Below are 57,671 nucleotides of genomic sequence, written 5' to 3'. Positions count from 1 at the left end.
CCGCCGCGCTGGCCGGGGTCGGCGAGTCCGAAGCCGAGCGGCTGCTGGAAGATCTGCTCGACGCTCACCTGCTCAGGCAGCCGTCACTGGGCCGGTACTCGTTCCACGACCTCATCGCCGAGCACGCCCGCAACGCCGCGAGTGACGAGGAATCGGCTCCGGCGTTGGGCAGGCTGCTCGACCACTATCGCGACGGCGGCGGTGACGGCTGGTACACGACGGAACGGGCCAACCTGGTCGCGGTGACCCGCCAGGCGTTCGAGGACGGCCACGATGACCACGCCTGGCGGATCGCCGAGAACACCGCGGAACACCTCCGGGAGACCGGGCATCTCGACGAACTGCTCGCCGTGGCGCGAACCGGTGTCGCCGCCGCCCGCCGGATCGGCGACCCCCACACGATCCAGCGGAGCATGGCGAACCTCACCTTGGCCTTGTGGGAGAACGGGCGGCTCGCGGAGGGGATGCGCTGCGCCATGGAGCGGCTGGACGTCGTCCGCGCGTCCGGCGACCGAGCCGCCGAAGCGACCGCTCTCTCCAGAGCGGGCGCTTTGCACGGCATGCTCGGCCGCTACCCCGAGGCGATCCGGTTCTATCGCGACGGTCTCGCCGCGGCGGAAGGGGCCGTCGACCGCGAAACCACCGCCACGCTTTGGAGCAACCTCAGCAATGTTCAGGAGACCCTCGGCCTGCTGGACGAGGCGCTGGCCTCCGCCCGGCGATCGGTGGGGCTGCGCGAAGACCCCCGGAACACGGTCCTCAGTACGGCCCAGCTCGGTCTGGTCCTCGCCCGGCTCGGCCGGTTCGAGGAAGCGTTCGAGGTCACGGACCGCTCGATAAGCTCGTCACGGGAACTCGGGTACCTGTTCGGCGAGGCGTGGAGCCTGATCGACCACGCCGACGCCCTCCTGCTGGCCCGTCGGCCTGCCGAGGCGCGCGAGCACGCCGAACGCGCGTGCGGCATCCTCGCCCGGCTCAACCATCCGTTGCTGCTGACCATGGCGGCCAACAGCCTCGGCACCGCTTGCCTCGCCCTTGGCGAAGCGACGGCCAGCCTCGCGCGGCACCGCCTCGCGCTCGAAACGGCGAAGCGGATCGGCTACCGGCTGCAGGAGGCCCGCGCGCTGACCGGGATCGGGCAGGCCCGCGCCGCGCTCGGCGACGAGGCCGACGCCGAGTTCCGGGCGGCGCGGGACCACTACGTCGCGATGGGCCTGTCCGAACCGCTGCTGGTCGTCACCGAAGGAACTCGGTGAGCAGTCCGCGCAGGACGTCCGGCTGTTGGAGGACGCCGTGGTCCTGGCCTTCGACGGTGACGTGCCGGGCACCGGGGACGGTCTCGGCGACGGCGCGGGCGGCGGCGCGCATCCACACGTCGCTCTCGCCGCCGTCCATGACCAGCGTCGGTGCGGTGATCTTCGCGAGCCTGCCCGCGGGAAGGGCGCTGCCGGGACCGCAAAGCGCGAGGTCGTAGGGCAAGGTGTGGGCGAGCCCGGTGAACCAGGCCCAGAACGGGTCGTCCCGCATCCCCTTGACGACCTCGGCCGGGGTGCCCGCCGCTTCGGTCAGGAACAGTTCCGCCGCGTCGTCGCGATTGCCGTCGGCGATCAGCGCCCGGACGCGGTCGAAGAGGTCGGACGCGGGCTTCGGACGGCTGTCGTCGACGATGTACGGCGGCTCGTACACCGCGAGGCCGGTCATGGGGACACCGCGGGCGGCCGCTTCCAGCGCCAGCACGGCTCCCGACGAGTGCCCGAAGACCGCCGCCGAACCGCCAACGTGGTCGATCACCGCGGCGAGGTCCTCGACCTCGCGTTCCACCGAGTAGACCGCGCCCGCGCCGCTGTCGCCCCGGCCACGCCGGTCGTAGGCGATCGCGGTGAAGTCCGGGGCCAGTGTCGTGGCCAGCCCGGCGACGGTCGTCCGGTCGTTGAACGCGCCGCCGACCAGGATCACCGGCGTGCCCTCCCCGGTCCGCTCGAAGGCGATCGGGGTGCCGTCGGCCGAGGTCACGGTCTCGAGTGTGGTGGTCATCGGTTCCTCCCGCTGGGATCTCGCGTCGCTATCTTCGCCCATGGGTCGGAGCCGACGACCACCGTTCGACATCACCGCCGAAGTTCTCCGAAGAATTCGCGGATCTCGGTCACCACGTCTTCCGGAACGGCCATCGCGACCATGTGACTGGGACTCTCGCGGTCGGCCCAGCGCACTATGTCGTTCTTGCGCGAGGCGATCTTGCGCAATGCGGCCGGGCCGCCGTGCGAGACACCGGTCGGGACCACGGTCTGGTCCATCGGCATCGCGGCCGCGCCTTCGTAGTACGGCCACAGCGAAGTGCCACCGGTCGCGGTCAGCCAGTACAGCGTCACGTTGGTGAACAGCAGGTCGCGGTCGATCGGCTCGGCGGGACCGGTGCCGTGGGGCCAGCCGTCGAACTCCTTGAATCGTTCGACCAGGTAGGCCAGCTGCGCGACCGGCGAATCGAGGAAGCCGAAGCTCAACGTCTGGGGCCTGTTCGTCAGGTACGGCGCGTACCCGCTACCGCCCGCGAAGCGTTCCATCAGTCCCGCGAGATCGGCCTGATCCTGTTCCGTGAGCCCTTCGAAGTCGGCCGGGTCGCCCATCGGCACGCCGAGCCCAGAGGTGATGTGCGAGCCGATGACATGCTCGGGCGCGTACGCCGCCAGACACGGCGTCACCAGCGCGCCCGCGTCGTTCCCGTGTGCGCCATAGCGTTCGTAGCCGAGGCGGCTCATCAGCTCCGCCCAGGTCCGCGCCACCCGCGCGATCTCCCACGGCCGCTCGTCGGCCGGTTCCGGGAAGGGTGAGAACCCGAAACCGGGCAAGGACGGCGCGACCACGTGGAACGCCCGCGAAGGGTCGAGACCGTGGGCTCGCGGGTCGGTGAGCGGGCCGAGCACGTTCAGGAACTCGGCGATCGAGTTCGGCCAACTGTGCGTCATGATCAACGGGATCGCGTCCGGTTCCGGCGAGCGGACGTGCAGGAAATGCAGCGGCTGGCCATCGATGACCGTGGTGTACTGCGGGAACTCGTTGAGCCGCTTCTCCCACGCGCGCCAGTCGTAGCCGTCGCGCCAGTACTCGGCCAGGTCCTTGAGATAGGCGACCGGAACACCCCGGCTCCATTCGGCACCGGGCAGCGCCGACGGCCAGCGGGTACGGGCGAGGCGGTCGGTGAGGTCGTCCAGATCGGACTGCGGGATGTCGATGCGGAACTGCTCGATGTCGGTCATACGAGGACCGTAGGAGCCATATAGGACAGATCGTGTCCTAAATCCTCGTGAGCGACGATTCGGGTTTTATTGAGAGGTAAGGCGAAGCTGTCGTGACCGGTACTTTCTGTGGTGTGCGTTCGCTCGGAGTCGACGCCCGCTGCTCATGTCGCGAAAGCCTCTTTCAGGACATGTGGTGTCCTGAAAGAGGCTTTCGCGGCACGCTACCGCTGCCCCCGCGTCGGATCCTGATGTCCTGAAGGGCCACATGGGAAACATCGTTCTTGGGTCGGACGGGTTCGTTGTGGCCCCGGCGGGAGCGGGCTCACGCAAGGGGGTCGCTGAAACCCCGCTGGTGTCCAGAATCAGGCCTGCCCTACCTCGACTCGCCCTTGATCAACGGAAGATCAGGGACGTTGAGTGTCCCCGATCTTCCGTTGATCAAGCTGCAGGAACAGTCGACCAACCTGCAAGATCGCGACTTTGCCGAGACCCCTACTCTCAAGGTAGGGAAGGAGGCCTTCACGGACTTCCCGGCTTGCGAGACCGGCGGTCATCGGCCGAGTGAGACCACCTGCGTCGCACCGAAGGTGTCCTTCACCGGCACCTCGACGGTCTTGCGCCACACCGTCACCCGGACGACGTCCTGCCGCTGCGTCGGATCGGAGACGGCCAGCTGCCAGCCGTTCTTTCCGCGGCCCAGCGCCACCGACGCCGGACCGGACACCGACACCTCGTCGACCGAGCCGGCGGCGAAGAAGTTCGCCAACAGCGTCGCGTCCCACAGCCGGACGGCCTGCACGGTCGCGGTGTTGGACCGCACGCGCCACGCCCAAGCCGACGCGACCGTCTCCAGCACCGACGCTGTCGGCAGGACGGCGTAGGCGTAACTCGCGTCCACGGGTTTGGCGCCGTGCTCGATCACCAGTTTCTGGTAACGCCGGGTGTAGGGCACCGTGGTGCCCTTGGTGTTTGCTCCCTTGTCGACGTCGCGCCAGGTCCCCGTCCGGTCCTCGCGCAGCGCGGTCACCTCCGCGTCGTCGAGCAGGATGTACCCGCCGACCTTCTCCAGATGCAGCCATCGCTTGCGCCGCAAGGACTCCGAGCCGCCGACGAGACGACCGTCCGCCAGCAGCACCCCTGAGCCGTTCTCGCCGAGGTTGCGGTTCTCGATCGTGGTGCGGATCCGCTCGCCCGAGCCGTCGGTGATCCCGGCGCCGAGGCAGACCACCCCCGACGGCGTGAAGAACCACGATTTCTTCGCGGTCAGCGTGCCGTCCTGTGAGACGAAGTCGAGGGCGTGCGCGCCGTGCCGCGCGTCCCAGCGGACGCCGCCGCAGTGGTCCTTACTGGTCAGCGGCACCTGTTCCAGGGTCGGCGTCGGCCCGCTCTTGGTCGTGGTGCCCGGAAGCAGCAGCGGATCGACGGTCGGCCAGTAGGCGTCGGTGAAGTGTCCCTTGGCCTTGGGCACGAACAGATACAGCGAACCGTCGCCGGTGTACCAGCCGTGCAGGTTCATGGCGTTGACCGACTCGTACCGCGAGATCCGCGTCGAGGCGACGCCGAGCGAGGCCGACCAGCCTTCGGTGACGTGCACCATCCGGTCCTGCTGACCGAATACGCGGTGGGTCGCGACTGTCGGGGCCGGCCGGGTCCCGGTCGCCAGCAACTCCTGCGCGAACTCGATGCCGGGAACGCCGACGAGGTCCGGTCCCGGTGCGAACCGCTCGGGGTCGGGGATCTTCAGGTACGGCGCGAAAGTGTCCTCGGTGATCCACTTGGCGGGGAGCCCGCCGAGTTCTTCCTTGCGCTTCCCGCTCGCCGACCGTGCCAGCAGGACGACCGCACCGGTGAGCTGGTGCCCGATGTCGTGCGCGGATTCCCCCTGCCGGGACAGGAACCGGCCGCGGACCGATTCCATGAGCGCGCCCGCGTAGACGAAAGGCGCGAAGGTGTCGGACACCAACGCGTACGCCGCTTCCCTGATGTCGCCGGGCAGCTCGAACTCCGTGCCCTTGGTGACGTGGATGGCGGCCGCGACCGCGGTGAGCAGGACGATCCCGTAGTGCCCGGGATAAGGCACCGAATCGTGCTGGATGAACGAGCCGTCGGTGTGGAAACCGTCGCCCGCCGCGCGGTGGAGTTTGGCGATGACGCTCGCCGCTCCCCCGCCTTCGACGTCGGTGAACGCTCCGACACCGCGCCGGATCCGCTCGGTGTCACCCAGCATCGCCCCGGACACGATGGAGATCGTCGACTTGTCCGCGCGGTTGGCGCCGGTCTCGACGACCTTCGGGTTGTTCGTGCGAAGGTTCGGGTTGCCGGAGAACTTCAGCACCGGCTTCAGGTACCTGGCGATTTCGTCCTGGGTCAGCTCGTCCGCCACCGTCGCGAGGATGTGCAGCAGGTAGAGCGGGATGCCGATCTCGTAGGTGTACCAGTTGCCGATCTCGGCGGTCTTCTCGCTGTACTGATCGCTGGTGTACAGCAGTTCCAGCGCCGCCTTGATCCGGCCGAGCACGGCAGGGTCACCGGCCAGCGCGCCGCCCGGGGTGCCCCAGTTGACCGCGATCGCGCGCAGCCGCGCGTACATCGACGTGGTGAACTCGCTGCCCGGTCCGAGCGGAAGGTCCATCCACAGTGGACCGCCGCCGACCGTCATGCTGTCGTGGTAGGCCTTCGCGACCCTGTTCAGGTTCGCCAGTGCGGCCGTCCGCTCCGCCGACGGCCGGTTGATCCCGGTCTGCAGTTCGCGATAGCCGGTGACGATGGAGGCCATGCCCGCCGGAACCGAGAGCCCGTTCTGAGCGGACGAGGGGCGGGCGATCGCGGTCGTGAGCGCGACCGAAGCGGCCGCGGCCGCGCCTCCACGCAGGGCGGTTCTCCGGCCGACGTAACCGAATCCGGGCATGACGGGGCCTCCCAAGAGGTCGAAGACAGCAACAAGGGGCGGCGGCGTGGTGAAGCGGCTCGTGAGTGATTCGGGTCGTTCCAACGACCCGAATCACTCACGAGCTTTCTAGCGTTTCCCGTCGGTCCTGCGGGGCAGGCCCCACGGGTTGTTCTCCTGCAACGGTTCCGGCAGCAGCGCGTCGGGGAAGCCCTGCCAGGCGATCGGTCGCAGGAACCGCTCGATCGCGGCGGTGCCGACCGAAGTGCTGGTCGGCGCGGTGGTCGCCGGGTAGGGACCACCGTGTTCCTGTGCCCAGGTGACCGTGACTCCGGTCGGCCAGTCGTTCCACAGCAGACGGCCCGCGACGCGGGTCAGCGACGGGAGGACGGGACGGATCCAGTCCACATCGGACTCTTCGCCCTGGATGGTCGCGGTGAGCCCGGGTTCCATCACGCCGAGCAGGCTGATCAGCTCGGCCTGGTCGGCGTAGGTGACGATCAGCGACGCCGGGCCGAAGCACTCCTCGCGGACGGTGTCGGCATCGGCGAGGAAGGCCTTGGCGGTGGTGGCGAGCAGGGTCGCGCCGTGTGAGATCCCTTCCGCGCCACCGGACTCGGACAGCACCTCGACCCCGGCCACGGCGCGCAGTTTCGCCAGCCCGTCGGCGAATCCGGCCGCGATGCGTTCGTTGAGCATCGGCTGTGCCGGGATGGTCGAGACCGCCTCGCGCAGTGTGTCTTCCAGCCCGTGTCCTTCGGGCAGGAACAGCAGACCCGGTTTGGTGCAGAACTGCCCGGCACCGAGGCTGAACGAACCCGCGTAGCCCTTGGCGATCGCCTCGCCACGGGCGTCGATCGCCGCCCGCGTGACGACGGCGGGGTTGACACTGCCCAGTTCGCCGTAGAACGGGATCGGCGACGGCCGCGAGGTCGCGATGTCGAACAGCGCGCGCCCGCCGGGGACCGAACCGGTGAACGACGCCGCCTGGATCCGCGGGTCCTTCAGTGCCGTCACGCCGTTCTGCTGGCCGTAGATGACCGCGAAGATCCCCTCCGGCGCCCCCGCCTTGACCAGCGCCTCACCGACGACCTCGCCGGTGCGGGCGGACAACTCGGGGTGCCCGGAGTGCGCCTTGAGCACCACGGGGCAGCCGGCGGCGAGCGCCGAAGCGGTGTCACCGCCCGCGACGCTGAAGGCGAACGGGAAGTTACTGGCGGCGAACACCAGCACCGGACCGATCGGCGTGAGCAACCGCCGGATGTCCGGCCGCGGGCCCATCGGCCACGCGGCGTCCGCGTGGTCGACGGTGGCGCCGAGGAACGAGCCGTCGGCCAGCACCTCACCGAACAGGCGCAGCTGGAACGTCGTGCGCTTCAGTTCTCCCTGCAGCCGCGGGGAGGCCGGGAGGTGCGTCTCCTCGGCGGCCAGCGCGATCAGCTCGTCGGCGGCCGCGTCGAGGGCGTCGGCCGCGGCGTTCAGCCAGTCGGCGCGCTGGGCCGGTGTCGCGGCCGCCGCCGTGCCTGCCGCAGCGGCGGCGGCCGCGAGGATCTGGTCGAGCGTGGCGGGATCTGTTGCCTGACTCATGGGTTCTGCGTCTCCTAGAGTTCTTGCGCGGCGCTGACGGCGGCGATGAGATCCGCCCAGCGCCCCGGGCCAGCGAGGCCGAGGTGGTACAGGTGCAGTTCGGTGGCGCCTGCCTTGCCGAGTTCGGTGGTGTAGGCCTCGATGTCGGGCACCGGGCTCGCCGCAACCGCGGTGATGTAGCTGCCGACGGCGACCTTCTCCGGCAGTTTCGCCCGCGCGGTCGCGACGGCGCCCACGCTGGGACGGCCGGGTGCCCAGTTCTGCAGCACCACCGCGTCGACGTCCTCCGGGGCCGACGGCGTCAGCCCTGGCAGCGCGCCGGTGACCCACGGGTCCATCGCGCCGTGGAGCACGATCCTGGGCCCGGACGGGATCTTCGCGAGCACTTCGCGCCGGAGCGCGTCCGTGGCCTTCTGCCGGGTGTCGAGCAGGACCTGCCGCAGGGTGGGCAGGATCTTGTCCTCGCTGGCACGGAGGTCACCGCCGTCGATCAGCCGACGGACCTCGGCGCGCAGCTTGCCCAGCGCCTTCGCCGGATCCTGGCCCGCCTTGGCCCATTCCTCCAGGCACGCGGCACAGCAGCAGATCGACAGCAGCCGCGCCGTCGCGGGCGACCAGACGCCGTCGGTCTTTTCGTGCTGATGCTGGTGCACGGCGCCGAGCGGCCCGCACGCCTCGAGGATCACCGAGGCGAAGTCGAGTCCGGCGAGGCTCTCCGCCGCCACGTTCGCGGCGTATTCGCGGACCGCCCGCTGCCCGGGACACAGCGCCCACGGATACCGCTCACCGAAACAGTTGCGCACGGTGAGATCGGGGAACTCCGTGCCCACCTGGGAGTTGTGGGTCAGCACGAGCCACGCCGCCGCGGGGATGCCCGCCTCGTTCAACGCTCGGACGGCGTCGCCAGCGCTGTCCCGGCTCTCCACCCAGTCCGGTTCGGCGGGCCGCAGCTCTCCCCAGGCCTCCTCGCGCACCGGCCGGTACAGCGCCGCGTGGCGCGCGACGACCGAGGTGCGGTCCGGCGACCAGGGTGTCGCCGCGCGGGCGCTGTGGTACGACACGGCGACGGCGACCTCGTCGACGCCGAGTTCCCGTACGCGCTCGACGAACCCGGGATCGCCGGTGACGTCCCAGGGGTAGGCGTATCCGGTGACCTTCACCCGGTCACCACCGCGCCGTATTCGGTTCGAAGTCTCCGACGAACTTCCGCATATAGGTCACGTCATCCCGTTTGGTCTGTCCACATCGGACATAGTCTTCATGGGCCCGAGCCAGTGCGTCGGGGTCGAGTTCGACCCCCAGCCCCGGTTTGTCGGGCACCGCGACCGCACCGTCGACGAACTCCAGCGCACCCGGGGCGATGACGTCGGCCGTCTTCCACGGCCAGTGGGTGTCGCAGGCATAGGTCAGGTGCGGCGTCGCCGCGGCCACGTGCACCATAGCGGCCAGACTGATCCCGAGATGACTGTTCGAATGCATGGAAAGCCCCACGTCGAAGCATTCCGCCGTGGTGGAGAGGGCTTGCGTGTCCCGCAGGCCACCCCAGTAATGATGGTCCGAAAGTATTACGCCGACCGCTCGCTGCCGGAAGGCGGGCTCGATGTCCGCGAAGCGCACGACGCACATGTTGGTGGCCAGCGGCATGTTCGCCCTCTCGGCGACCCGCGCCATGCCCTCGATGCCCGGGGTCGGGTCTTCGAGGTACTCCAGGACACCGTCGAGTTCCTCGGCGACCCGGATGCCGGTGTCCACCGTCCACGCCGCGTTGGGGTCGATCCGCAGCGGGTGGTCCGGGAACGCCTCCGCGAGCGCGCGGATACCGTCCATCTCCTGGTCGGGGGCGAAGGCGCCGCCCTTGAGCTTGATGGAGCCGAAGCCGTACTCCTCGACCATGCGCCTCGCCTCACCGACGAGTGCCTCCGGCGTGGTCACCTCGCCCCACGAGTCCTCCTCGGCACCCAGGTGGGCGCCGAACTTGTAGAACAGGTAGGCGGAGAAGTCGACGGCGTCACGCGCCTTGCCGCCGAGCAGATCCACCACGGGCCTGCCGAGGTAGTGGCCCTGCGCGTCGAGCGCGGCCACCTCGAACAGCGAGTACACGCTGGCGACGGTCTTGCTGACGGAGAATCCGCCGGTGAGCCCGTGCGCGTCGGCGAAAACGACCTCCCCGAGGGTGGTGGCGACCTTCCGGCGCAGGCCGGGCAGGTCGAACACGTCCTGTCCCTTGAGTTCCGGCAGCACCTTCCGGACCTGGTCGAGGAAGGCGAGGTCCCCGTAGGACTCACCCAGGCCGACCACACCGTCCTCGCAGATCAGCTGGACGACGCCGCGCAGCGCGAAGGGCTCGTGAACGCCCATCGCGTTGAGCAGCGGCGGGTCGGCGAAGGCGACCGGGGTCAGGACGACGTCGAGAACCTTCATCTTCAGGCACCGGCCTCGACGGACTTGAGGACGGCGAAGCCGTCGTCGACGATCTTCTCCAGCCGGGCGATCTGGTCGGCGGTCGGTTCGACCAGCGGCGGCCGGACCGAGCCGACCTTGTCGCCGCGCAGCCGCGCCGCGGCCTTGACCAGCGACACGGCGAAGCCCTGTCCCTCGTCCCGCAACGCCACCAGCGGCAGGTAGAAACCGGCGAGCAAGGCCTCCATCACCGCGTCGTCGTTCTCGGCGAGGGCACGGTGGAAACGGGCCGCGATCTCGGGCGCGAAGCAGTGCACGGCCGAGGAGTACCGCGCCACGCCGATGGCGGAGTAGGCGCGCGCGGAGACCTCCGCGGTCGGAAGACCGTTGAAGAACAGGAAGTCCCGCGCGCGGTCGGTGCCCGCCGAGCGGATCGTGGTGATGATCCGGCTCATCAGTTCGACGTCGCCGAAGCCGTCCTTGAGACCCACCACCGAGGGGATGTCGAGGAGGGCGGCCGCGGAATTCGGGGTGAAGACCCCGGTGGAACGGTGGTAGACGATCACCGGGATCGAGGAATCCCCGACGGCGTAACGAACATGGTCGACCAGACCCGACGGCGGGCCGGTGACCAGGTAGGGCGGCAGGAGGAGGACGCCGTCCGCGCCGTCCGCCTCCGCCGCCGCGATCCCGGCACGGGCCGACGACGCACCGCCGCCCGCCCCCACCCACACCGGCACGCGCCCGGCGACGACCTCACGAGCCTTACGCAGGATCGCCGCGTGCTCGTCCGGGGACAGCGAGCTGAATTCGCCCGTACCGCAGGCGACGAACAGCGCGCCGGCTCCGGCGGCCACGTGGCTCTCGACGTTTTCCGCGAACGCGTCGAGGTTGAGTTCCAGCCCCTCGGTGAAGGGGGTCAGCGGGAACGCCAGTAGGCCGTCGAGCTCAATTTTGGGCTGTGCCATGGATTTCTCTTTCGTTCTTTGTCGGTTGATCCCGGGTACGGGCCCCGGTCAGGCAGGCACGGTGGTGCCGTCCTGGGTCTTGCTGGTGGTGACCTCGTCGTCACGGTCGATGGTGTCGATGATCGCGTCGGTGCTGGCCTTGCGCTCGGGCATGAGGTAACCGAGCCCGATGAACAGCGCCAACGAGACCAGGATCGGAGTGGAGACGGTGACCGCGAGGGTGGCGTTGTAGCCGTAGTAAGCGATCGCGTAGGCGATGAGACCGCCCGCCCACGAGATCAGCGCCGCACGGGAACCGGACCGGCGGAACACGGGGAGCATGCCCAGCAGCAGCGGCACGGAGATCGGGCCCATCAGCGCCGCGACCCAGAGCACCACGATACCCAGCACGCCACCGAGTTTCTCGGCCTGCGTGGCGACCGCCATGGTCAGCACGACGAAGATCACCGTCGAAACCCGCGCGGCGAGCAGCCCCTGTGATTCGGTGAAGTTCTTCGCCTTCTTCCACAGCACCGGCATCATGTCGCGGGTGATGACCGCGGAGATCGCGTTGGCGTCGGAGGAGACCATCGCCATGGTGTGCGAGAAGATGCCCGCCAGCACCAGCCCGACCAGACCCGGCGGGAGGAACGTCGTGGTCATGATCGCGTAGGCGTTGTTGGGGTTGGAGATGTTCGGGATCAGCAGCGGGGCGGCGAACATCGGGAACATCATCACCAGCGGCCACACCAGGTACAGGATCGAGGAGAGCCGCGCGCTGCGCCGGGCTTCGAAGGTGTTCGGCGCGGCCATGTAGCGCTGCGCCAGGTTCCACATACCGCCGTTGTACTCCAGCGTCTTCACCAGTACGTAGACGAGCAACACGACGGTGGTGAACTTCGACGTCGTCGGGTTGAGGTGGCTCGGCGGGAGGTCGCCCCACACGGTCCACAGTCCGGAGACGCCGCCGAGCTTGTCCAGTACGACCCACAGCATCACGATCGCGGCGATGGCCTGGATGACGAACTGGCCGAAGTCGGTGAGCGCGTCGGCCCAGAGGCCGCCGACGGTGCAGTAGATCAGCGTGATCGAACCGGTGATGATGATGCCCCAGGTGTAGGGCACGCCCGCGAAGACGTTGAGGATCGTCGCGACCGCGAACCACTTGGCCGCGATGTCGAAGATCTTCAGCAGGCTGCCGCTCCAGGCCAGTGCCTGCTGGGTGGGCACGTTGAAGCGTTTGGCCAGGTACTCCAGCGGCGACGAGACGCCCAGCTTCGAGCGCAGGCGGTTCCATCGTGAGGCGAATAGCCAGCTGCCGATGCCGACGCCGATACCGATGCTGGCCATGCCCCAGAAGTAGACCGTGATGCCGTCGGTGTACGCGACGCCCGCGTACGCGACGAAGAGCACCGCGCTGTAGCCGGACATGTGGTGGGAGATCCCGGCCAGCCACCACGGCATCTTGCCGCCGGCGGTGAAGAAGTCACTGACCGTGCTGACCCGGCTGTGTGACCACAGGCCGATCACCACCATCAGCACGAAATACGCGGACACCATGATCCAGTCCAGCAAATGCACCGCTGACTCCTTTCCGCGTCCACGACGATGCGGTCTAGTGCTGTTCACATCCATGAACGGAGTCTGTTATAGTGATTATGTTCATCCATAAGAACGCTGTTCGGGACGCTAATATGGCCGGAGTCACAAGTCAACGGCCGGATGGAGGAGCGCGGATGCCGCAGCAGGAAGCCCCCGCTGTCATGGTGGCGAACGGCGCGTCCGCGTCCGAGCCCGCCGGGGTGAAGTCGGCGCGGCGGGCGATCGACCTGATCGAGACCTTCGCCGCCAACGACGTCTGGCTTTCCCTTTCGGATCTCCACGCGCGCACGGGTTTCCCGAGGTCGAGCCTGCACGGATTGCTGCGCACCCTGCTCGAAGCCGGCTGGCTGGAAGTGGACACCAACACCGCCCGCTACCGCCTCGGCGTGCGTGCGCTGATCTGCGGCACGGCCTACCTCGACCGCGACCCGGTCGTCCCGTTCGCGACCGAGGCGCTGGAGCGCATCCGGGAGAAGACCGGCTTCACCGCGCACTTCGCGCGCCGCGAGGGCACCGACGTCGTCTACCTGGAGACACGGGAGTCACGGCACTCGACACATCTCGTCTCCCGCGTCGGCCGTACCCTGCCCACTCACGCGACAGCGCTCGGGAAGGCCTTACTGGCCGAGCTGACGCACGACGAGATCGACGACCTCCTGACCGGCGAGCTGTCGGCGCTGACCCCGAACACCATCACCACCGCCGATGCGCTGCACGCCGAATGCGCGAAGACCCGCGAGCGCGGCTATGCGGCCGAAGTCGAGGAAGGCAGCCTCGGCGTCCGCTGCGTGGCGGCCGTGATCCCCTACCGCATCCCCGGCACGGACGCGATCAGCTGCTCCATGCCGGTCACCGAAGTCACCGACGCCGACGCCCAGCGCGTCGGCGAACTCCTCGCCGAAATCACCGCCGAGCTCGGCCAGCAGCTACGCCGTGCCGGTATCCGCTGATCATTCCCGTTCTTCTTCGACAGACAAGGGGCTCCCATGGCAGACCAGCGCGTCCTGATCACCGGCTCGGCGGGCATCGTCGGCACCCTGATGCGGCCGCGGCTGCGTCGCTCCGGACGGGTGTTGCGCCTGCTCGACCTGGCTCCGCAGCCCGAAGCGGAAGCCGGTGAGAACGTCGAGCTGATCACCGCGTCGGTGACCGACCCGGAGGCGATGGCGAAGGCGTGCGAAGGCGTCGACGCGCTGATCCACCTCGGCGGGCACAGCCGCGAGAACTCGTGGGAAGCGACGCTCGACGTCAACATCAACGGCACCCACACCGTCCTCGAAGCCGCGCGCGCGGCCGGTGTGCCGCGCGTGATCCTGGCCTCCAGCAACCACGCCGTCGGTTTCCGCCGCAACGACGAAACAGGCGAGAACGGCCTCCCCGCCGACTCGACGCCGCGACCCGACACCTACTACGGCGTCAGCAAGGCGGCCATCGAATCGCTGGGCAGCCTGTACCACTCGCGGTTCGGCATGGACGTGATCGTCATCCGGATCGGCTCGTGCTTCGAGAACCCGCTCGTGCTCGGCCCCCGCGGCCTGACGACCTGGCTCTCCCCCGACGACGGCGCCCGCCTGTTCGAGGCGTGCCTGAGTTACCCGTCGCCCGGCTACCGGCTGATCTGGGGCGTCTCCGACAACACGCGCCGGATCTACTCGCTCGCCGAAGCCGAAGAGCTGGGCTACAAATCCCTCGACAACGCGGAGACCTACGCAGACCAGCTCGCGGACAAACCGGCGCCGACCGGTGCCGCGGCGGAGTACGTCGGCGGGCCGTTCTGCACGGCGCCGCTGGGAGCGCACAACCCGCTCTGAGGCTGTCCCCGTCAAGGGACGGCCGGAACCGCCTCGCAGCCAGGAGGGACGCAGGTGCCGAATCCTGCCTCGACCCAGAAGACCACCCAGAGCACGAACGGTCCGATGGACAGCAGCACGACGGGGACCAGCGTGTAGAACGCGATGACCAGGACGGCATGGAAACCGGACTCGATCGACCTGGGACCTGACCGGGATTTCCTCGTCACGAGCATGATGCCGCCCACGAGCCCGGCCAGGCCGACGAAGATCCAGGCCAGCACGGGTGCGAGGACCACGGAAACCCAAGCCAGGGCGGTGAACCACTCAGCGAAGTGGGCGGGTTCGCCGAGGCTGAACCCGCGTAACCCCGGACCGTGGAAGGCCAGCAGGCCGAACGCCGCGGCGGCGATCGCCGAGAAGGCCAGGGCGGACCGGCGCAGGCGAGTCCACTCGGTGGCGAGAGCAGGTGGTGTCTGAGCCATGGGACACCTCGCAGCAGATACTCCGTATCAGGGTATTTCCATACTCTGATACGGAGTATGGAAATACCCTGATACGGAGTATGCGGCAAGGTAGGAGAGGCGGATTGGGCCGGTCGGACGAAGAAGAAGGCTCAATCCGACCAGTCTTGCCGGATGATCCGCGCCAGTTCGTCCAGGTGATCTCTGGCTTCACGCGCGACTCGGGGATCGGCGGTATCGAACAGTCGCTCGAGCTCGAGGAGCGCGGCTTGCGCCGTCCTCGCGGGCGGTTCTTCGGAGCCTGCCCATCGCTCGCCCCAGAGTGCTGAGCCTTCCTGGGTAATGGCCGACCCGAAGATCACTTGCTCCACCGTGCCCGCGGTCAGGCCGAGCTCGACTCCACTGTTAGAGGGAGACCAGTCGAACGTGTCGTGGCGGACCCGGCGGGAGCGGGCTCACGCAAGAGGCCTCGTGAGTGATTTGGGTCGTTCTAACCCTCATTATCACTCACGACCCCACCGGCGTCCAGAATCAGGCCTGCCCTACCTCGGCTCATCCTTGATCAAAGTACTCAACGAGGCCTTCACAGACCGTCCCCAATGTTCAGCCCACCGCGATCGACTGGAACGTCACTGCGGTGTTCGGCGGTCCCGTTCCATCGCCGGGCCCCTTCGCGTCGTCCACTCCGCCGCGCGCGACCTTGTCCAGCGTCTGCAAACCGGCGTCGGAGATGGTCCCGAACACCGTGTACTCCGGCGGCAGTTCCGCTTCGCCGAAGACCATGAAGAACTGGCTGCCGCCCGAGTCCGGTGCCTGCTTCTTCGCCATCGCGAGGATGCCCCGGCCGTACTTGAGCTCGGGGAAGACTTCGTCCGGGACGGTGTACCCCGGACCGCCCGTCCCGGTGCCCGCCGGGTCGCCGCACTGAAGCATCTGCAGTCCCGAGGTACCGAGCCGGTGGCACGAGTGCCCGTCGTAGTAACCCTGCTGCGCCAACGAGAGGAAGTTCGCCACGGTGCACGGGGCGAGTGCCCGGTCCAGCGTGAGCCCGATGTCACCCGCGGTCGTCTTGACGGTGACCGCCGTCGTGCCGCTCGCCGGAGTGGGTCCCGCCGCGGGCGGGTTCACTTTCTTCGGCACCAGGCCACTGGTGTCCGGCTGGTAGACGCAGTTCGCCGGATCCGGCAGCGGCGTCGCCCGTTTCGGCAGCGCGACCCGGTCGGCCGGGATCCGCACCGGACTCTGTGTCGTCGTCGTTTCCTGCTCACTCGGAGTCGGAGTCGGAGAGGACGAGGACGCGACGGCGCTCTTGCCCTTGGAGTCCGACAGGAAGAACCCCGGCGCCACGAATCCGGTGATCGCCACGACGGCGACCACCACCACGAGCCCCAGCACGCCCAATCCGATCCACAACGCCGTCTTGTTCGACGACGGCGGCGGCGGTTGCTGCGGAGCGCCGTACCAGCCCTGTTGCGGATAGGGCTGTTGATAGGGCTGATACGGCTGCCCCTGCGGAGCCCCGGTGTCGGGCGTCTGGCCTTCGGGCTCGCCCGGCTGCGGTGGCTGGGACATCTGTGCTCCTGTCGTCCGGAGGAAGTTCAGGAACACTCTCGCGTATCGCCGCTCACGGCGTCACGGCATCCCCCACGGCGCGCTGTTTCCGTTCGCCGGAACCGGCCGGATCTCGAAGTCCGGCCGGTCACCCGCGCGGTACACGACGGCCTCTTCGCCACGCCGCAGGTCGATCCGGACGTCCCCGTTCGGCAGCCGCCGCCAGCGTTTCGGCTTCCCCCACCGGTCCCGGACCGTCAGCTCCCCGCCCATGTCCGTCCGGAGCACACAGGGCGCCCCGGCCTCGCTGACGACCTTGACCCAGCGGGTCTTCCCGCCCTGCCGGGAGGCGCTGAGCAGGAAAGCGCCCTCCGTCCGGAAGTCGCGCAGCGCCGCGTCCGCCCAGTGCGCGGGCACGGCCGGGAAGAGCCGGATGACCCCGCCCCAGCTCTGCACGAGCATGTCGTGCAGCGACTGTGCCGCCGAAAGCGGTGTTTCGATGACCGGACCGGACTCCTTGTACATCGTGTTCGGCTGGATGTAGCGCCGTTGCAGTTCGCCGAGGTAGAACTCCGCCTGCTCACCACGCAGCATCTGCGCCGACATCGACGCGGCGCCGGTGAACGTGTAGCCCTGTAGCGCACCCTCGAAGCCCACCCAGTGGTCGAGCGAGGTCTCGATGATCCGCCGGTGTTCCGGCCGCTCCCAGGTGATCTCGTACAGCGGGTACACCTGCAGCAGATGCGAGTAGTGCCGATGCGACTTCGCGAACGGCACGTCCGCGCCGATCATGTAACCGTTGGCGTCGACCGGATACGGGACCAGTGTGGCCAGCACCTCTCGCCACCGTCCGGCCAGCGGGTCGTCGATCCGCAGTTCTTCCGCGGCCGTCAGCAGTGTCTTGCAGCCCCAGCGGATCAGGGCGAGGTCGTAGGTGCAGTCGGTCGCGTTGACACCGTACTCCGGGGAGAACGTCGCGGGCAGATGCAGTTTCCCGTCCGCGCCGGGCGTGAGGAAGTGCAGATAGTAGTTGATCGCCTTCCGCAGCAAGGGGAACAGCGTGTCCCGCAGGAGCCGCCGGTCCATGGTGTGCCGATAGGACAGCCACACGTTGTGCAGCGCCCAGGTGAGGTTGCCGACCTCCGGCGTCGGAGTCTCCTTGCCGGGGACGCCGACCGGGAAGCCGGAGTTCGTACCGACCGCGCCGTTGAGCAGGGTCATGTCGGTCGTCCGCGGGATACCCGCCGAATCGTGCTGATACGGCTCGGCGACCTGGCTCGTCAGGTTCGCGCGGTATGTGCCGAGCGCGTGACTGACGGCGTCGAGTTCCAGGTGGTTCGACCCGTGGATGAGCCAATACTCCAGCTGGACGTTCAGGTTCCACCACGTCGCCGGCCACGGAGTCGGTTCGAGCCAGGGTCCGCAGGTCGCCATCACCGGCGCTTCCCAGCGCGCGGCGGAGGCGATCTTGTACAGCTGGATCCAGTAGAAACCCTGCAGGCGACCGTCCGGAATGGACAGGAAGCCGTGCCGGTAGTAGTCGTGCCACCAGCGCCGGTGCTCGATCGCGAGGACGTCGAACGGCTCGGCCCGCCGGACCGTCCTCAGCGCCTCTCTCGCGGCCGTCTTCTTCGGATGCGACCAGGCGACCGACGAGTACAACGTGCGCTTGACACCCCGGGTGACCTCGCGCCACGCCGTGACATGCTCACCACCCGCCAGCAGGCTCTGCACCGAAAGCGTGGTGTCACCACTGCTTTCCAGCGTCGCGGGCGGATTGGCGACGTAACCGGCAGGCGGTGGCTTCCCGAACTTCGGGTCCGTTCTCGGGCTCACCGCTTCCGCCGGGTGGAACACCCAGCGGAAGCCACGCTCCCCTTCGGTCGGCTCGATCTCGACGGCGAGCAGCGACTGTCCGGTGTGGACGATCGCCCGTAGCGAGAGGCTGCCCGCGGCCGTGGTGATCGTGCCGCGGAGTTCGGCGTTCCACAGGTCCATCCGCCAGTCGATCCCGGTGATGGCACCGACCGGTTCGAGGGTGAAATGCCCGATCGGCAACCGGGCGAGACCGAACAGTGAACCGAATTCGGGCCGGTGGTCCTGGACCTCACTGTGCTGGACGTTGAACCGGACGGCGTTTCTCCCCGGTTCGGCGTAGATCCCCGAGCCCAGGAATCCGTTACCCAGGAACGGGCCCTCGTACCAGGTCTTCGGCATCCTTCGCCAGACGAGGTCGGCTGAACCGAGGAAGCCCGGCCAGTCGATGCCGCTGAGCGCGAAGTCGTTCTCCACCGCCGAGACGGACGGCGTGAATCCGGCCGCGGCCACGCCGGCGAGCGCTCCCCCGAGCACCGTTCTGCGGGTGATGTCCATCCTTCAGCCCTCCTGGTCGAGTCCCCATGCCGGAGTCGCACGATCGCCAGGCACGTCGCGTGGCTCCAGCGCCGGGCGAGCGCCGCGTCGAGTGACAACGGCCGTCCCGCCTCGGTTGAGCGGGACCGAGATCGTGCCCGGACCTTCGGCCCGCCAAGGCAAATGCCGTCCGCGCCCGTCGCGGACCTCGATCGGGCCGGGGATGCCGTGCTGGAGGGTCAGCGGCTCTCCTGCCTCACTGCGCACGCGAACCCATTCGGTCACGCCGTCCCGGCGAGACGCGTCGACGAGGAAGGCCCCCTCCGCACGCAAGCTTTCGAAAGACGCCTCCCGCCACGTCGACGACACCGACGGGAAGACCTTCAGAATCCCGTGGTCACCCTGCAGGAGCATGTCCACAATGGATTGCGCGGCGGTGATGGGACTTTCGATGGCGAGGTTCGCGCCCTCGCGGTACATCGTGTTCGACGTCAGCTGGGTATCGGCCACGACGGTCCCGTCGAGGAAGATCTTCAGATAGCGCAAGGCTTCTTCGGGCGCGTCCATCACGGAACTCATCGACGACGCGGCCGCGAAGCTGTAACCGTGCCACTTGGCTTGAAGACTCGACCAGTGCGCGAAGGTGCGACGCATGATGTCCCGGTCACCGGGACGATCCCAGAGCTTCTCACGTAACGGATAGAGCCAGAGCAGATGCGAGAAGTGCCGATGTGATTCGGCGAGCGGCACACCTTCGCCGATGAGCACTCCCTGAGCCGGATCCTGGTGGTACGGCACCAGTTTCTCGCCGATTTCCCGCCAAGCGGGCACCCGTGGGTCGTCGATGTGGAGCTTGGCCGCCGATTCGACCAGGGTCCGCGCCGCCCAGCGGATCAGCGAGAGGTCGTACGTGCAGTCGGCCGCGTCGGCGTATTCGGGTGATCTCGTCATCGGCAGGTGCAGGAACCCGTCCGGCCCGGTGGCGAGGAAATGGCGATAGTAGTTGAGCGCCTTGGCGAGCGTCGGATACAGGACGTTCCGCAGGACGCGGATGTCCATGCTGTGCCGATACGCAAGCCAGACGTTGTGCAGGCCCCAGATCAGGTTGCCGGTCTGATCGTTCTTCGTGGCCGGGCCGGGAATCCCGACCGCACGCGTGCCGCCGGGCCGCAGCCGCCAGTCCCCCGGATGCGAAAGGGCGTATGTGTCGCCGTCCCGGTAAGCGGGAGGCACCGAAAGCTCGAGGTTGGCGTGGTCACGGCCGAAGGTCTCGGTGACGGCGTCGAGTTCGGGATGGTTGCTGCTGTTGACGATCGGGTAGGTGACCTGGACATTGAGGTTCCACCACACCGCCGTCCAGCTGTTGCCGACCTCCGGGAACCACGGCCCCCACTCGGCGACCACCGGCCCGTTCGCACGGGTGGCGCACGCGGTCTTGTACAACTGGATCCAATAGAATCGCTGGACGCGTTTGTCCGGAATGGACACGAAACTGCGCCGGTAGAAAGCGTTCCACCAGCGTCGATGATCGGCGACGAGCACATCCGGGTTCGTCGCCGACGCGCGCTGGACTCTCGTGATCGCCTCGGCGATGTGGGTCGATTTCGGAAACCCGTACGCGACCGTCGCCGCCAGCAGCCGTCGCGTGCCGACAGTCCGCTCCCGCCACGCCGTCGTGTACCCGCCGCCCGCGTGCAACGGCTGCTCGCAGTACCGGACCGCGCCCGCGCTGGCGAGCTTCGGATCGGGATTGGCCGTGTACTCCGGCGGTTTGCGGACCGTCCGGGTCGTGGCCGACGGCAGCGGCGTGAAGCCCCAATCCGAGGCCGCCTCCCCTGTGATCGAGACGAGCAGAAGGTCCTGGCCGTTGTGGACCAGCGCCGAGAACCGCGCCGAGCCCTGGGTGGTGGTGATCGTGCCGCCGAGTTCGGCGTTATACAGGTCGAGATGCCAGTCCACCGCCGTGATCGCGCCCGCGAAAGTGAGCGTGAGATAACCGATCGGGAGCCGCGAATACCCGATGCCCGCTTCCCACTGTCCACGCTGGTCCTGGACCTGGGAATGGCTGAGCATCACCTTGAGGACGTTCGGCTGGGCGCCCGCGTAGAACTGGACGCCGAGGAAGCCGTTGGCGAGGAAGGGCCCGTCCTGCCAGCTCTTCGGCACGCGCTTCCAGACCATGCGCGCGTCGTCGACGATCTGCCGGTGAACGTCCTGCCCGGCGAGCGCCGGAGGGGCGCCTCGCAGCCAAAGCCCACCGGCCGCGGCCACGCCCGCGGTGGCCTTCAGCATGGATCGCCTGGACAGCTCGGCCATGAGTCGCCTCCGGATACATATTACGTTTCGCCAGGGGCAAACCCTGACGACCGGGATGCTTCCAGAGATAACTTGGATTTGGCCAGACTGTTCACCCACGCAGCCGTACAGACATCCGACCTATCGGTCAGCTGGGCGTATAAGAGCCTCGGCCGCCCGATACGCGGCCACGAGTTCGGCGGCGACCTTCCGAGGCTCGGATCGCAACCGGCTCGGCAGCGTTTGGAGCACGATGATGCCTTCGGCCGTATAGCGGCTGTTCCGGTCGATCGTGCCGGCGTACTCCGCCCGTGAGAAATGGAAGTCGTACGAGTCGATCTCCCACGCGAGCCGAACTTGCTTGAAGTATCCATCGGGAGTCCCGATGTAGCGACCGGAGGAATCTCGCAGTTCGTGGTTCCACAGTGGTTCCGGGAGACCGGTCCGGCGCCAGACTGTCATCGCGTCGATCTCGGCGACCGACCGAGCTCCTCGCAGGACATCACGCAGTACCTCGCGGGGCAGTGCGCTACCTCGATCGCTGCCCTCTTCGAGTTCCCGTATGAGGATCTCGGGGTTCGAGCGACCTCGCTGTACAGCTTCCGTCACCAAGGCGCGAACCGGATCGTATGCGGTAAAGCGACGGCATTGGTCGAGGACGGCTCTGGCGAGCGGTGCCATGGCCACTCCGTCCACTGTCACCGCGCGTGGCAGCCTCGTGGTCCGCTCGACGGTCACATAGCCGACGCTGCTGACCTTGCAGGAAGCCGGCACCAACAGGTGGACCCCGGTCGAGGTGATTCCCTGCCCTCGCAACCCTTGGCGACGGCAGGCTTCGATGCCGGTAAGCAGCGCGTCCGGCCCGCCGTAGAGGAGGGCTCCATCCACCAGTTGCCGCCGTGTGGGCCTCGCGGAATCGAGCAGGAGCACTCCGGGGAGCAAGCGCTGCCATGGTTGTCCTGGTCGGCAACGCCGGTAACACGTCTTTCTCGGGACACCGAATTCCACGAGTCGCGCGACGGTGATCACCCCACCACGGCTCAACTTATGGAGGGCCTCATTGTCGTCGCGCCATGCACCGGTTCGCACCACATCCGTGATCGTCGCCGGGCTCCCGCTGCCCGCGCCAGCCCCGATTCGCGGCTCTGTGGACAACTCGTCACATCAGCACCAGTGTGGACAACTCCGGGAGGTTCCCAATGTCGCATTTGAGACGCTGAGCGTCTCAAATGCGACATTGGGAACCCCGGCAGCCTAGAGCGGAGGCAGGGCCGGAGCGTCCAGCCAGGCATCGAAGAAGCCGGCGAGAGAGCGCCCGGCAAAGCGTTCAGCGAGCGCCACGAAGGCCGCAGTGGTCACCAAACCGTGCCGGTTCTCCGTCGCCCATGCCTTCACCAGCGCGAAGAACACCTCGTCACCGACGGTGCACCGCAAGGCGTGCAACAGAAGGCCGCCGCGTTTGTACACTCGCTCGTCGAACATCCGCGCCACCCCGGGGTCGGCGAGACGCAGATCCGCGGGCTTCGCCTTCATCCGCGCGTGCCACGTCTTCGCCCACGAGTGCGCGCTCTGCCCGCCGGATTCCTCGGACCAGAGCCATTCCGCGTAGGTCGCGAAGCCCTCGTTCAGCCAGATGTGCCGCCAGTCCGCGACGGTCAGGCTGTTGCCGAACCACTGATGCGCCAGTTCGTGGACGACGAGCCGTTCGTGGGTGCGCCGTCCGTCGACGTGGTTGGCGCCGAAGATCGACATGCCTTGCGCTTCGATCGGGTCGTCGAGATCGTCGTCGGTGACCACGATGACGTACTCGCCGAACGGGTAGGGCCCGAACAGCCGCTGCAGCGCGTCCATGATCTGGCCCTGTCGCCCGAAATCGCGTGAGAACGCGCGGCGCAGCCGCGGCGGCACGGCGGCCCGCTGCGGAACGGAAGCCAGCACCTGATCACCGACGAGGCTGATCCGGTACGCGGCGGCTTCCGGATGGGAGAACCAGCCGGGGATGGCGCCCGAGACCAGTTCGATGTCGTCGTACCGTCCTATTTGGACACTCATCAGATACGTCGGCGTCGGCTCGGGCCGTTCGAAGACCCACCGGGTGGTACTCGCGCGACTGTGCCGCTCCACCAGGTTCCCGGTCACCGCGACGAGGTACGGCGACGACGTCGTCAGCGCGACGCGGTAGGTCGCCTTGTCCGCCGGATGGTCGTTGCACGGGAACCACGACGGCGCACCGACCGGCTGGCTCGCGACGAGTGACCCGTCGGTCAGTTCGTCCCAGCCGATGTCGCCCCACAGCCCGGGGATCGGGCGCGGGTTGCCGACATAGTGGACCTCGGCCAGGAACTGCGAACCGGCGGGCAGCGACTTCGCCGGCTTCACGTTCAGCTTGTGCCCGCGCCGCGTGTACTTGGCGGGTTTCCCGTTGACCAGCACCCGGTTGATCCGGAATTCGCCGAAGTCCAGGGTGAACCGCGACAGCGCTTGCGTCGCCTCGGCGGTGATCACCGCGGCGGCCGAGAGCCGGTTGGGACCGATCTTGTAGTCCAGCTCCAGATCGTAGTGCCGGACACGGTAACCGCCGTTACCGTGCTGGGGCAGATAGGAGTCGCCGGAGATGTCCGCGCCGGGCGAGGGTTGCGCGGAGGCCTTCGAAATCACCCGCGAAGACCCCGCTTCCCTACTTCGTCCAGGCCGAGATGGGATTCCCGAGCCACCGCGAGTCGGCGGGAACCGCGTCGCCCCGAGTCACCAGAGACCCCGGTCCGACGGTCGTCCGCGCGCCGATGCTCGCGCCGGGCAACACGATACCGTGCGGCCCGAGCGTCGCTCCCTCGTCCAGGGTCACCGGCGACATCGTCATGATCCGGTCGTGGAAAAGGTGCGTCTGCACCACACAGCCGCGGTTGATCGTGGCGCCGTCGCCGAGCCTGACGAGGTCCGATTCGGGCAGCCAGTACGTCTCCAGCCACACACCGCGACCGATCTTGACGCCCATGGTGCGCAGCCACGCGGGCAGCAGCGGCGTGCCGCCCAGTGAACCGACCAGCCAGGGCACGGCGAGCGCCTCGACGAAGGTGTCGGCGAGTTCGTTGCGCCAGACGAACGAACTCCACAAGGGATGGTCAACCGCGCGGAACCGACCGACCAGCAGCCATTTCATCGCGGTGGCGGTCAGCGCGGCGACGGCACCGGCGGCGAGCAGCAGCGGCCCGCCGAGCAGCACGGCGACCAGGAAGCCGTACGCCGACGCGAGCGCGAAGATCCCGGCGGCCACCAGCACGGTGAGCGCGACACCGCACATCACCGGCACAATCCGGCACAGTTCGACCAGTGCGCGAGCCGCCTTGAGCCGCAGCGGCGGCGTGTAGGTGCGGCTCGTGTCGGATTCGCCGACCGACCGGCGGACCGGCAGCGGCGGCATCCCGAGGTACGAAGAGCCCTTCTTCGCCTTCAGCGGGGTCGAAGACAGCACACCGACCAGACCGCGCTTGGGCACGGAACGGCCGGGCGCGGTCATCCCCGAGTTGCCGAGGAACGCCTGCTTGCCGATCCGGGCGGGCGCGACGTGCAGCCAGCCGTGGCCGAGTTCGTAGGTGGCGACCATGGTGTCGTCCGCGAGGAAGGCACCACTGTCCACCTGGGTCATCTTCGGCACCGCGAGGACGGTGGACGCCTCCACGTTACGGCCGACCTTCGCGCCGAGCAGCCGGAGCCACACCGGGGTGAACAGGCTGGCGTACAAGGGGAACAGCCCCTCACGTGCCATGCCCATCAACCGTTCGGTCGCCCACACCTGCCACGCGACGCGGCCGTGCACCGGGTGATAGCCCTCGACCATGCCGATGCTCAGCGAACGGACACCCGCCAGCACGAGCAGGGCGTAGGTCACGAAGTACGCGATGGTCGCGAGCGGGGTGAACAACAGAGCCTGGCCGAGCGCGGCGCCCAGCGAAGGAGCACCGGCGATCGCGTATCCGAGCACCGCGACGGCCGGGAGGGCGGCGACGGCGGGAAGGAGTCCGAGCGCGACCGAGGTCACGCCGTAGACCGACGACCAGAACCGCGAACGCGGCGGGCGGCTCGACGGCCACTTCAACGAGTCCTTGGTGGTCCGCGCCGCGGGAGCGCCTGCCCAGCGCTGTCCGGCGGGGACGACGCCGCGCACGGTCGAACCGGCCGCGATCTCCGCGCCCTTGCCGATCCGCGCGCCGGGGAACAGCGTGCTGCGCGAACCGATCCGCGCGTCCGCGCCGATCCGGATCTTGCCGATGTGCACGAGATCGCCGTCCACCCAATGCCCGGTCAGATCGACCTCGGGTTCGACGGCGGCGCCACGGCCCAGTTTCAGCATGCCGGTGACCGGCGGCGGCGAGTGCAGGTCGACGTCCTTGGCGATCCGCGCGCCGAGAGCCTTGGCGTACGTCGTCATCCAGGAGGCACCCGCGACGCTGTCCGCGCCGCTGAACTCGGCGAGCTTCTCGGCCGTCCACAGTCGCAAGTGGACGTTGCCGCCACGCGGGTAGCTGCCGGGACGGACCCCGCGCAGCAGCAGCCGCGAGCCGATCGCCGAGATCGCGATCCGGCCGGCGGGGCTGAACAGCACGACCCACGCGACGGCGATCCACGCCCAGTTCAGCGTCGGCGCCCAGCCGAAACCGGCCAGGGAGAGCACGTTCGACAACGTCGCGGCGATCGTCGTCCAGCGCAGGCCGACCAAGCCCATCAGCGGGATCATCAGCAGGGACTGGATGATCCCGGCCTTGCGCGGGGTCGGCGCGATGTCGCGGCGTTCGGTCTTCTCGCCGCTGAGCGCGTCCAGGAGCGACGCCAGGGCGCCGAGCTTCGGGTTGGCGTAGATGTCGTTCACCGACACCTGCGGATGCCGGGTGCGGATCCGCGCGATCAGCTGAGCGGCCGTCAGGCTCCCGCCGCCGTTGGTGAAGAAGTCTGCCTTCGGGTTATCGACCGAAACGCCCAGGATCTCGGCCCAGCCTTCGGCCAGCCAGCTCTCCGTCGGTGAGAGACCGGATTTCGCGGCGTCCACAGTGGACAGGGGCCAGGGCAGGGCGTTGCGGTCGACCTTGCCGGACGTCCGCGTCGGCAGGTCGCCGACCAGCGCCAACAGCGGGACGAGTGCGGCGGGCAGCTGCTCACGCAGCCGGGTCGCGGCCTCGTCGTGATCGAATTCGACGCCTTCGGCGGGCACGACATAGCCGACGAGGACCTGGTTCCCCGCCTTGGTGCGGCGGATCGCGGCGGCCGCGCCCTGCACCCCGGGCAGCGCCTGGAGGGCGGCGTCGACCTCGCCGAGTTCGATCCGGCGGCCACCGAGCTTGACCTGTTCGTCGAGGCGCCCGAGGAACAGCAGCCCCTCGGCCTCGGCGCGGACCATGTCACCGCTGCGGTACGCGCGGCGCCAGCCCAGCGAGGGCAGCGGCGCGAACTTCTCGGCGTCCTTCTCCGGGTCGAGGTAGCGGGCCAGGCCGACGCCACCGATGACCAGTTCGCCGGTCTCCCCCATCGCGACCGGCTCGCCGGCCTCGTTGACGACGGCGAGCTGCCAGCCCAGCAGCGGCAGGCCGATCCGGACGGGGCCCTCACCGGTCATCTGCGCGGCGCAGGCGACGACGGTGGCCTCGGTCGGGCCGTAGGTGTTCCAGACTTCGCGGCCCTCGACGGCGACGCGTTCGGCCAGTTCCGGCGGGCAGGCTTCGCCGCCGAAGATCAGCAGGCGGACATCTTCGAGCGCGTCCGACGGCCACAGCGCGGCCAGCGTCGGGACGGTCGAGACGACGGTGATGCCCTGCGCGACCAGCCACGGACCGAGGTCGACACCGGTGCGCACCAGCGAACGCGGCGCCGGGACCAGGCAGGCGCCGTGGCGCCAGGCGAGCCACATCTCTTCACAAGACGCGTCGAAGGCGACGGACAGGCCGGCGAGCACCCGGTCGCCGGGGCCGATCGGCTCCTCGGTCAAGAACAGCTGGGCTTCGGCGTCGACGAACGCCGCGGCGGACGCGTGCGAGACCGCGACACCCTTGGGCTTACCGGTCGAACCCGAGGTGAAGATGATCCATGCGTCGTCGGCCGGGGAAGGCGAGCCTTCGACTCCGCCGGGCGAGCCGAGCACGGTGATCGCGCCGCCATCGGTGACGACGGCGGCGACGTCGGCCTCGCCGAAGACCAGTTCGGCGCGCTCGTCGGGATCGTCCGCGTCGACCGGCACATAGGCGGCGCCGACGGACAGGATCGCGAGGATGGCGACGTACAGCTCGGCGGTGCCGGAGGAGATCCGGACGCCGACCCGGTCGCCGACACCGACGCCGTTGGCGGTCAGCTTGCGGCCGTAGTCGTCGATCTCTTCGACGAGCTTGCGGTAGGACAGCGTGGTCTCGCCGTCGTCGATCGCGCCAGCGTTGGGGTGGCGGAGCGCGGTCTCGGCGAGGATGTCGATCAGAGTGCGCTCACCGGCGCCGGGCCCGGACCGGAACAGGGCGCGGTCGGGAATCGGGGTTTCCGGCGGGGCGACCGCGCCGTCGGTGACGGAGGGCGGACGGGAGTCGGCGGTCAGGGTCATCGGGCGGTCACCACGGGCAGGAAAGAACCATGGGCGCTCAAGCCCATCACACACCTTTCGCGAAGTGCGTCATTCGGGCTCGCTCTCCGAATGAGGCGCCCGCTAACAGCCCTATGACTTTACCGCAGGCGGACGACATATCTCGGGAGGGTCTCGGCAGAGTGTCGAAACTCACCAGTGGACACGCCGTAACGCGAGGTCATCGACGTGTCCACCCAGTGAACTATTCACCTACATCGTGAGAAATCAGCGGTTTTTCGGTTTCCCCGACGTTTTTCCGCTGACCGCTTTTCCGCCGACCTTGGGCCTTTGCTTCTTTTCCCGAACCCGGACATTCACCCGGACGGGGCTGCCTTCGAAGCCGAATCGCTCGCGGAATTTGCGTTCGATGAACCGGCGGTAGCCCGCCTCGAGGAAGCCGGTGGTGAAGAGGACCAGCGTCGGCGGCCGGATGCCCGCCTGGGTCGCGAACAGCACCTTCGGCTGCTTGCCACCGCGCACCGGCGGCGGCGTCGCGGCGATGAGGTCGGCGAGCCAGCCGTTCAGCTGGCCGGTGGGAACCCGCTGGTCCCAGGACTTCAGCGCGGTCCGCAGCGCCGGCGCCAGCTTGCGCACCGAACGGCCGGTGAGCGCGGAGATGTTGACCTTCTCCGCCCACGGCACCCGCACCAGGCCGCGGTCCAGTTCGCGGACCATCGCGTGGCGGCGGTCCTCGTCGACGAGGTCCCACTTGTTGAACGCGAGCACGCAGGCGCGCCCGGCCTCGACCACCATGGTCAGCACCCGCAGGTCCTGCTCCGAAAGCGGCTCGGCGGCGTCCAGCAGCACGATCGCGACCTCGGCCGCGTCGATCGCGGTCTTGGTCCGCAGCGACGCGTAGTACTCCGCGCCGTTCGCGGAGTTGACGCGCTTGCGCAGACCCGCCGTGTCGACGAACCGCCAGGTGTCGCCGTCCAGTTCGACCAGCGAGTCGACGGGGTCGACGGTGGTGCCGGCGACCGAGTCGACAACGGATCGCTCTTCGCCGGAGATCTTGTTCAGCAGGCTGGACTTGCCCACGTTCGGCTTGCCGACCAGCGCGACACGGCGCGGGCCCGCGGTGGCGCGGTCGCCGTCACGCGGCATCGTCGGCAGCGCCTTGACGATCGCGTCGAGCAGGTCGCCCGAGCTGCGCCCGTGCAGCGCGCTGACCGGATGCGGTTCGCCGAGGCCGAGTGACCACAGCGACGCGGTGTCGGCGAGCAGGCGGTCGTCGTCGACCTTGTTGGCGACGAGCAGCACCGGCTTCTTCGAACGGCGCAGCACCTTCGAGGCAGCCTCGTCGGTCGCGGTCGCGCCGACACTGGCGTCGATGACCAGCAGCACCGCGTCGGCGGTGGCCATCGCGATCTCGGCCTGCGCGGCGACGGAGGCCTGCAGCCCGGTCGCGTCCGGCTCCCAGCCGCCCGTGTCGACCAGGGTGAACCGGCGGCCCGCCCAGAAGGCGTCGTAGGCGACACGGTCCCGGGTCACGCCGGGAACGTCCTGCACGACCGCCTCGCGGCGGCCGAGAATACGGTTGACCAGGGTTGACTTGCCCACGTTCGGCCTGCCGACCACGGCGAGGACCGGCTGCGCGAGCTGCGCCTCCTCCTCGGCCTCGCCTGCGGCGATCTGCGCGTCGAGCGCGGTGAATTCGGACTCGTCGGACCAGGAGCCGTCGATCTCGCCGACTCCGTCTAGCTCTGTCATCTACTCAATCCTGTCGCGTGTCTTGGAGCCCGTGCTCCAAGCGCCATTCGTCCAGTGCCTTCACGAGGTCCGCGAGCGCGATGCGAAGCCGCTCGGTTCCCTCCTCCAGCCCTGTCCTTCCCTTCCCGATGGCGGGAGTGAAAGGTTCGCCGACCATGATGTCGACGCGTGGCCGCCAACGCCTCTTGGCGCCGGCGGGTTTGTACGTCCCCCGAGTGGCGACCGGTACCACGGTCGCGTTACCGGCGCGGACCAGGAAGGCCGCGCCGCGCTCGAAGTTTTCGGCGTCACCGAGGCCTCGGGTGCCTTCGGGGAAGATCCCGACCGCACCGCCGTCCTCGAGCACCTTGACCGCCATCATCAGCGGTTTGCGGTCCACCGCCCCCCGTTTCACCGGGATCTGGCCCAGTTTCGGGAAGAACCAGCCGACGAAACCCTTGAAGAGTTCCGCCTTGACCAGGAACGCGGTACGCCGCGAGAACATTCCGAACAGCAGCGCCGGTTCCGCCATCGAGCTGTGGTTGGCCATGAACACCACCGGCCCGGACGTCGGTACCCGCTCGGCACCGTGGACCCGGACCCGGAACGCGGGCCGGACGATGAACTTCGAGATGCCCCTGCCGAAGGTGTGCATCGGGCCGCTCGCGCCTTCGGGCAGTCCCTTCGCGCTCACCTGGACGCCTCCGCGGGGCAGCCTTCGAGGAGACCACGGTGCAGCGCGAGTTCCGCCAGCGCGACGATCACCTGGTCGATATTCAGCTGGGAGGTGTCGACCTCGACGGCGTCGTCGGCCGCGCGCAGGGGCGACGTCGCCCGCGTGGAGTCGAGGCGGTCACGCCGTTCCACCGCGGCCTTCGCGACGTCCACAGTGGACTCGCGGCCGGCGGCGGAGTCCTGTGCGCTGCGGCGTGCGGCGCGGACCTCGGCCGAAGCGGTGAGGAAGACCTTGAGCTCGGCGTCCGGGGCGACGACGGTGCCGATGTCGCGGCCTTCGACGACGATGCCGCCGACCCGGCCGAGCACCTCGGCGATGAGTTCACGCTGCCGCGCGACCAGCAGTTCGCGGACCGCGGGGACGGCCGAAACCGGCGACACGGCGGTGGTGACGTCCGCGCCGCGGATCTCGGCGGCGACGTCCTCGCCCGCCAGCGTGACGGTCGCTTCGTCAGGGCTGGTCCCGATGCCGAGTTCGGCCTTCTCCGCGACGGCGATCACGGCAGGCGCGTCGGCCGGGTCGACCCCGGCGCGCAGCACGGCGAGGGTGACCATGCGATACATCGCTCCGGTGTCGAGGTAGCCGGCGCCGAGTTTCGTCGCGAGCTTCCGCGAGACCGTGGATTTCCCGGTTCCGGACGGGCCGTCCATCGCGACCACACCACGCAGGGCTCCCGCCACCGAAACTCTCCTCTGCCTCTTCGTCGCTCACCTGATCGAGGACCATTCTGCCTGGTGGCGAACGACACGCCTCAGCCGCCCACGGCGAACCGGTCGACGAGCATGCCGACACGTTCCGCCCGCGCGGGCGCGGGCAGCCGCCTGCTGCGTTCGAGGGTGACCAGGCCGTGCAGGGCGGCCCAGAACGTCTCGGTGTAGAGAGCGGGGTCGTATGCGCCCGCCACCGGGCCCACGGTTTCGAGCAGCGCGCCGAACGCGTCCTTCAACGGCTCGGGGCTGTCCGGACTGGCGAAGTTCAGCTCGGTGGCGAGGGTGAAGATCGCGTCATAGAGGGCGGGATGACGGTCGGCGTAGTCGAAGTAGTTCTCGGCCAGCCGCCGCAGGGCACCGCGCGAGTTCTCCGCCGCCCCGGCTCCCCTCCGCAGATGCGCGGCCATTTCGGTGCAGCCCTCGAGCGCCGCGGCGGCCATGATCGCCCCCTTGCCGGAGAAGTGGCTGTAGAGGACCGGCTGGCTGTATTCGATCTTCGCCGCCAGCCGCCGGGTGGTGACCGCGTCCCAGCCTTCCTCCTCGGCGATCTCGCGGGCGGCGGTGACGATCAGCTGTTCGCGCTGCGAGCGGTCCCGCTCGCGCCGGGGGTTGATGACCATACAAATATCCTAGCATCGCTAGACAAGCTAGCGGTGCTAGCGCTAGCGTTGGCAGCGTTCCTAGCACTGCTAGATTTCGGAGTCGGAGACCATGACCAGAATCAAGACCGCTTACGTCCTGTCCGCCGCCCTCGCGCTCTTCGTCCTCTATTTCGGCAGCGGTTACGTGTTCTTCCCGCAGACCCAGACGGGCGGCTTCGGGCTGCCGGTGATGCCGTCCGCGGGTGACCCCATCCTCGCGGTCAAGGGTGTCCGCGACATCGGCACCGCACTCGTGGTGGTCGCGCTGCTGCTGTTCCGGAACGCCCGCGCGCTGGGCTGGGCGATGCTCGCGATGGCGTTCATCCCGTTCGGCGACATGCTGATCGTGTTGACCCACAACGGTTCCGTGGCCGCCGCGCTCGCTATCCACGGGGCGACGTGCGCCGTGATGATCCTGATCTCGGCACTGTTCCTGATCCGCCCGGCGCAAAACGGACAGTGAGTTACTGTTGATGACGTGAACGTCGAAGTGACCCCGCTCCCCGGAATAGGTGTCCGCAAGGACTTCGCCACTCGCAACGGCCGCCGCGTCGGCGTGGTGACCCATCGCGATGGTCATGTCGAGCTGATCGTGTCCAAAACGGACGATCCCGACGCCTGCCTGGCCTCACTTCCGCTCACCAACGACGAAGCGGGGGCGCTGGCGAACCTGCTCGGCGCCCCCCAGCTGGTCGCCCAGCTCACCGAGGAGCACCGGGATCTGCCGGGGATCAACACCAAGCAGCTGCCGATCAGGGCGTTGTCGCCGTTCGACGGGCGCACCCTCGGCGATACGGCCATGCGGACGCGGACGGGTGTCTCGGTGGTCGCGGTGATGCGGGCGGGACAGGTCCACCCCTCCCCCACGCCGGACTTCAACCTCACCGCGGGCGACGTGCTCGTCGCGGTCGGCACGTCCGACGGGCTCGAGTCCGCCGTCAAGATCCTCAAGTACGGCTGATCGCGGATGGATCACACCGCACTGGCGTTGATCGAGCTCGGGGCGGTCTTCTTCGGCTTGGGCGTGCTGGGCCGCCTCGCCGGGAAGATCGGCATGTCCCCCATCCCGCTGTACCTGGTCGGAGGCCTGTGTTTCGGGCAGGGCGGGTTCATCCCGCTCGGCGACATCGGCGACTTCACCCACCTCGCCAGCGAGATCGGCGTCGTCCTCCTGCTTCTGCTGCTGGGACTGGAGTACTCGGCGGCCGAACTGTTCACCGGGCTGAAACGCTCGTGGCTGGCGGGAATCGTCGACATCGTCCTCAACGCCGCGCCGGGCGCGATCGTCGCGCTCATCCTCGGCTGGGGGCCGATCGGCGCGATCGTTCTCGCGGGCGTCACCTACATCTCGTCGTCCGGGATCATCGCGAAGGTGCTCGGCGACCTCGGACGGCTCGGTAACCGGGAAACGCCGGTGGTGCTGTCGATCCTGGTGTTCGAAGACCTGGTGATGGCGCTGTACCTGCCGATCCTCACCGCGGTGCTCGGCGGCGTGAGCTTCCTCGGCGGGATGAAGGCGGTCGGGATCTCGCTCATGGTGATCACCGTCGTCCTGGTGATCGCGCTGAAGTTCGGCCGTTACGTCTCCGCGGCGGTGGACAGCCCGGATCGCGAGGTGTTCCTGCTCAAGGTCCTCGGCGCGGCACTGCTCGTCGCGGGTCTCGCTTCGGCGATGCAGGTGTCGGCCGCGGTCGGCGCGTTCCTGCTCGGCATCGCGATCTCCGGCTCCACCGCGGAGAACGCGACCCACATGCTGGAACCGCTGCGGGACCTCTTCGCGGCCGTGTTCTTCGTCGTGTTCGGGCTCAACACCAACCCCGCGTCGATCCCGCCGGTGCTCGGCTGGGCGGTCGTGCTGGCGGTGGCGACCACGCTCACGAAGGTGGGCACCGGCTGGTGGGCCGCGCGCAGGCAGGGCATCGGGAAGATGGGCCGGGCGCGCGCCGGAGCCGCGTTGGTCGCCAGAGGTGAGTTCTCGATCGTCATCGCCGGTCTGGCGGTGGCCGCGGGAGCCGTGACCGGTGAACTGGCGGCCCTCGCGACGGCGTACGTGCTCCTGATGGCGGTCCTCGGCCCGACGGCCGCGCGGATCGTCGAACCGGTGGCGCGCGCACTGCAGCGGAAGCCGTTCGGATCGAAGAGTCCCGCTTCGCAGACCGGCTGATCTCTCACCCCGCGCTATGAAAGGTCCTTTCCTTGCAAATTTTGCAAGGAAAGGACCTTTCATAGCATTTCCCTAGCCGCGCTCGAGCCCCGAAACACCCGCCGGAGCGATCTGCGCCGGAGCCGACGGCAAGGGAGCCGGAACAGCAGTCGGTCCCGCACCCGCGACAGGCAGAGCCAGCGAAGTCTTACCCAGGTCCACGGTGATCTTCGGGTACTGCGCCGGACCCGAGATGAACGAACCGTCCGTCCCGCCGATGATCAACGCCAGCTGATGTCCTTGCGGGACAACGTGATCCGTACTCGCCAGCCGGAACGTCATGGTGTACGGCTGCCCCGGCGTCAGCGGTGATTCCTGGCTCAGCGACCGGTAGTTGGCCAGATCCGCCCAGCCGCGGCTGATGATGTTCAGCCCGACCGAGACCGAGTCGGTGCTCGTGTCCAGATAGCAGGCGTCGTTGCCGGGAGCGCTCGAACCCCAGCACGACTGCGTCACCTCGTTCTTGATGCCTTCCTTCGACCCGGTGTAGTTCCGGATCGTCGCCGGGCCGTAGTCCACCAAGATCGCCGAAAGCCGCGCGGTGGACGTCGACGGCGTGGCGGTCACCGTCACCTTCGCGGTCCCGGAGACGAGCAGATCCTTCGCGAGCGCACCGGTGCTGAACAGCAGGCGGCCGCTGGAGGTCTCGGTCGGCCGCGCCGCCCAGCCGTTCGAGGACTGGCCGGACGAGTCCGTGAACGACGCCGTGCCCGTCCCCGCGGTCGTGCCGAGCGTTCCGACACCCGGGGTGCCGCCGGCCGAAGGGCGCAGGGTCACCGCGCTCCCCGCGGGCCACGCCGCCTGATCCACCCAGACGTCGGGAGCGCGTTCCACACTCGCGCCCGGGGTCTTCTCGATCCCGTTGTCGACGCCGAGCAGGTAGTGGTCGAACCACTTGTGCAGGGTGTCGACCCACGCCGACCGCCGGTAGTCGAACGGATCGACGTGACCGGCCTGGGTCAGCCACACCTTGCGCTCGACCCGCAGCGCTTCCCACCACTGCCCGAAATTGATCGTCTTGACGTTGAGGTCGCCCAGGCCGTGCGAAGCGAGGACGCTCGCCTTCACCTTCGAGGCGCTCTGGACGTAGTCCCGGTCGAGCCAGAACGAGTTGTAGTCGCCGTTCGCGGTCGCGCCCTCGGTGAGCTTCCGGTTGGCCGCGGCGCAGTTCTGACCGCCGTTGCGCTGGGAGACGGTCTGTGCCAGTCCGGCCGGGCTGCCCTGACGCAGGTTCGCGCCGTCAGAGCGGTAGTAGTCGTACCAGGAGCTGATCGCGCCGATCGGCACGATGGTCTTGAGCCCGTCGACCCCGGTCGCCGCGACCCCGTTGGCGACCGTGCCGTCGTAGGACTTCCCGATCATGCCGACAGCGCCCGTCGACCAGGTCGCGTTCGTCCTGGCGGAGCCGGTCGCGGAGGTGTACCCGTTCGCCCGGCCGTTCAGCCAGTCGACGACCTTGCGGGCCGAATTGACGTCCGACGGGCCGCCGATGTCGGTGCACCCGCGGGATTTGTTGGTACCGGCCAGATCCACCAGCACCACGGCGTATCCGCGGGGGACGAAGAAGTTGTCGTAGTAGAGCGGGAACCCGACCGGCCTGCCCGCCGAGTCGTAGGTCTTGAGTTCGCTCTCGTTGCCGCGGCCGCAGCACGAGTAGTACGGGCTCGCGTCCATGATGACCGGAACCTTCGTGCCCCGCACGGCCGGTTCCTTCGGCCGGATGATGTCGGCGGCGACCCGGTCGGAGCGGCCGTCGCCGTCGCCGTCGAGCCCGATGTCCACCCAGGCCGTCTCGCGGACGGCCTGGGCGAAATCGTAGACCGGTTCGCTGCCCCGCGGTTTCGCCGCGGCCTGCGGCGCCGCGACCACGGCCGCGGCGACCGCCAGAATCCCTGCCAGCACAACAGTTTTCACGGTTGAGCCCTTCCCCGTCGGCTGAAAGCCCGTCAAGGAGAGCTAAACGCGGTCGACACCCCGCGCAGTAGGGCGGAAAGTCTTATTGAGGGAAAGTCAACCTACCCTGACGGTAGTGAAGGAGGCTTTCGCGACCGTCGGGACTCGCCCGGCTTTTGACTGTCCACAAGGGACACTTTTCGCGACGATTGTGCCCGGTTTGAGTGAATTGCGCGGTTTTATGCGGGGGTCGTGAGTGATTTGGGGTGTTCTAACCCTCATTATCACTCACGACCCCACATGGAATCGTACATAGCGGCATCAACCGGACACTCAATCGCCCGGCGATGTCCCTTGTGGACACTGAACCCCGGTGGCGTCCGGAATCAGACCTGCCCTACCTCGACTTTGCCAGGATCCTGGCGCCAGACGGAAGGAAGGGGGCCGGTCTTACAGATCGACCGCGCGGTAGAGCGAACCGACCTCGCCGCGGTTGAGCCGCCGGATCGAGCCCGACCGCTGTGCGCCGAGCTGGACGTCGCCGAGCGCGGTCCGGACCAGTTTGCGCACCGGATGCCCGGTGGCCGCCATCAGCCGCCGCACGATGTGCTTGCGACCCTCGTGGATGACCAGTTCGATCTGGGTCCGTCCGGCCAGCATGTCCTTGACCCGGAACTGGTCGACCTTGACGATGCCGTCCGGCAGCTCGAAGCCTGCCCGAAGTTCCTTGCCGAGCCCGCGCGGGACGATGCCCTCGACCTCGGCGAAGTAGGTCTTGAGCACCTGGAACGACGGGTGCATCAGCCGGTGGCCGAGGTCGCCGTCGTTGGTGAGCAGCAGCAGGCCTTCGGTGTTCTCGTCGAGCCTGCCGACGTGCACGATGCCGGGCGTCTCCTCGTACCGGCCGCGCAGGTAGTCGCCGACGCACGGGCGGCCGCGGTCGTCGCTCATCGTGCTGTGCACGCCCTTGGGCTTGTTCAGCACGAGATAGACGAGGTCCTCGCGGACCTGGACGCGGGTGCCGTCCACGTGGATCACGGAGTTGTCCGGATCGACCCGGCGGCCGAGTTCGGTGACCACCTTGCCGTCCACGCTCACGCGACCGCGCACGATCAGGTCCTCGGCCGCGCGCCGGGAGGCGACGCCCGCCTGCGAAAGGACCTTCTGCAGCCGAATGCCGTCGGGATGCGGGTCAGATGTCATCGATGGTGTCCACTTCGGGTAGCAACGGAGCGATGGGCGGAAGGTCGGCCAGGGACGACAGGCCCAGTCGCTCCAGGAACAGCTCGGTCGTCACGTACAGCGTGCCAGTGGTTTCGGGGTCGGTCCCCATCTCCTCGATCAGGCCGCGTGCCAGCAGCGTCCTGATCACCCCGTCCACGTTCACCCCTCGGACGGCGGCGACCCTGGCCCTGGTCACCGGCTGCCGATAGGCGATCACGGCGAGGCTCTCCAGAGCGGCTCGCGTCAGCTTGGAACGCTGGCCGTCGAGCAGAAGCTTCTCCACGAACGGGGCATAGACGTCCCTAGTGTAGAACCGCCACCCTTCGCCGACGCGGCGCAGGTCGATTCCGCTGGATCGCTCGGTGAACTTCTGCGCCATCGTGCGCAGCGCGACGGTCACCCGCGACTCGGGCTGACCGACGGTCTCGGCGAGCGATTCCTCGTTGATCGGCGAGTCCACGACCAGCAACAACGCTTCGAGAGCGGCTTCGAGCGCCTCGTCGGAGGTGAGGTCGGGAAAGTCCCCGGCGCCCGCCGCCACGAGCCCCTCGTCGGCAGGCGCGTCGTCGGCGAGCGGCTCGTCGACGAACTGCTCCGCAGTCTCGTCTGGCTTCGCAGTCTCTTCCGGATCCACTCGCGTGTCTTCGGTCTCTTCGGTCTCTTCGGTGTTCTCGGGGCTCACCCGTACTCCTCGTCCTCGACGACGGCCAGATCGTGTTCGGCCGCCACCGACGCCTCCGCCACGGACCCGCCGGTCCAGCGCACGTGCAATTCGGCGAGTGCCTCCAGCTGCTCGAACTGGACCGTCGCCTCGCGGTACAGCTCCAGCAGCGCGAGGAACCGCGCCACGATCTCGACGGTGTGCTCACAGTCCTCGACGAGCTCGCTGAAGGTCGCTTCGCCGCGCTCCGCGAGCTTGAGCCGCAGCAGCGCGGCGTGCTCGCGCACCGAGACCCGGCCCATGTGGATATGCGCGATGGACACCGTCGGCGGCGGCTTCGGCCGGAAGACCGCGATCGCGATCTCGGCGAACTTCGCCGGGTCGACGCCGAGCATCACCTCGGGCAGCAACCCCATGAACCGGTCTTCGAGCGCGACCGACCGCGGATAGCGTCGCAGCGCGCCCGCCTCCAGCTCGCCGAACAGCGCCGCGACCTGTTTGTACGCCCGGTACTGCAGCACGCGCGCGAACAACAGGTCCCGTGCTTCGAGCAGGGCGAGGTCGTCTTCGCTCTCCACCTCGGCAGCGGGCAGGAGCCGCGCCGCCTTGAGGTCGAGCAGGGTGGCCGCGATGACCAGGAACTCGGTCGTCTCGTCGAGGTTCCATTCCGTGCCGAGCGCGCGGGTGTAGGCGATGAAATCGTCCGTGACCTGGTGCAACGCGACTTCGGTGACGTCGAGCTGGTGCTGCGAGATCAGCTGGAGCAGCAGATCGAAGGGGCCCTGGAAGTTCGCCAGGTTCACCTTGAACTTGGACGTGCTCAGCTCTTCGCTGGCCAGTCCTTCCGGGACCATCCCGCCGTGCACGGTCTCGTGCACGGCGGGGGTCTCGTCTGCTTCCGTCCGCTCGACCGGCTCTGGGCCGCTTTGCGCAGCCGCGGCCGGATCGTCCATCAGTTCTCGGTCTCTTTCCCGTCCTCGGCGCCCGCCCGCAAGCGCTGGACGAGGACCGACTCCTCGCCGGCCGCGTCGAAATCGGCCAGCAGGACGGCCACCGCCTCGCGGACGAGCCTGCCGCGGTCGAGCACGAGCCCGTGCTTCGCCCGGAGGTTCAGCCTCGCCTGCTCCATCGCCAGCAGTTCGTCGCCGGAGACGTAGACGGTGATCTTCGCGTCGTGTTTGGTCCGCCCCGAACCGCTGCGCGCGGCACGGGTCAGCTGTTCCTTGTGCGCCTGCCCGTCCCCGTCCGCCGAACCGTTCCCGTTGCCGTTCCCCGTCGAGGGGGCGGGCTGCGCGGGCGCGGGCGGGAGATCGAGGGCGGGGCTGGAGGTGATCCTGAAAAGTTCGGACGCTCCGGGCAGGGAAGCTCGCCTGCTCACCGGGCGATCACCTCACGGGCCAGCGCGCGATAGGCTGCCGCGCCGGCTGATTTGGGGGCCCAGGTCGTGATCGGCTCGCCCGCGACGGTCGTCTCGGGGAACCGCACGGTGCGGTTGATCACCGTGTCGAACACGATGTCGCCGAATGCCTCCACCACTCTCGCCATGACCTCCTTCGAGTGCAGGGTTCTCGGGTCGTACATGGTGGCGAGAATCCCCGTGATGTCCAGTTTGGGGTTGAGGCGTTCCTGCACCTTCTCGATGGTGTCGATCAGGAGCGCTACGCCTCGCAGACTGAAGAACTCGCACTCCAGCGGGATGATCACACCGTCCGCGGCGGTCAGTGCGTTCACCGTCAGCAGGCCTAGCGAGGGCTGGCAGTCGACAAGAACATAGTCGTAGTCGTTCATGACCGGACGAAGGACCCGTAACAAAGTGTGTTCGCGTCCTACCTCTGCGACCAACTGGACCTCGGCCGCGGACAGGTCGATGTTGCTCGGCAGCAGGTCGACGCCGTCCACCCGGGTCTTCCGGATGACGTCGGTGATGCTGACCGAGCGCTCCATGATGACGTTGTAGACCGTCTGGTCCAGCTCGTGCGGCTGAATGCCGAGACCGACCGAGAGTGCGCCCTGTGGATCGAAGTCGACCAGCAGTACCCGGCGGCCGCATTCGGCGAGCGCAGCACCGAGGTTGATGGTCGAGGTGGTCTTGCCGACGCCACCCTTCTGGTTGCACATGGCCATCACCAGGGCGGGGCCATGCCGTTCCAGAACCGGTGGCTCGGGGATCTCGCGGAGGGGTCGGCCAGTCGGGCCGATGCCTTCCCTCTCGAGTTCTTGTTGCTTGGTTTCTTTGGCGCGCTTGGCCTTGCGGCCACGGGAAGAGATCGTGTCCTCCGACGGTTCGTCGCCGTCGTGTTCGGCGGGGGTTGCGATGGTCACCTGGCTGAGGCTCGCCGCGGCCGAACCGGCGGACGCGGACGGCTTCGCCGGTTCGTTCGGTGTCGACATGGCGCGAAAGCTCCTCTTCGGCTAGGTCTCCGGCAGCCTATGCGCGGATCGCGAATCGAGCCAAAGCGGCTCGCCGGGGCCGATCGGGTCGATTAACCGAGCGCGCGGGGATGTGCTGTCGCGTAAACCTCGCGGAGCGTGTTGACCGTGACCAGCGTGTACACCTGAGTGGTGGTCACCGAGGCGTGACCGAGCAGTTCCTGTACGACGCGGACGTCGGCGCCGCCTTCGAGCAGATGCGTGGCGAAGGAATGGCGCAACGTGTGCGGGGAGACACCCGCCTTGATGCCCGCGGCTTCCGCGGTGTCCTTGAGCACCTGCCACGCGCTCTGCCGGGAAAGCCTGGAGCCGCGGGCGTTGAGGAACATCGCCGGGGTGCCCCTGCCGTGGGTGGCGAGCACCGGCCGGGCGCGGACGAGGTAGGCGTGCACCGCTTCGAGCGCGGGGCGGCCGATCGGGACGATGCGCTGTTTGCCGCCCTTGCCGTCGAGCAGCACGGTCCGTTCGGCGTCGTCGATGTCGTCGACGTCGAGTCCGACGGCCTCGGAGATCCGCGCGCCGGTGGAATAGAGCAGTTCCAGCAGCGCCCGGTCCCGCAGCGCGCGCTCGCCTTCCGGTGGCGGGGTTTCCAGGAGTTTCAACACCTCGTGCACCGGCAACGCCTTGGGCAGCCGCTTCGCCGCCGCGGGCGGCCGGACCTCGCGGGCCGGGTCGCTTTCGGTGATGCCGTCGGCGTGCGCGAACTTGTGCAGCCCCCGCACCGCGACGAGCGCGCGAGCCGCCGAGGACGCGGCAAGCGGCCGGTGCTCTTCGTCGCCTTCGCGCAAAGCCGCGCCGAACGAGGTGATGTGCGCCGGGGTGACGTCGGCGAAACGTTCGACGTGAGCGTCATCGAGGTACGCGGTGTACCGGCGCAGATCGCGCGAGTAGCTGTCGAGGGTGTTCTTCGCGGTTCCGCGCTCGACCACCAGATGGTCGAGGTAAGCGGCGACCACCTGGGCGACTCCGGCACCCCCAGCCCGTGACACACGGACACTCTAGGCCCCACCAAGAACTTCTTGGTGGCGCCGCGCTCGCCGCGTCGCGGGTGTGAAACGGGCTACCTTGGGACCATGTCCCAGCAACCGGACCCGGACGAGATGCGCGTCGGCACCGCCGAGCGCGAGGAGGCGGCAAGGCTGCTCGCCGACCACTACAGCCAAGGGAGGATCACGCCCGACGAGTACGAGGGTCGTGTCCTCGCCGCGTACGAGGCCGTGACGCTCGGCGAACTCCGGCCGCTGTTCCAGGACCTGCCCGCCCCGCATCCGACGTACCTCGCGCCGCGGTTCGACCCGCCGCCGTTCGTGCCCGTGTACCAGCAGCCCGCCGCGGTCCTGCCGTACTCACCGAAGTCGAAGATCGCGGCCGGGGTGCTGCAGATCGTGCTGCCGTTCGGGATCGGGCGGTTCTACACCGGGCATGTCGGACTCGCTTTGGGGCAACTGGCGGTCGTGGTGTTCACCTGCGGCATCGGGGTGGTCTGGCCGATGGTCGACGGGATCGTGCTGCTGACGAACGGCGGCACCGACGCGCAGGGCCGCCGTCTGCGCGACTGAGCCCCGGCACGTCACCGGCCCTCTGACTCCCCTCCCGGATGCTATGAAAGGTCCTTTCCTTGCAAAATTTGCAAGGAAAGGACCTTTCATAGCGCGCGAAGGGGGTCAGAGGCCGCGCGAAGCGAACTTCGTCGGCCGGTCCTCCCAAGGCGCGTCCGCCGGACGAGCCGAAGCCGCGCCCGAAAGCACCGCGTGCGCGGCCAGCACGCCGCCGACGGTCGCCCCGTTCACCAGCTCACCGGCCAGCGCCATCCGGACGGCCTCGGCGAGCGAGAACTTCCGCATCACGAGGTCCGCCTCCTCCTCTCCGAGGACCTCCCTGTCCACTTCGGACAGCCCTCGGGCGAGGTAGACCCGGACGACCTCGTCGGTGAATCCCGGCGACGCCGCGATGTCGACGAGGGTCTCCCAGCGCTCGGCGCTGAGCCCGACCTCCTCGACCAGCTCGCGTTTCGCCGCGGCGACGGGGTCCTCCCCCGCCTTGTCGATCAGCCCGGCCGGCAGTTCCCACAGCCGCCGCCCGATCGGGTGGCGGTACTGGTGGATCAGCGTGACCGTGCTGTCCACGCCTTCGTCATCGAGCGCGACGACGGCGACCGCGCCGAGGTGCTCGACGACCTCGCGGCGAGCCGTACCGCCGCCGGGCATCACGACCTCGTCGACCCGCAGCCCCACGACCCGTCCGATGTGGACGTCCCTTGTGGACGCGACGGTGAACTCGTGCTTACCGGGCTCGGTCACCTGACTCCAGTCCGAGCCGCTTCGGCCAGCTCGACCGGCAGCCGTTCGGCGACCTTGCGGTCCACGACCGCCTTCACGAACGCACTGAACAGCGGGTGCGGCCGGGTCGGGCGGCTCTTGAGCTCCGGGTGCGCCTGGGTGCCGACGAAGAACGGGTGCTTGTCGGCGGGCAGCTCGACGAACTCGACCAGATGGTCGTCGGGCGAGGTGCCCGAGAACACCAGACCGGCCTCGGAAAGGCGCTTGCGGTAGGCGTTGTTGACCTCGTAGCGGTGACGGTGCCGCTCGGAGACCTCGTTGCTGCCGTACGCCTTCGCGACCTGCGAGCCCGGCTTGAGCTTGGCGACGTAGGCGCCGAGCCGCATCGTGCCGCCCATGTCGCGCTCGCCCGCGACGACGTCACGCTGGTCGGCCATCGTGGAGATGACCGGGTTCGCGCTCGTGTCGTCGAACTCGGCCGAGTTCGCGTCCTTGATCCCGGCCAGGTTCCTCGCCGCGTCGATCACCATGCACTGCAGGCCGAGGCACAGGCCCAGCAGCGGCAGCCCGTGGGTGCGGGCGTAGGCGATCGCGCCGACCTTGCCCTCGATACCGCGGATGCCGAACCCGCCGGGGATCAGCACACCGTCCACATCGGACAACGCGGAGGCGGCACCGGCCGGGGTCTCGCAGTTGTCGGAGGCGACCCAGACGATCTGGACCTTGGCGCGGTGGGCGAACCCGCCCGCGCGCAGCGCCTCGGTCACCGACAGGTACGCGTCCGGCAGGTCGATGTACTTGCCGACGACCGCGACCCGCACCGTCTCCGACGGGTTGTGCACGCGGTCGAGCAGGTCGCCCCACACGGTCCAGTCGACGTCGCGGAACGGCAGCCCGAGGCGGCGCACCACGTAGGCGTCGAGCGCCTCACGGTGCAGCACCTTCGGGATGTCGTAGATCGACGGCGCGTCGGGGCAGGCGATGACGGCCTCGGTGTCGACGTCGCACATCAGGCCGATCTTGCGCTTGAGATCCTCCGGCAGCTCGCGGTCGGCGCGGCAGACGAGCGCGTCGGGCTGGATACCGATGTTGCGCAGCGCGGCGACCGAGTGCTGGGTCGGCTTGGTCTTCAACTCACCCGAGGGGGCGAGGTAAGGCACCAGCGAGACGTGGAGGAAGAAGCACTGGTCACGGCCGACGTCGTGGCGGACCTGACGGCAGGCCTCCAGGAACGGCAGCGACTCGATGTCGCCGACGGTGCCGCCGACCTCGGTGATCACGACGTCCGGGCTGTTCCCGTCCTCGTCAGCGCCGGCGGCGGCGGTGATCCTGGCCTTGATCTCGTCGGTGATGTGCGGGATGACCTGCACGGTGTCGCCGAGATACTCACCACGGCGTTCCTTGGCGATGACCTCGGAGTAGACCTGGCCGGTGGTGACGTTGGCCTTGCCGTCGAGGGACCGGTCGAGAAAACGCTCGTAGTGCCCGATGTCCAGATCGGTTTCGGCGCCGTCGTCGGTGACGAACACCTCACCGTGCTGGAACGGGTTCATCGTGCCTGGATCGACGTTGAGGTACGGATCCAGCTTCTGCATCGTGACCCGGAGCCCACGTGCGGTAAGGAGCTGACCCAGGCTGGAAGCCGTGAGTCCCTTACCCAGAGAGGAGGCAACGCCTCCGGTGACAAAGACATACTTGGTAGCCCGCGACTGAAGTCCCACGGGCTTCCACCTTATCCCACGCCCGCCGGAGCGCTCAGTGGCCACGCCGCAAGCGTCCGATGGAGTGGAAAACCGCTACTCTCGCGACGTGACAGACGCGCACGACACCTGGACCGCACCGGTCGCGGAAGGCCCGCTCGACGCGGACATCCGCGTCCCCGGCTCGAAGTCGATCACCAACCGGGCCTACGTTCTCGCCGCGCTCGCCAGCGCGCCGACGCGGGTGCGGACCCCGCTCGACTCCCGCGACGCGCGCCTCATGCTCGGCGCCATCTCCACCCTCGGCGCCCATTCCCAGGGCAGCATCGGCGGTTACCTCGTGCACCCGCTCGGCCACGGCCGGGTGCATCCCGATGAGACCGTCCGGGTGGAACTGGGCAACGCGGGCACGGTCGCCAGGTTCACGCCCGCCCTGGCCGCGCTGGGCACCGGCCCGGCACTGTTCGACGGCGACGAGGCCATCCGCCGCCGTCCGATCGGGCCGCTGCTGAAGGCACTGCGCGGCCTCGGCGCCCGGATCGAGGACGACCGCCGCGAGGCGCCGCCGTTCACCGTCCACGGCGAAGGCGGCCTGCGGGGCGGCAAGGTCGATCTGGACTCTTCGGCGTCTAGCCAGTTCCTGTCCGCGTTGCTGCTCGCCGGGCCGTCGTTCCAGCAAGGGGTCACCGTGCGCCTCGTCGGCGGCGCGGTGCCGAGCGAACCGCATATCGCGATGACCGTCGAGATGCTGCGCCGGTTCGGGGCCACCGTGGACCGCGAGGGCACCGAGTTCCACGTCGCGCCGACGCGGCTTTCCTGCCCCGAATACATCGTCGAGCCGGACCTCTCGACGGCCGCCCCGTTCGTCGCCGCGGCGGTCGTGACCGGCGGCACGGTGCGGATCGCGGGCTGGCCGCAGCGGACGACCCAGCCGGGTGACTGGCTCCGCAGCCTGCTGCCCGTCCTCGGCGCGACCGCCGAACTCGACGCGGGCGGCCTGACGGTCACCGGCGGTGGCACGATCCCCGGCGTCGAACTGGATCTGCACGAAGTCGGCGAGCTCACCCCGGTGATCGCGGCGCTGCTGTGCTTCGCCGAGGGCCCGTCGATCATCTCCGGGGTGGCGCATCTGCGTGGCCACGAGACCGACCGGCTGACCGCGCTGGCCACCGAACTGTCGTCGCTCGGCGCCGACGTCCGCGAGACCGAAGACGGGCTGCGGATCACCCCGGCCCCGCTGCACGGCGGGAAGTTCCACACCTACGACGACCACCGGCTGGTGATGGCGGCCGCCGTACTGGGACTGCGGGTCGAGGGGATCGAGGTGGAGAACCCGGAGACGGTCGGGAAGACCTATCCCGGGTTCACCGAAGCCTGGACCGCGATGCTCTAGACCATGACCTGTTCAGCCCGCGGAGCGTTCGCCGTCGTCTTCGGGGAACAACGCCCGTAGCGTGACTTCACGATTCACCCGCACGTGTTCGACGGCGTGGGCCCGCGCGCGGTCCGCGTCACCCGAAGCGATCGCGTCGTAGAGGCGGCGGTGCTCGTCGAGCAGTTCGCCCCAGTGCTCGTTCTGGCTGGTGAGCCAGCGCAGCCTGCCTTCGAGCGGCCGCAGGATCTCGTGCAGAAGGCCGTTGCCTGCCAGCGCGACGATCTCGTCGTGGAACCGGGTGTTGAGCAGGGTGATCCGCGCCGGGTCGCCGCTTTCGGTGGCGCGCGCGGCGTCGGCGAGCAGACGTTCGAGCGCCCGGAGTCCCGGTTTGCCCGCCCGCTCGGCCGCCAGGCCCGCGGCGAGGCCTTCGAGCGCCTCCCGGACGTCGAACAGTTCCTCGACGTCGGCCCTGGTCAGCTGGCGCACGACGATGCGCCGGGGTGACTGGACGACGAGGAAGCCTTCGGCCTCCAGGCTGCGGATGGCCTCGCGCACCGGGACCCGCGAGACGCCGAGGTCGTCGGCGAGCTCTCGTTCGACGAGCCTGTCCCCCGGCTTCAACCGTCCGGTGAGGATCCGTTCGCGCAGCTCGTCCCGGACCCGTTGCCGGGTCGCGGCCAGCGGCTGCCGCGGTCCTTCCTCGGCCACTCCGTCCCCCTCGCTCAACACAGCCGTAACAGCTCGTAACCCGAGTTTATCGGCAGAAACCTTGACGACGGGCCATCACGGGGTGATATTTGGGATACCAAATTTTGGGATACCAAATCGACCAGCGCTTGTCGTCACACGTCGATCCGGAGGCCCGCATGACCGCCGCCCCAGCCACCCGGTCCGCGAAGTCCGTCGCGACCGAGCCCGATCCCCGGCTCTGGAACTCCGACCTCGCCCCGGCGGAAGAACGCCGCTGGAAGGTCTACGACATCTTCGCACTGTGGATGTCGGACGTGCACAACCTCGGCAACTACACGTTCGCGGCGGGCCTGTTCGTACTCGGACTCTCGGCCTGGCAGGTGTTCACGGCGCTGCTCTTCGGTTTCGTGCTCATCTACTTCGGCATGAACATGATGGGCCGGATCGGGCAGCAGACCGGCGTCCCCTTTCCCGTCGTCGCCCGGATCAGCTTCGGCACCTTCGGCGCGAACCTGCCCGCGCTGATCCGCGCGATCATCGCGATCTTCTGGTACGGCATCCAGACCTATCTCGCCTCGGTGGCCATCACGCTGCTGGTGCTCGCGATCGATCCAGGCCTGAAACCGTTGACAGAGGTCGGTTTCCTCGGTCTGCACGCACTCGGCTGGATCTGTTTCATCGCGCTGTGGCTGGCGCAGGCGCTGGTGCTCACCCGCGGCATGGAGGCGGTGCGCAAGTTCCAGGACTGGTGCGGCCCCGGCATCTGGGTCGTGATGATCGCGCTCGCGGTGTGGGTGCTGGCCGCCGCGGACTGGAACATCTCCCTGACAAGTAACCCGAAATCGCTGTCCACCGGGGAACAGGTGCGGCAATGGTTCGGCGCCGTCGGCCTCATCCTGTCCATCTACGGCACGCTGATGCTCAACTTCTGCGACTTCTCGCGGTTCGCCCCGAACCAGAAAACGGTGCGCCGCGGCAATTTCTGGGGCCTGCCCATCAACTCGACGGCGTTCGCGCTGCTGTCCGTCCTGGTGACCGCCGGCAGCCTGCAGGTGTTCGGTGAGGCCATCACCGACCCGGCGGAACTGTTGGCCCGCATCGACAACACCCCGGTGCTGATCATCGGCGCGCTGACCTTCGCCATCGCCACCATGGGCGTGAACATCGTCGCGAACTTCGTCTCCCCCGCCTACGACCTGGCCAACATCTGGCCGAAACGGATCACCTTCACCATCGGCGGGATGATCAGCGCGGTCGCGGCGCTGTGCGTGCTGCCGTGGAAGCTGTACTCCTCCCCCGCGGTGGTCAACTACTTCCTCGGCGGCCTCGGCGCCTTCCTCGGCCCGCTGTTCGGGATCATGATCGTCGACTACTACCTGGTGCAACGGGGCCGGATCGACGTCGACAAGCTGTTCGTGGCCAACGCAGACTCGCCGTATCACTACAAACGCGGCGTGAACCCGCTGGCGATGATCACCTTCCTGCCCACGGCGGCGCTGTCCGCGGTCATCGCGCTCGTGCCGTTCTTCGCCCCGGCGGCGTCGTACTCGTGGTTCATCGGCACCGCGACGGCCGCCACGCTCTATCTGGTGGTGTCACGGAAGCAGCGGGTCGCCTGATGCGGATCCTGGTCACCAACTGCAACACGACCGAGGCCATGACGAAGGAGATCGAAGCCGGAGCCCGTGCCGCGGCGAGTCCTGGCACCGAGATCCTCGCCAGAACGCCACTGTGGGGCCCGGAATCCGCGGAAGGCTGGCTGGACAGCTTCTTGAGCGCGGCGGCCGTCCTCGACCTGCTCAACGGCATGGACGAACCCTTCGACGCGCTCGTGATGGCCGGTTTCGGCGAGCACGGCCGGGAAGGGGCAAGGGAGTTGCTCGACGTCCCGGTCGTCGACATCACCGAGGCGGCCGCACATCTGGCCTGCCTGTTGGGAAGACGGTACGGCGTGGTGACCACATTGGACCGGACGTGCGGGCTCATCGAAGACAGCCTGCATGCCTCGGGAGTCGCGCAGAACTGCGTCGGTGTCCTGGGCGCCGGACTCGGCGTGCTCGAACTGACCGACGAACGCCGGACGGAGTCGGCGCTGCTGACCGCCGGACGCCGGGCGCGTGACGCCGGTGCGGAAGTGCTCGTCCTCGGCTGCGCCGGGATGACGGGACTGGACCGGCGGATCTCCGCGATGCTGGACATCCCGGTGATCGACGGCGTCGCGGCCGCCGTCCGTCTGGCGGAATCCCTGGTGGCCCTCGACCTCAAGACCAGCCGGGCCGGCTCCTACGCCCGCCCCCTGCCCAAAACCCGCGTCTGGCCTCGCATTTAGTCCTCTGAACGCGGTCCTTGCGCGTGCAACTACCGCATTCAGAGGACTAAATGCATGGGTTCGGGAAGCTCAGTGGCTAGTTGCCCGCGGCGGCGATGCCCGGAGCCGGGGCCTGGGCGTTACCGGCGATGCCGTAGCGCCCGGCGCCGCCTTCGAGCTGCTCACGCAGCGCCATGATCGTGGTGACCCGGCCCGCCGCGGTCTCCGCGTTGTCCACAGTGGACAGGATCGACGTCGCCGAGGTGTCGGCGCGGACGACCCCGATCGCGCCGGTGCCGTCGGCGGATCCGGCGTCGCCCGCGAGCACCGTGCCCGCGCCGGAACGGTCGAGCTGCGCGGCGAACCGCGCGACGGTCGAGGCACGGTCGCCCGCGCCGTCACCGGTGTACTTGGAGCCGGTGAGCACGATCGCGAGCTGCGCGGGCTTCACGTCCTGGCCCGCCTTGAGGAAACCGCCATCGGTGAGCCCGCCGAGCGCGGCCGCCAGTTCCACCGGCGTGGACTGCGGCTGCGCGTTGTCCTTGTTCAGCAACGCCACCGAACCGAGCAGCGCGCCTGCCAGGGTGCCCGGGTCCCCCGCGGTCGGGAACTGGACCCCGGCGGGCTGCAGGCGCGTCACGACGTCACGCAGCTGATCGGACCGCATCGGATCGGAGAACGCCTCGGTCAGCTGGATCTCACCGGTGACCGAACCACCGGCCTGTCCGACGAGCTGCTTGAGCGCGTCCCGGTCCGCGGGCTTCGCGTCCTCGGTGGTCACCAGCACCACCGAACGCTTGTCCAGCTGTCCGGCGACGACCTTGGGTCCCATCGCCCCGGCGAACGCGTCCGCGTCGCTGAGCCGGGCGTTGAGGGAATTGCGCTGCGCCTCCAGATCCGCGACCTGGGAACCCAGGTCCTCCTTCTGCCCGGCGAGCCCGGACAGCAGCGAACCGTTCAGCGCCGTGGACCCGAGCACCACCCCGATGGCGAGCGCCAGAAAGCAGGCCGCGATGGAAACGATGTGGTACCGCAGAGAAATCACGTGAAAAGTCCCTTGCCCCAGGCGATGAACGAGTTCCAGGTGTCGCGGATCCAGTCGAGGTAAACCGAACCCACGTCGGAGACCAGCAGCGCGGCCGCCACGGCAACCAAGGCCGCCAGCACCAGCAGGACGACGGCGCCGATCGAGACGCGGCTGCGGTGCAGGGTCGCGACCGCCTTGCCGTCGACCAGTTTCGTGCCGAGTTTCAACCGGGTGAGGAACGTCGACGGGTTCGACCCGGACCGGCCGTGGTCGAGGAATTCCCGCAGTGTCGCCTGGAAACCGACGGTGACCACCAGGCTCGCCTCGTGCGCGTCGGCCAGCAGCAGGGCCAGGTCCTCGGCGTTGCCCGTGGCGGGGAAGGTGACCGCGCCGATCCCGAGGTCCTGGATGCGCTCGACACCCGGCGCGTGCCCGTCCGGCTGGGCCGGGACCACGACCTCGCCGCCGCTGCGCAGCGTTTCCGCGCCGATCCCGTGCGGGTCGCCGACGATGACGTCCGGCAGGTAGCCCTGCGCCCGCAGGGTGTCGGCACCGGCGTCGACACCGATCAGCACCGGACGGTGCTCGGAAATGTACTTCTTCAGCTTCTTCAGATCCTCGGCGTGCCCGTTGCCGCCCGCGACCACCAGTGCGTGCCGGTCCCGCAAGGGAACCCGGATCTCCGGCACCCCGACGCCGTCGAGAATGAGGCTGCGTTCCCGGCGGAGGAATTCGATCGTGTTCGCGGAGAACGCCTCCAGCTGGGTGGACATCCCGGCCTTGGCCTCGATCATCTGGTCCGCGACGCTTTCGCGCGTCTGCTGGATCCCAGACCCGATCTGCCGCTCGCCGACGTAGACGACGCCCTCGTGCAGGCGGAGTTTCGTGCCGTCCTTCACCTTGCGCAGCAGCTCGCCGCCGACCGAGTCGACCAGCACGATCCCCGCCTCGAGCAGGACCTCCGGCCCCAGGTTGGGGAACCGGCCGGAAATCGACGGCGAGGCGTTCACCACCGCCGCCACTTCGGCCTCCACCAAGGCGTCGGCCGTCGAACGGTCGAGATCGAGCTGGTCGAGGACGACGATGTCGCCAGGGCTCAGCCGGCGGAGAAGCTCACGGGTACGCCTGTCGACCCTGGCGACGCCGGTGATCCCGGGGAGGGTCTCTTGGTTACGCGTGAGCAAGCCGGTGAGCTTCATGCGACCGATAGTGACAAATCGGTGCGGCCTTATGCGTCCGCCACGCCGAAGGGAACACGCCGATTAACCCACACCGGGTGGCGCCACTCCTATGACGTCTCGTCCGTTACTTCGCCTTCTTGCGCTTTCCGCCGCGGCGGGCTTTGGGCTTGTCCGGCGCGCTCTTGTCGGCCTCGGCGACGGCGAGCAATTCCTCGGCGTGTGCCCGGCCGGTCTCGGTGCTTTCCATTCCGGCGAGCATCCGCGCGAGTTCGACGACCCGCTCGGATTGTTCGAGTACGCGCACGCCACTGCGGGTCACCCCGCCGCTCGTGCCCTTGTCCACCACCAGATGCTGATCGGCGAACGCGGCGACCTGCGGCAGATGCGTGACCACCAGGACCTGGTGGCTGCGCGCCAGCCGCGCCAGCCGCCTGCCGATCTCGACCGCCGCGCGACCGCCGACGCCGGCGTCGACCTCGTCGAACACCAAGGTCTGCACGGTGTCCGCATGCGCGAGGACCACCTCGATCGCCAGCATCACGCGGGAAAGCTCACCGCCGGAAGCGGCTTTGTGCACCGGGAGCGGCGGTGCGCCGTTGTGTGCGCGCAGCAGCAGCTCGACGTCGTCGACGCCGTCGGGGCCGGCGTGCACGAGCCTGCCTTCGACCTTCACCGCGTGCGGGTCGCTCTCGTCCACGGTGCGCCGCTCGACGGTGATCTCGATTTCGGCCTGCCCCATGGCGAGCCCGGACATCTCGGCGGTGATCGCTTCGGCCAGTTCGGCGGCGGCCTCGACGCGCGCTTCCGACAACCGGAGGGCGTGTTCCGCCAGTGTGACGGCGAGTTCGTCGCGGCGCTTGGCCAGTTCGGCCAGCGCCTCCTCGGAAGTGTCCATCGTGGACATCCGGCGGCGGGCGTCGTCGGCCCAGGCGAGCACACCGTCCACATCGGCGGCGTACTTGCGCGTGAGCCGCTTCAGATCGGCCTGACGCGCGAGCACCTTCTCCAGCAGCGCGGGGTCGGCGTCGAGCGTTTCGAGGTAACTCCCCAGCTCGGTGCCCACTTCGGACAGCAGCACCGAAGCCTCGTCGAGGCGGGGGCCCAGATCGCGGAGCACGGCGTCCTCGGAGCCCGTCAGCTGGCGCGTCGCCTCGCCGATGAGCCCCAGCGCGCCGGGCGCGTCCGGATCCCCGTCGGACGAACCGGCGACGGCGGCGTGCGCCGCACTGGCCGCGGCCCGCAGTTCGTCGACCGCGGCGAGCCGCTTGATCTGCTCGGTGAGGTCGGTGTCCTCGCCGGGTTCCGGTGCGACGGCGTCGATCTCGGCGAGACCGTGCCGCAGCAGGTCCGCCTGCTGGGCCATCTCGCGGGAACGGGTGGACCGCTCGGTCAGTTCGGCGACGACGGCGAGCCACTCGTCCCGTACCGCGCGATACTGCTCCAAGGGTTCGGTGACGGCCTCACCGGCGAACCGGTCGATGACGGCCCGCTGCTCGGCGGGCCGCAGCAGCCGCAGCTGATCGTTCTGCCCGTGCACCGCGATCAGCTGCTCGGACAGATCGGCCAGCACCCCGACCGGCACCGAACGGCCACCGAGGTGGGCGCGGGAGCGGCCGTCGACCGAGACCGCGCGCAGCGCGATGACGCTGCCGTCCTCGTCGACCTCCGCCCCGGCGTCGGTGACTATCCGGGTGGCGCCCTCGGCACCGCCCAGTTCGAATCGGCCTTCCACGAAGGCCTTCAGCATTCCCGTTCGCACCTTGGACACTTCGGCTCGGCCGCCGGAGAGCAGGTGCAACCCGCTGACGACCATGGTCTTGCCCGCACCCGTCTCACCGGTGACGACGGTGAAGCCCGCGTGCAGTTCCAGCAGGGCGTCCTCGATGACTCCGAGGCCCTGGATGCGCATCTCGGCCAGCACGACGCCCACCGTAGCGGCCTACCCCGACCATTCCCGCACCCGGCACGAGATGAACGGGACTTTCCTGGCGAATTTCGCGATGAAAGTCCCGTTCATGAGCTCCGTCAGCGGGCGTGCCGCTCCCGCCAGCCCTTGATCGGCAACGAGAACTTGTGCACCAGCCGGTCGGTGAAGGGGCCTTCCCACAACCGGATCAGCCGCACCGGCACCCGGCCGCAGGTGACCCGCACGGCCGCACCGGCGGGAAGATCGAAGGTCCGCGATCCGTCGCAGGTCAGGACGGCGGGCGAGCCGTCCGGATCGATGGCGACGGTGATCTCCGAGTCGCGGGAGACGACCAACGGCCGGGAGAACATCGCGTGCGCGTTGCTCGGCACCACCAGCAGCGCCTGGACGTCCGGCCAGATGATCGGCCCGCCCGCGGAGAACGCGTACGCCGTCGAGCCGGTCGGAGTGGCGCACAGGACGCCGTCGCAGCCGAAGGAGGACACGGGCCTGCCGTCGACCTCGATGAGGGCGTCCAGCACGCGCTCACGTGAACTCTTCTCGACACTGGCCTCGTTGAGCGCCCACGTGTGGACGGTCTCCTCGCCGTCGATGCTGACCGTGACGTCGACGGTCATCCGCTCTTCGACCTGGTAGTCGCCGTCGACCGCGCGCTGGACGGTGTCGGCCAGCTTGTCCGAATCGGCTTCCGCGAGGAACCCGACCCGGCCGAGGTTCACCCCCAGCACCGGAACACCGTTCGGCCTCGCCAGTTCCGCGGCCCGCAGCAACGTGCCGTCGCCGCCGAGCACGAACACCAGCTCGGTCCCGGCCGCCGGGTCCTGTTCCGGCGCCATCACCGTGCAGGGCGCGCCGATCCCGCCGTCCGCCTCGAGCATCTCCCGGACGTCCTCGTCGAGGACCCGCAGCCGCACACCGGCCTTGGCGAAACGGGCCGATACCTCGCGTGCCGCGTCCCGGGTCGCGTCCCGGTCCGGGTGCACGACGAGCAGCACCTCGCGATCGCTCATTGGGGTCCCTCCAGGACTGCGGTACGGACGAGCCGTTCGGCGTCGGTGCCGACGGTCTCCCCCGTCCCGCGGGTAAGCCAGACGAAGTATTCGACGTTGCCGGACGGGCCGGGAAGCGGGCTCGCCACGACGCCGCGCAGGCGCAGGTCCAGCTTCTCGGCCTCGGCGAGCACGCCGAGCACCGATTCGGCCCGCAGCTCCGGGTCACGCACGACGCCGCCGCTGCCGAGCCGGTCCTTGCCGACCTCGAACTGCGGTTTCACCATCGGCACCAGATCGGCGCCGTCCCGTGCGCAGGCGGCCAGGGCGGGCAGCACGAGTTTGAGCGAGATGAACGAGAGGTCACCGACCACGAGGTCGACCTGCCCGCCGAGGTCTTCCGGGGTCAGGTTGCGGACGTTCGTCTTGTCGAGGACGACCACGCGGTCGTCGGTGCGCAGCCGCCAGTCCAGCAGACCGCGGCCGACGTCGGCGGCGAGCACCGTCGCGGCGCCGTTGCGCAACAGGACGTCGGTGAAGCCACCGGTCGAGGCGCCGGCGTCGAGGCAGCGCTTTCCGTCGACGGAAAGGCCGTGCGGGGTGAAGGCGGCGAGCGCGCCCAGCAGTTTGTGCGCGCCGCGCGAGGCCCAGCCAGGGTCGTCGCTGTCGCGCACCACGATCGGCGCGCCGGACTCGACCCCGGTCGCGGGTTTGGTGGCCACCATCCCGCGCACGCTGACCTTGCCCTCGGCGATCAGCGCGGACGCCTGCTCGCGGGAGCGGGCCAGACCCCGCCGGACGAGTTCCGCGTCCAGGCGGGCGCGTTTGGGCACGCGGTCAGACCTTGTCGATGGTGGACAGCGCCACCGTCAGCTCGGTGTGCACGGCTTCGAAGCGGTCGACGTGCTCCGAGAGCGGAAGCGAGGCGAGGTCGTCGAGGCCCGCCACGGCTTCGTCGACCCCGGCACGGGGATCCGTGTCCTGCTGCGAGAAGTGGTCGGTTTGGTCACTCGGGACCGGCGGCGGTCCGGGCACCGGGGGTCGCGGAACGGGGTGGAAGTGGTCTTGCACCCCACCAAGTTAGCAGCGCTGGTCAGGCGAGGCGCAGCTCGCCGAGCGCGGCGCGGGCGGTGTCGCCGACGCCACGGACCTCGGTGATCCCCGCCTCCCAGGCAACCCAGCACAACGCGCGCAACAGGTCCAAGGAGTCGCCTTCACCCTCGGCTTCCAGCACGTCACCCTGTGCGGTGACCCGCCAGCCGTCCTTCGGGCCGACCTCGAGTTGATCCGCGCGGCCGCCGAGGCCGGACAGATCCCACGCGAGGTACCGCGGCCGTTCCTCGGGCCTCGCCTTGATCAGGGACGCCGCGTCGGCGACCCCGGTCAGCACGCAGAGCGCGTCGATTCCGGCCGCGACCGCGCCCTCGATGTCGGTGTCCAGCCTGTCGCCGACGACGAGGGACCGCTCCGCACCCGCGTCCCGCGCCGCTGTGGTGAACAGCGTCGGCGCCGGTTTACCCGCCACCAACGGTTCGACGCCGGTGGCGGTGCGTAACGCGGCCACCATCGACCCGTTGCCCGGCAGCAGTCCGCGTTCGGACGGCAGGGTCGCGTCGACGTTGGTCGCCACCCACAGCGCGCCCGCGCGGATGGCGAGGCACGCTTCCGCGAGGGCGGCCCAGGTGTTCTCCGGGGAATGCCCCTGCACGACGGCGGCCACGTTTGGCCCGGCTTCCCGGACCGTGCGCAGTCCCGCCGACTCGATCTGGGCGGCGAGCGACGCCGTGCCCACGACGAGCACGACGGCGCCTTCGGGCAGCCGCTCACCCAGCAGGGCGGCGGCCGCCTGAGAGCTCGTGTGAACCTCGTCGGGGGTGGCGGGCAGGCCGAGCGCCTCCAGGTGCGCGGAGACCTCCTCGGGTGCCTTGGAGGCGTTGTTCGTCACCCAGCGGACGGCCGTGCCGGCGTCCCGAAGCGCCCGGAGTGCTTCCGGGGCGCCCGGGACGACCGTGCTGCCGTGATAGACCGTGCCGTCGAGGTCGAAAAGGACCGCGTCGTACCCGGCCGACAGGGCGTCAGCCATTCGTGAGCTCCGCGGCGCGCTCGGCGGCGTCGGTCTCGTCCTCCTCGTCGGCCTCTGCCGCGTTGAGGAACCAGCGGATCGCTTCTTCCTTGCGGTCGGCGGCCGCGAGGTTGTCGGCGTAGGCGTAGAACAGCCGGGCGCTCCACGGGTCGCGCTTCTCCGCCTTGAGGTCGTCGCCCTGCAGGGAGACGACGGCGGCGTCCAGCTGACCGAGGTCACGGCGCGCACCGGCGGCGACGATCGCGAGTTCGATCTGGGTCGCCTTGGACAGACGCTCCTTGTCGACCTCCTTCGCGAGGTCCAGCGCCCGCTCCGGGCGCCCGATGGCACGCTCGGCGTCGGCGATGATCGCGATGTGGTCGTCGGCGCGGGTCATCCGGCGAACGGCTCGAAGCTCCGACAGCGCTTCGGACCAGTTGCCGGCGTGGTAGGCCACCAGACCGAGGGCCTCACGGACGATCGGCACACGTGACGCCTTGGCCTTCGCGTACTTGGCGTGCTCCATCGCGGCTTCGGGGTCTTCGTCGACCAGCCCGCCTGCCGCGACGAGGTGCTTGCCGACGGTTTCCGCGAGTGCCTTGGGCAGGGTGCGGAGTTCGCGGCGGACTTCTTCGTCGAGGTCGGAGAACTCGATGCCCTCGGGCAGTTCCGGAGCCGACAGCAGCTCGCGCGCCAAGGTCTCGTCGTCGACCGGCTTGTCTTCGGCGCGCGGCGAGGAGCGGAAGTCCTTGCGGCCCTCGGAACGATCGCGCTGGGGACGGTCGTCACGCTTGCGCTCGAACCGGCCTTCACCGCCGCGGGAATCACCGCGCTTGTCGTCGTACCGCTTCTCCGGCCGATCGGACGGCCTACGGTCGGGACGCTCGGAACGGACTGGACGGTCGGACCGCTCGGGGCGGTCGCCGGAGGGGCGGTAGCCGCCACGGCGGTCGTCGTCGCGGCCGCGGTCACGGTCGCCGAAGCTCTTGCGCTCGTAGCCACCGCCAGTGGGACGGCGGTCGCCCGAGGAGGGACCACGCCGGTCGTCACGGCGATCGTCGCGACGGTCGCCGCCGTAACCACCGGAACGCGCACCACCGCGGTCGTCGCGGTAGGACGGGCGACGGTCGTCGCTGCCGCCACGCTTGTCGCGGTCGCCGTAGGACTTGCCCTGCGGGCGGCCTTCGTAGCGGTTGCCGGACGGGCGGTCGTCGGAACGGCCGCGGTTGTCCGAGCTGTACCCGGAGCGAGCCGGACGGCTGTCGGTGCGCTTCTCGTACCGGCCTTCGGAACGGTTGTCCGCACGATTGTCGGAACGGCTGTCCGAGCGATTGTCGTAGCGACGCTCGGGACGGCCCTCGGAGGAGCGGTAGCCGCCACGGTCACCACCGCGGTTCTCGCGGTTGTCCGACCGGTAGCCACCGCGATCGCCGCCGCGGGTGTCCCCGCCACGGTTGTCGGACCGGTAGCCACCGCGGTCACCGCCACGGCTGTCGCCACCGCGGTTGTCGGAGCGGTACCCGCCGCGGTCTCCGCCACGGGTGTCGCGGCTGTCGCGCCGGTCGTCGGACCGGTAGCCACCACGACGGTCGTTGTCGCGACCACCGGACCGGTCGTCGCGGCGGTCGCCTGCTCCGGTACCGCCACGGCGGTCGTCGTTGTTGTTGTAGCGCGGACGGTTCTCGTCGCGGCCCTGACCGGCGAACCGACCGCCGGCACGCTGGTCGCGAGGACCATCGCCGCTGCCGGCGCTTCGCGCGGGCTTGCCGGGATAGCTGCCGGTGCCGCGGGCACCGCGGTCGTCACGGCGCGGGCGGCCCTGGTAGCCACCGTCGCGGCCACCTCGGTCCTGCCCGCCGCCGGCGGAACCGCGCCGGTCACCTCGTTGCGCGTCAGACCGGCCTCCGCGGGGACTCTCGTCCCGGCGACCCGACCGGCCGGACGCGCCATCATCTGAGTCACGTCGACCGAACTCGGACACCTGGCCTCCTGCCACTATTGAAAAAGTTTTCGATACCGGCGACACCCATCGGGCGCGCCAACGGACCACTGTAGTCCGTCCATGGACATGAAAAGAGACAGGGCCCTGACCGGGGAGAACCTGTCAGAGGTTCTCGACCCTGGTCAGGACCCTGTCCTGAAGTTAGTCCGGCGGTGTCCTACTCTCCCACAACCCTTCGGTTGCAGTACCATCGGCGCTGTCAGGCTTAGCTTCCGGGTTCGGAATGGGACCGGGC

General features: G+C 69.0%; 48 protein-coding genes and 1 rRNA gene (1 of these 49 running past the window's edge). 10 read left to right on the top strand and 39 right to left on the bottom strand.

The window, feature by feature from the left end:
• Positions 1-1,256: the 3' end of an AfsR/SARP family transcriptional regulator gene (locus ACZ7KI_RS33700; protein ID WP_470277072.1), read on the top strand. Its footprint begins 1,501 nt before the window's first position; only the last 1,256 of its 2,757 coding nucleotides appear in the window; the start codon falls outside the window, past its left edge; the stop codon is at positions 1,254-1,256.
• On the opposite strand, the gene ACZ7KI_RS33695 is transcribed toward ACZ7KI_RS33700, so the two are convergent.
• From ACZ7KI_RS33695 to ACZ7KI_RS33660, 8 genes are all read right to left on the bottom strand, one after another.
• Positions 1,237-2,034: an alpha/beta fold hydrolase gene (locus ACZ7KI_RS33695; RefSeq protein ID WP_470277071.1), complete on the bottom strand. Its 798-nt coding sequence runs from the start codon at positions 2,032-2,034 to the stop codon at positions 1,237-1,239. The genes ACZ7KI_RS33700 and ACZ7KI_RS33695 overlap by 20 nt on opposite strands.
• 71 nt (positions 2,035-2,105) lie before the next feature.
• A complete protein-coding gene (locus ACZ7KI_RS33690; RefSeq protein ID WP_470277070.1) occupies positions 2,106-3,254 on the bottom strand; it encodes an epoxide hydrolase family protein in 1,149 nt (382 codons plus the stop codon).
• Positions 3,255-3,786: 532 nt separating this feature from the next.
• Positions 3,787-6,144 carry a polysaccharide lyase 8 family protein gene (locus tag ACZ7KI_RS33685; protein WP_470277069.1) on the bottom strand — a complete coding sequence of 786 codons (2,358 nt, stop codon included), beginning with the start codon at positions 6,142-6,144 and terminating at the stop codon, positions 3,787-3,789.
• Positions 6,145-6,252: 108 nt separating this feature from the next.
• Entirely contained in the window at positions 6,253-7,710 is a 1,458-nt protein-coding gene (locus ACZ7KI_RS33680; protein ID WP_470277068.1) for an aldehyde dehydrogenase (NADP(+)), read from the bottom strand.
• Between the two features lie 14 nt (positions 7,711-7,724).
• Positions 7,725-8,870, bottom strand: a complete 1,146-nt coding sequence (locus ACZ7KI_RS33675) for a hypothetical protein (RefSeq protein ID WP_470277067.1) — start codon at positions 8,868-8,870, stop codon at positions 7,725-7,727.
• A 4-nt stretch (positions 8,871-8,874) separates the two neighbouring features.
• The gene (locus ACZ7KI_RS33670) at positions 8,875-10,131 is read right to left on the bottom strand and encodes a glucarate dehydratase family protein (RefSeq protein WP_470277066.1); all 1,257 of its coding nucleotides are present in this window, start codon (positions 10,129-10,131) and stop codon (positions 8,875-8,877) included.
• A 2-nt stretch (positions 10,132-10,133) separates the two neighbouring features.
• Positions 10,134-11,078, bottom strand: coding sequence for a 5-dehydro-4-deoxyglucarate dehydratase (locus tag ACZ7KI_RS33665; protein ID WP_470277065.1), 945 nt, complete (start codon positions 11,076-11,078; stop codon positions 10,134-10,136).
• A 48-nt stretch (positions 11,079-11,126) separates the two neighbouring features.
• Positions 11,127-12,638, bottom strand: a complete 1,512-nt coding sequence (locus ACZ7KI_RS33660) for a sodium:solute symporter family protein (RefSeq protein WP_470277064.1) — start codon at positions 12,636-12,638, stop codon at positions 11,127-11,129.
• 155 nt (positions 12,639-12,793) lie between these two features.
• Here ACZ7KI_RS33660 and ACZ7KI_RS33655 point away from each other — a divergent pair, with 155 nt between their 5' ends.
• Both ACZ7KI_RS33655 and ACZ7KI_RS33650 read left to right on the top strand, forming a co-directional pair.
• Positions 12,794-13,609 carry an IclR family transcriptional regulator gene (locus tag ACZ7KI_RS33655; RefSeq protein ID WP_470277063.1) on the top strand — a complete coding sequence of 272 codons (816 nt, stop codon included), beginning with the start codon at positions 12,794-12,796 and terminating at the stop codon, positions 13,607-13,609.
• 36 nt (positions 13,610-13,645) lie between these two features.
• Entirely contained in the window at positions 13,646-14,470 is an 825-nt protein-coding gene (locus ACZ7KI_RS33650; protein ID WP_470277062.1) for an NAD-dependent epimerase/dehydratase family protein, read from the top strand.
• Positions 14,471-14,481: 11 nt separating this feature from the next.
• On the opposite strand, the gene ACZ7KI_RS33645 is transcribed toward ACZ7KI_RS33650, so the two are convergent.
• From ACZ7KI_RS33645 to ACZ7KI_RS33590, 12 genes are all read right to left on the bottom strand, one after another.
• Entirely contained in the window at positions 14,482-14,934 is a 453-nt protein-coding gene (locus ACZ7KI_RS33645; RefSeq protein ID WP_470277061.1) for a hypothetical protein, read from the bottom strand.
• Positions 14,935-15,065: 131 nt separating this feature from the next.
• A complete protein-coding gene (locus ACZ7KI_RS33640) occupies positions 15,066-15,275 on the bottom strand; it encodes a hypothetical protein (RefSeq protein ID WP_470277060.1) in 210 nt (69 codons plus the stop codon).
• Between the two features lie 241 nt (positions 15,276-15,516).
• On the bottom strand, positions 15,517-16,485 hold the full coding sequence (locus ACZ7KI_RS33635) for a peptidylprolyl isomerase (protein ID WP_470277059.1): 969 nt from the start codon (positions 16,483-16,485) through the stop codon (positions 15,517-15,519).
• Between the two features lie 60 nt (positions 16,486-16,545).
• Complete coding sequence (locus ACZ7KI_RS33630) at positions 16,546-18,837, bottom strand: glycosyl hydrolase family 95 catalytic domain-containing protein (RefSeq protein WP_470277058.1); 2,292 nt, start codon at positions 18,835-18,837, stop codon at positions 16,546-16,548.
• A gap of 3 nt (positions 18,838-18,840) precedes the next feature.
• Positions 18,841-21,132, bottom strand: a complete 2,292-nt coding sequence (locus ACZ7KI_RS33625; protein ID WP_470277057.1) for a glycosyl hydrolase family 95 catalytic domain-containing protein — start codon at positions 21,130-21,132, stop codon at positions 18,841-18,843.
• A 120-nt stretch (positions 21,133-21,252) separates the two neighbouring features.
• Positions 21,253-21,999, bottom strand: a complete 747-nt coding sequence (locus ACZ7KI_RS33620; RefSeq protein ID WP_470277056.1) for a hypothetical protein — start codon at positions 21,997-21,999, stop codon at positions 21,253-21,255.
• Between the two features lie 366 nt (positions 22,000-22,365).
• The gene (locus ACZ7KI_RS33615) at positions 22,366-23,769 is read right to left on the bottom strand and encodes a M1 family metallopeptidase (protein ID WP_470277055.1); all 1,404 of its coding nucleotides are present in this window, start codon (positions 23,767-23,769) and stop codon (positions 22,366-22,368) included.
• Positions 23,770-23,788: 19 nt separating this feature from the next.
• The gene (locus ACZ7KI_RS33610) at positions 23,789-27,688 is read right to left on the bottom strand and encodes a Pls/PosA family non-ribosomal peptide synthetase (protein WP_470277054.1); all 3,900 of its coding nucleotides are present in this window, start codon (positions 27,686-27,688) and stop codon (positions 23,789-23,791) included.
• 246 nt (positions 27,689-27,934) lie between these two features.
• Positions 27,935-29,419 (bottom strand): ribosome biogenesis GTPase Der, encoded by a 1,485-nt coding sequence (der, locus tag ACZ7KI_RS33605; RefSeq protein ID WP_470277053.1) that lies wholly within the window; start codon positions 29,417-29,419, stop codon positions 27,935-27,937.
• A gap of 4 nt (positions 29,420-29,423) precedes the next feature.
• Positions 29,424-30,092, bottom strand: a complete 669-nt coding sequence (locus ACZ7KI_RS33600; protein WP_470277052.1) for a lysophospholipid acyltransferase family protein — start codon at positions 30,090-30,092, stop codon at positions 29,424-29,426.
• On the bottom strand, positions 30,089-30,793 hold the full coding sequence (gene cmk / locus ACZ7KI_RS33595; RefSeq protein ID WP_470277103.1) for a (d)CMP kinase: 705 nt from the start codon (positions 30,791-30,793) through the stop codon (positions 30,089-30,091). Before cmk ends, ACZ7KI_RS33600 begins: the two co-directional genes overlap by 4 nt.
• Before the next feature lie 92 nt (positions 30,794-30,885).
• Positions 30,886-31,464, bottom strand: coding sequence for a TetR/AcrR family transcriptional regulator (locus ACZ7KI_RS33590; protein WP_470277051.1), 579 nt, complete (start codon positions 31,462-31,464; stop codon positions 30,886-30,888).
• A gap of 91 nt (positions 31,465-31,555) precedes the next feature.
• Between ACZ7KI_RS33590 and ACZ7KI_RS33585 the strand changes: the two genes are divergently transcribed.
• The 3 genes from ACZ7KI_RS33585 to ACZ7KI_RS33575 are packed head-to-tail and all read left to right on the top strand — an operon-like array spanning position 31,556 to position 33,649.
• On the top strand, positions 31,556-31,948 hold the full coding sequence (locus ACZ7KI_RS33585) for a DUF4267 domain-containing protein (RefSeq protein ID WP_470277050.1): 393 nt from the start codon (positions 31,556-31,558) through the stop codon (positions 31,946-31,948).
• A gap of 15 nt (positions 31,949-31,963) precedes the next feature.
• Complete coding sequence (locus ACZ7KI_RS33580; RefSeq protein WP_470277049.1) at positions 31,964-32,446, top strand: cation:proton antiporter regulatory subunit; 483 nt, start codon at positions 31,964-31,966, stop codon at positions 32,444-32,446.
• Between the two features lie 6 nt (positions 32,447-32,452).
• Positions 32,453-33,649, top strand: a complete 1,197-nt coding sequence (locus tag ACZ7KI_RS33575; RefSeq protein ID WP_465506025.1) for a cation:proton antiporter — start codon at positions 32,453-32,455, stop codon at positions 33,647-33,649.
• A 72-nt stretch (positions 33,650-33,721) separates the two neighbouring features.
• Here the strand turns inward: ACZ7KI_RS33575 and ACZ7KI_RS33570 are convergent, their stop codons facing one another.
• The 7 genes from ACZ7KI_RS33570 to xerD form a co-directional block, all read right to left on the bottom strand.
• Complete coding sequence (locus ACZ7KI_RS33570) at positions 33,722-35,590, bottom strand: Xaa-Pro dipeptidyl-peptidase (protein WP_470277102.1); 1,869 nt, start codon at positions 35,588-35,590, stop codon at positions 33,722-33,724.
• Between the two features lie 441 nt (positions 35,591-36,031).
• Positions 36,032-36,784 (bottom strand): pseudouridine synthase, encoded by a 753-nt coding sequence (locus ACZ7KI_RS33565; RefSeq protein ID WP_037303202.1) that lies wholly within the window; start codon positions 36,782-36,784, stop codon positions 36,032-36,034.
• Positions 36,774-37,487, bottom strand: a complete 714-nt coding sequence (gene scpB, locus ACZ7KI_RS33560) for an SMC-Scp complex subunit ScpB (RefSeq protein ID WP_470277048.1) — start codon at positions 37,485-37,487, stop codon at positions 36,774-36,776. Before scpB ends, ACZ7KI_RS33565 begins: the two co-directional genes overlap by 11 nt.
• Positions 37,484-38,419, bottom strand: coding sequence for a segregation and condensation protein A (locus ACZ7KI_RS33555; protein ID WP_470277047.1), 936 nt, complete (start codon positions 38,417-38,419; stop codon positions 37,484-37,486). Before ACZ7KI_RS33555 ends, scpB begins: the two co-directional genes overlap by 4 nt.
• Positions 38,419-38,844 carry a cobyrinic acid a,c-diamide synthase gene (locus ACZ7KI_RS33550; RefSeq protein ID WP_470277046.1) on the bottom strand — a complete coding sequence of 142 codons (426 nt, stop codon included), beginning with the start codon at positions 38,842-38,844 and terminating at the stop codon, positions 38,419-38,421. Before ACZ7KI_RS33550 ends, ACZ7KI_RS33555 begins: the two co-directional genes overlap by 1 nt.
• Complete coding sequence (locus tag ACZ7KI_RS33545) at positions 38,841-39,788, bottom strand: ParA family protein (RefSeq protein ID WP_244162326.1); 948 nt, start codon at positions 39,786-39,788, stop codon at positions 38,841-38,843. Before ACZ7KI_RS33545 ends, ACZ7KI_RS33550 begins: the two co-directional genes overlap by 4 nt.
• Before the next feature lie 161 nt (positions 39,789-39,949).
• A complete protein-coding gene (gene xerD, locus ACZ7KI_RS33540; RefSeq protein WP_470277101.1) occupies positions 39,950-40,852 on the bottom strand; it encodes a site-specific tyrosine recombinase XerD in 903 nt (300 codons plus the stop codon).
• Positions 40,853-40,969: 117 nt separating this feature from the next.
• Here xerD and ACZ7KI_RS33535 point away from each other — a divergent pair, with 117 nt between their 5' ends.
• Positions 40,970-41,455, top strand: a complete 486-nt coding sequence (locus tag ACZ7KI_RS33535; protein ID WP_470277045.1) for a DUF1707 domain-containing protein — start codon at positions 40,970-40,972, stop codon at positions 41,453-41,455.
• A 105-nt stretch (positions 41,456-41,560) separates the two neighbouring features.
• Here ACZ7KI_RS33535 and ACZ7KI_RS33530 read toward each other — a convergent pair whose 3' ends face one another.
• Together ACZ7KI_RS33530 and ACZ7KI_RS33525 are read right to left on the bottom strand one after the other, a co-directional pair.
• Positions 41,561-42,196 (bottom strand): NUDIX domain-containing protein, encoded by a 636-nt coding sequence (locus ACZ7KI_RS33530; protein ID WP_470277044.1) that lies wholly within the window; start codon positions 42,194-42,196, stop codon positions 41,561-41,563.
• Entirely contained in the window at positions 42,193-43,896 is a 1,704-nt protein-coding gene (locus ACZ7KI_RS33525) for a CTP synthase (RefSeq protein ID WP_470277043.1), read from the bottom strand. Before ACZ7KI_RS33525 ends, ACZ7KI_RS33530 begins: the two co-directional genes overlap by 4 nt.
• An 88-nt stretch (positions 43,897-43,984) precedes the next feature.
• Between ACZ7KI_RS33525 and aroA the strand changes: the two genes are divergently transcribed.
• Complete coding sequence (gene aroA, locus ACZ7KI_RS33520) at positions 43,985-45,268, top strand: 3-phosphoshikimate 1-carboxyvinyltransferase (RefSeq protein WP_470277042.1); 1,284 nt, start codon at positions 43,985-43,987, stop codon at positions 45,266-45,268.
• A 12-nt stretch (positions 45,269-45,280) separates the two neighbouring features.
• On the opposite strand, the gene ACZ7KI_RS33515 is transcribed toward aroA, so the two are convergent.
• Positions 45,281-45,958 (bottom strand): GntR family transcriptional regulator, encoded by a 678-nt coding sequence (locus tag ACZ7KI_RS33515; protein ID WP_470277041.1) that lies wholly within the window; start codon positions 45,956-45,958, stop codon positions 45,281-45,283.
• Between the two features lie 158 nt (positions 45,959-46,116).
• Between ACZ7KI_RS33515 and ACZ7KI_RS33510 the strand changes: the two genes are divergently transcribed.
• Both ACZ7KI_RS33510 and ACZ7KI_RS33505 read left to right on the top strand, forming a co-directional pair.
• On the top strand, positions 46,117-47,559 hold the full coding sequence (locus tag ACZ7KI_RS33510) for an NCS1 family nucleobase:cation symporter-1 (protein ID WP_470277040.1): 1,443 nt from the start codon (positions 46,117-46,119) through the stop codon (positions 47,557-47,559).
• On the top strand, positions 47,559-48,269 hold the full coding sequence (locus ACZ7KI_RS33505) for an aspartate/glutamate racemase family protein (protein ID WP_470277039.1): 711 nt from the start codon (positions 47,559-47,561) through the stop codon (positions 48,267-48,269). Before ACZ7KI_RS33510 ends, ACZ7KI_RS33505 begins: the two co-directional genes overlap by 1 nt.
• A 76-nt stretch (positions 48,270-48,345) precedes the next feature.
• On the opposite strand, the gene ACZ7KI_RS33500 is transcribed toward ACZ7KI_RS33505, so the two are convergent.
• The 9 genes from ACZ7KI_RS33500 to rrf all read right to left on the bottom strand — a co-directional run.
• Positions 48,346-49,293, bottom strand: a complete 948-nt coding sequence (locus ACZ7KI_RS33500) for a copper transporter (RefSeq protein WP_465507509.1) — start codon at positions 49,291-49,293, stop codon at positions 48,346-48,348.
• Positions 49,290-50,474 carry a putative cytokinetic ring protein SteA gene (gene steA / locus ACZ7KI_RS33495; protein ID WP_470277038.1) on the bottom strand — a complete coding sequence of 395 codons (1,185 nt, stop codon included), beginning with the start codon at positions 50,472-50,474 and terminating at the stop codon, positions 49,290-49,292. The genes ACZ7KI_RS33500 and steA overlap by 4 nt, the downstream gene beginning before the upstream one ends.
• Before the next feature lie 106 nt (positions 50,475-50,580).
• On the bottom strand, positions 50,581-52,377 hold the full coding sequence (recN, locus tag ACZ7KI_RS33490; RefSeq protein WP_470277037.1) for a DNA repair protein RecN: 1,797 nt from the start codon (positions 52,375-52,377) through the stop codon (positions 50,581-50,583).
• Between the two features lie 104 nt (positions 52,378-52,481).
• A complete protein-coding gene (locus ACZ7KI_RS33485; protein WP_465507512.1) occupies positions 52,482-53,393 on the bottom strand; it encodes an NAD kinase in 912 nt (303 codons plus the stop codon).
• Positions 53,390-54,205 (bottom strand): TlyA family RNA methyltransferase, encoded by an 816-nt coding sequence (locus tag ACZ7KI_RS33480; RefSeq protein ID WP_465507513.1) that lies wholly within the window; start codon positions 54,203-54,205, stop codon positions 53,390-53,392. The genes ACZ7KI_RS33485 and ACZ7KI_RS33480 overlap by 4 nt, the downstream gene beginning before the upstream one ends.
• Positions 54,206-54,209: 4 nt before the next feature.
• Complete coding sequence (locus ACZ7KI_RS33475; RefSeq protein ID WP_470277036.1) at positions 54,210-54,443, bottom strand: hypothetical protein; 234 nt, start codon at positions 54,441-54,443, stop codon at positions 54,210-54,212.
• Positions 54,444-54,465: 22 nt separating this feature from the next.
• The gene (locus ACZ7KI_RS33470; RefSeq protein ID WP_470277035.1) at positions 54,466-55,455 is read right to left on the bottom strand and encodes an HAD-IIA family hydrolase; all 990 of its coding nucleotides are present in this window, start codon (positions 55,453-55,455) and stop codon (positions 54,466-54,468) included.
• Entirely contained in the window at positions 55,448-57,415 is a 1,968-nt protein-coding gene (locus tag ACZ7KI_RS33465; RefSeq protein WP_470277034.1) for a tetratricopeptide repeat protein, read from the bottom strand. The genes ACZ7KI_RS33470 and ACZ7KI_RS33465 overlap by 8 nt, the downstream gene beginning before the upstream one ends.
• A gap of 165 nt (positions 57,416-57,580) precedes the next feature.
• Positions 57,581-57,671: ribosomal RNA gene (gene rrf / locus ACZ7KI_RS33460) — 5S ribosomal RNA — on the bottom strand; the annotation flags it as partial.

It is taken from the genome of Amycolatopsis sp. NPDC039088, from assembly GCF_055598845.1.
This window is presented reverse-complemented; position numbering and strand designations above follow the sequence as displayed.

What these genes read in the sequence shown, in the direction of transcription:
- ACZ7KI_RS33695 (WP_470277071.1), bottom strand. Translation starts at nt 2,034, where the DNA reads ATGACCACCACACTCGAGACCGTGACCTCGGCCGACGGCACCCCGATC.
- ACZ7KI_RS33690 (WP_470277070.1), bottom strand. Translation starts at nt 3,254, where the DNA reads ATGACCGACATCGAGCAGTTCCGCATCGACATCCCGCAGTCCGATCTG.
- ACZ7KI_RS33685 (WP_470277069.1), bottom strand. Translation starts at nt 6,144, where the DNA reads ATGCCCGGATTCGGTTACGTCGGCCGGAGAACCGCCCTGCGTGGAGGC.
- ACZ7KI_RS33680 (WP_470277068.1), bottom strand. Translation starts at nt 7,710, where the DNA reads ATGAGTCAGGCAACAGATCCCGCCACGCTCGACCAGATCCTCGCGGCC.
- ACZ7KI_RS33670 (WP_470277066.1), bottom strand. Translation starts at nt 10,131, where the DNA reads ATGAAGGTTCTCGACGTCGTCCTGACCCCGGTCGCCTTCGCCGACCCG.
- ACZ7KI_RS33665 (WP_470277065.1), bottom strand. Translation starts at nt 11,078, where the DNA reads ATGGCACAGCCCAAAATTGAGCTCGACGGCCTACTGGCGTTCCCGCTG.
- ACZ7KI_RS33655 (WP_470277063.1), top strand. Translation starts at nt 12,794, where the DNA reads ATGCCGCAGCAGGAAGCCCCCGCTGTCATGGTGGCGAACGGCGCGTCC.
- ACZ7KI_RS33650 (WP_470277062.1), top strand. Translation starts at nt 13,646, where the DNA reads ATGGCAGACCAGCGCGTCCTGATCACCGGCTCGGCGGGCATCGTCGGC.
- ACZ7KI_RS33645 (WP_470277061.1), bottom strand. Translation starts at nt 14,934, where the DNA reads ATGGCTCAGACACCACCTGCTCTCGCCACCGAGTGGACTCGCCTGCGC.
- ACZ7KI_RS33635 (WP_470277059.1), bottom strand. Translation starts at nt 16,485, where the DNA reads ATGTCCCAGCCACCGCAGCCGGGCGAGCCCGAAGGCCAGACGCCCGAC.
- ACZ7KI_RS33630 (WP_470277058.1), bottom strand. Translation starts at nt 18,837, where the DNA reads ATGGACATCACCCGCAGAACGGTGCTCGGGGGAGCGCTCGCCGGCGTG.
- ACZ7KI_RS33625 (WP_470277057.1), bottom strand. Translation starts at nt 21,132, where the DNA reads ATGGCCGAGCTGTCCAGGCGATCCATGCTGAAGGCCACCGCGGGCGTG.
- ACZ7KI_RS33610 (WP_470277054.1), bottom strand. Translation starts at nt 27,688, where the DNA reads ATGACCCTGACCGCCGACTCCCGTCCGCCCTCCGTCACCGACGGCGCG.
- der (WP_470277053.1), bottom strand. Translation starts at nt 29,419, where the DNA reads ATGACAGAGCTAGACGGAGTCGGCGAGATCGACGGCTCCTGGTCCGAC.
- ACZ7KI_RS33590 (WP_470277051.1), bottom strand. Translation starts at nt 31,464, where the DNA reads ATGGTCATCAACCCCCGGCGCGAGCGGGACCGCTCGCAGCGCGAACAG.
- ACZ7KI_RS33585 (WP_470277050.1), top strand. Translation starts at nt 31,556, where the DNA reads ATGACCAGAATCAAGACCGCTTACGTCCTGTCCGCCGCCCTCGCGCTC.
- ACZ7KI_RS33575 (WP_465506025.1), top strand. Translation starts at nt 32,453, where the DNA reads ATGGATCACACCGCACTGGCGTTGATCGAGCTCGGGGCGGTCTTCTTC.
- ACZ7KI_RS33565 (WP_037303202.1), bottom strand. Translation starts at nt 36,784, where the DNA reads ATGACATCTGACCCGCATCCCGACGGCATTCGGCTGCAGAAGGTCCTT.
- ACZ7KI_RS33555 (WP_470277047.1), bottom strand. Translation starts at nt 38,419, where the DNA reads ATGGACGATCCGGCCGCGGCTGCGCAAAGCGGCCCAGAGCCGGTCGAG.
- ACZ7KI_RS33535 (WP_470277045.1), top strand. Translation starts at nt 40,970, where the DNA reads ATGTCCCAGCAACCGGACCCGGACGAGATGCGCGTCGGCACCGCCGAG.
- ACZ7KI_RS33510 (WP_470277040.1), top strand. Translation starts at nt 46,117, where the DNA reads ATGACCGCCGCCCCAGCCACCCGGTCCGCGAAGTCCGTCGCGACCGAG.
- ACZ7KI_RS33505 (WP_470277039.1), top strand. Translation starts at nt 47,559, where the DNA reads ATGCGGATCCTGGTCACCAACTGCAACACGACCGAGGCCATGACGAAG.
- steA (WP_470277038.1), bottom strand. Translation starts at nt 50,474, where the DNA reads ATGAAGCTCACCGGCTTGCTCACGCGTAACCAAGAGACCCTCCCCGGG.
- ACZ7KI_RS33485 (WP_465507512.1), bottom strand. Translation starts at nt 53,393, where the DNA reads ATGAGCGATCGCGAGGTGCTGCTCGTCGTGCACCCGGACCGGGACGCG.
- ACZ7KI_RS33470 (WP_470277035.1), bottom strand. Translation starts at nt 55,455, where the DNA reads ATGGCTGACGCCCTGTCGGCCGGGTACGACGCGGTCCTTTTCGACCTC.